Raw genomic sequence first — 57,169 nt, 5'->3', positions numbered from 1 at the left:
GGTGAACGCGCTCGCCGCGGAGGTCACCGACTGGACCGGGGGTCAGCGACAGGACGACATGGCGATCCTGGTCCTCACCCCGCTCCCCGCCGGGCCGCCCTCGTGAGCGAACCGCCGTCATGACCCGACCGCCGGCTCGTCCCGGGCGGCGGGGCGGCCGGGTCACGCATCGAGGCGCTGGGCGACCTCACACATCGAGGCGCTGGGCGACCTCGCGCATCGTTGCCCGGGCGGCGTCCAGGTCCACCCGTGGGCGGTCGGCCACCAGGTAGAGGAACACGCCCTGGCGGGGGCGCCGGCTGAGCGGGCGGATCACGTGGTACTCGCTGTCGAGTGTGACCACGATGTCCTCCAGGCGCTCCGGGTTGTAGCCGAGGAGTTCCAGGGTGGACAGCTTGGCGCGCATGACGTCGGTGTCGCCGTAGGCCACCTTCTCCAGGTCCGGTCCCCGCGCCGTCCGCACGGCTCCCAGGGTGATCCGGCTCAGATAGTCGACGAGCGATGCCGCCAGAGAGCCGTCGACGCGCATGACCTCCCGCAGCGCCTCCTCGATGTCGGTCATGGCCGATCACCCTCCCCGGGACAGCAAGGGATGCGACGCCGGCCGGATGTCCTGGCGCGCCGGGAGTACCCGTAGCGGGTCATATCCACATTTCATCCTTGCACAGGTGTCGTTCGCCGGAACCCCACCCCCGCCGCGCCAAGCGCCTGACAGAGGCCAGTGAGGACACGGGCTGTGAACTCGGCCCGCGCGCCTCCCCCACCCCTTCTCCCGTCTGTCCCGACTCGGGGATGCCGCTCCAGCCGGGCGAGGCCGGCCGTCACCGGACGCTGTCTGCGCGTCGTGCCCAACGGCGATGGCGGCCCGGCGCTGACGGTCGGCGACGACATCGGCCTGGGCATCACCGGCGAGCTGGGCGTGAGCACCTGGGGCCGTCCCACCGCGGCCGGTGGTCAGCCCGGGGCGCCGAGCCGGGTTTCCTGATGGGTGGCCAGGCCCAAGTCGAGGCACATGTGCTGGGCGAGGCCGACGGCAAGGGCCGCCACGGTCGGGTGCTGCCATACGAAGTTGCCGGCGAGCTTGATGTTCAGGCCCGATTCGAGGCGTACCCGTAGCTCCATGGCGAGCAAGGAGTCGAAGCCCAGGGATTTGAGCGGGGTCTGGGGATCGAGGGTGGTGCTGCTGAGCCGGAGGACGGCGCGGATGTGGTCGGACAGATAGCTCTCCAGCGCGGCGCGGCGGGCGAGGCCCGTCGGGAGGGCGGAGAGTTGGGCGCGGATGTCGTCGTTGCCCTCCCGGGTGGCCGCCGTGGTGTCCTCGCCGTCGGGGGTGAGCCGGGCGAACAGGGACGAGTGGCGGCCGGTGGCGGGGATCCAGGTGTCCGGCTCGCCGGGGATGACACCGGTCTGGACCCGGCGGTGGGCCAGGAGGGTACTCAGGGCCCGTAGCCCCTGGTCGGTGGGGATGGTGTGGTAGCCGCGGTCGGCGAAGCCGGTGGCGACGCCGGTCTCCCCCCACGGGCCCCAGTTGACGGCGAGGGTGGGCGCTCCGCGCGCGGAGCGCCAGGCGGCGAAGCCGTCGAGCCAGGCGTTGGCGGCCGCGTAGGCGCCCTGGCCGGGGTTGCCGAGCAGCGAGGCCATGGAGGAGAACACCGCGAACCAGTCGAGTGGGTGTCCTTGGGTGGCCTGGTGCAGCTGCCAGGCTCCGGTGGCCTTCGGGGTCCACACCCGGTCCAGCTGGTCCTCGCGGATGGTGGTGACCGCCGCGTCGTCGAGGACCATGGCGCTGTGGACGACGCCGCGCAGTGGTGCGCGGTCGTCGGCGGTGGCGGCGGCCACCAGACGGTCGGCCGTGCCCGGCCGGCCGATGTCGCCGAGGACGACGGTGACCCGGGTGCCGGCGGTGGACAGTTCGCCGAGGGCCCGCGCGGTGGCGGCGGACGGGGCGGTGCGGCCGTTGAGCACGAGGTGGCCCGCGCCCTGCGCGGCCAGCCAGCGGGCGGTGGCGAGGCCGAGGCCGCGGAGGCCGCCGGTGACGATGTAGGTGCCGCCGTCCCGTACGGTCAGCGGTCCGTCGGGCAGTACGGCGCTGGTCTCGCCCTCCTGCGGGATGGTGAGCACCAGTTTGCCGATGTGGCGGGCGCCCGCCATCTGCCGGAACGCCTCGGTGGCGTCCGCCAGCGGAAACGTGGTGCATCGCAGCGGCTTGAGGCTGCCCGCGGCGAATGCGGTGAGTACCTCGCGCAGCATGGTGGCGACCACCTGGGGGCGGGCGGTCTGCAGCTCCATGAGGTCCACGGTGCTGAAGGTGATGTTGTGCCGCAGCGGCGCGAGTCCGAGGGGGGCGTCGGAGAGGATGTCGCGGACGCCCAGTTCGAGGAAGCGGCCGAAGGGGCGCAGGGATTCCAGTCCGGCCCGGATGGCGGCGCCCGCGAGCGAGTTGAGGACGACGTCGACCCCTTCGCCCCCGGTGGCCTCCATGACCTGGTCACGGAAGTCCAGCGACCGGGAGTCCATCACCTGGGTGATGCCCATGGCGCGCAGGCAGCGGCGTTTGTCCTCGCTGCCGGCGGTGGCCAGCACCTCGGCGCCGAGCAGCCGGGCGACCGCGATGGCGGCGAGGCCGGTGCCGCCGGTGGCCGAGTGGATCAGCACCCGCTCCCCCGCCCTGACCCGGCCGACGTGGCGCAGCGCGTACCAGGCGGTGAGGAAGGCGATCGGGAGTCCGGCGGCGGTCGCGGGGTCGAGGCCGTCGGGGATGGGCCCGGTGCAGTCGGCGGATACGACGGCGAAGGAGCCGAAGGAGCCGCCGCGTACATCGGCCGCCACCACGCGGTCGCCCGGGCGGAGGTGTTCGACGCCCGGCCCGAGGGCGGTCACTTCGCCGGCGCATTCGAAGCCGAGCCGGTAGCGGACGTCCTGGTCTCCGGGGAGCAGGCCCATGGCGGTGAGGACGTCGCGGAAGTTCAGGCCCGCGGCCAGCACCCGCAGTTGCACCTCACCGGGCCCGGGGACGGGCCGCTGGGTGGCGGCGAGCTCCAGGCTGCCGAGGTCGCCGAGGCGGCCGGCGCGCAGCCGGAAGCCGTCGGTGCCGCAGCGTACGGTGCGCGCGGCGGCGGTGGTGCGTTCGGTGTCGGTCAGCGGGGCGTTCGTCAGCTGGGCGGCGTAGCGGGCGCCGTCGCGCAGGGCGATCTCGTCCTCGGGGCAGTCGGCGAGGAGTTCGGCGGAGAGGGTGCGGGCGCGGTGTGCCTCGGTGCCGCCGGTGCCGCCGGTGCCGCCGGTGGTGTCCCGCGGTGTGGCCGGGTCGGTGTCGACCAGGGTGGCGCGCAGATCCGGGTGTTCGAAGGCGAGGACGCGGACGAGCCCGCGTACCGCGCTCTGTCCGGGGTCCGCGAGGTCTCCGGGGGTGAGGGCCCGGGCGCCGCGGGTGACCGCGTAGAGGCGTGGCGGGTCGGGGTAGCGGGCGGTGAGTGCCTGGGCGGTGGCGAGGAGCCGCCGGGTGCGGCGCAGGCCGTCCGCTCCGCTGTGCTCGGCGGGGCGCGGGCCGGAGAGGAGCACCACGGCGCGCGGCGGGGCGGTGGGACGTGGCAGGCGTTCGGTGAGGGCGTCGCGGAACGTGTCGAGCCCCTCGTCGGCCAGGGGCGGGTCCCAGACGCGGGCCGTGGCCCCGGCCGTGCGCAGGGCGTCGGCGAGGGGGCGGGCGGTGCCGTCGGCCTCGCCGACGATCAGCCATCGGCCGGGCGGGCGGGTGTCCGGCGGGGGTGTCCGGGTGGCGCGCTGCCAGCCGAGTTCCAGGAACCACTGGTCGACCTCGGTGGACTCGGGCACGGTCCGGTGGGCGATCCGCAGCCCGTCGATGGCCAGGACGGGCCGGCCGGCCGTATCCATCAGCCGGATGTGGCCGGTGAGGGTCCCGGCGGTGGCCTCGGCGAGCCGGGCGTGGCAGTACACGGCGGTGTCGGGGTCGCCGAGGACGCGTACGCTCTGCATCCTCACGGGCAGCACGAGGCCGTGGTAGGGCTCCTGGAGCAGCCCGGTGATGAGGAGTTGGGCGCACAGGTCGACGAGGACAGGGTGGATGCGCAGGGCGCCGCCCAGGGGGCGGGCCGCCTCGGGGATCCGTACCCGGGCCCAGAAGCTGTTGCCGTGCCGGGAGGCGTTGACCTCGGTGATGCCCTGGAACGCCACGCCGTGTTCCACGCCCCGGGCCCGCAGGTTCGCATACAGGGCGTCGGGATCCACGGGGAGCGGGTGACGCAGGGACAGCGTCTGGACGGAGGCGGCGCGGGAGCGCGGTGGTACGGCGAGTCGGCGCAGGACGGCGGTGGCCTGGCGTACCCAGGTGCCGTCGTCGCCACGTCCGTGGATCTCGCAGGTGGCGCGGTCGGTGGCGGCGAGGGTGACGGTCGTCGCGAGGTCGGTGTGGTCGGCGAGGGGCAGCAGTTCCTGGAAGTGGAGGTCGGTGATCTCGACCTCGGTGGGTACGGCGTCGAAGACCTCGCAGGCGGCGGTGAGGGCGAGGGCGTAGGAGGCGGCGCCGGGGAGGACCGGTGCGCCGTGCACCCGGTGGTGGTCCAGCCAGGGCAGTGCGGCGGGGCCGGTGCGGGCGTGCCAGGCGTGGCGGAGTGGTTCGCCGGGCACTTCGGTGTGGGCGCCGGGCAGTTCGCCGGCCGTCCCGTCGTCGGCCGGGGGCTCGGCCGTGGCGGGGAGGGCGGTGTCGGCCCAGTGGCGGGTGCGGTCGAAGGTGATGGCGGGTACGTCGGCGAGGGCGGCGTCCGGGTTGAGCCGGGACCAGTCGACGGGGACGCCCGCGCAGTGCAGTGCGGCCAGTTGGGTGCGGAAGGTGGCCGTGTCGTCCTCGCCACGGCGCAGGGTGGGCAGGACGACGGGGTCCTCGACGAGCCCGGCCAGGCTGCGGAGGACGGGGTGGATGACCACGGGGTGCGGGGAGATCTCGGTGAACACCAGGTGGCGGTCGGCCGCGGCGGCGGCGACGGCGTCGGAGAAGCGCACCGGATGGCGGAGGTTGGCGCACCAGTAGTCGGCGTCGAAGGCGGGAAGGCGGTGCGGGTCGTCGAGGACGGTGGTGTAGAAGGGCACGTCGGGCGGCCGGGGCGTCAGACCGGCCAGAACGGTGCGCAGTTCGGCCAGGAGCGGGTCCACCTGCGGGGAGTGCGAGGCGACGTCGACCGCGACGAGGGCGGCGGGGATGCCACGGGTCTCCCAGCCGGCGACGAGCCGCTCGATGTGCGCGGTGTCACCGGCCACGACGGTGGAGCCGGGTGCGGCCATGACGGCGACGGTGACCGCATCGGCCCCGGCGGTGTCGAGGTCGGCCTGTACCTCGTCGGCGCCCAGTCCCACGGTGGCCATGGCTCCGTTGCCGGCGATCCGGGTGAGGAGGGCGGAGCGGCGGCAGATGACCTTGGCGCCGTCGGCGAGGGTGAGGGCCCCGGCCACCACGGCGGCGGCGACCTCGCCCATGGAGTGGCCGATGACTCCGGCCGGTTCGACGCCATGGGCGCGCCAGGCGGCGGCCAGCGCGGTCTGCAGGGCGAACAGCACCGGCTGCACCCGTGCGCAGCCGGTCACTGGCTCGCCCGTACGGACGATGTCGAGCACCGAGAATCCGGCTTCGGCGGCGATCAGCGCGTCGGCCTCGGCGAGGGCGGCGGCGAAGGCCGGTTCGGTGTCCAGCAGGTCGCGGCCCATGCCGGGCCACTGCGATCCCTGCCCGGAGAACACCCACACCGGCCGGCGGGAGACGGCGGCGCCCACGGCGCCGGTGACCACGCCGGGGTGGGCTCGCCCCTCGGCGAACGCGCGCAGGGCGCGGACGAGTTCGTCGCGCGAGGCGGTGATGACGCCGAGCCGGCCGCGGCCCGGGGCGCGGCGCAGGGCGAGGGTGTGGGCGATGTCGCGCAGCGGCACCTCGGCGCCGTCGCCCTCCAGCCAGTCGGCCATGCGGTGCGCGGCGCCGGGGAGCGCGGCCGGGGAGCCGGCGGGTACGAGGAAGACCTGCGGGAGGGTCCGGGTGGCCAGCGCTGGCCGGGGGCCGGGGCGCCGGGGCGATGCGGGGGGCGGCTGTTCCAGGAGCACATGGGCGTTGGTGCCGGAGAAGCCGAAGGAGGAGACGGCGGCCAGCCGGGGCCCGGTGCGCACCGGCCAGGGGGTGAGGTGCTGGGGGATGAAGAAGCGGGTGCCCTTGGCGTCGATGGCCGGATTCCAGCGGGCGAAGTGCAGGTTGGGCGGGATGAGTCCGTGGCCCAGGCACAGGACGGCCTTGATCAGGCCGGTGACGCCGGCGGCGGGCTCCAGATGGCCCAGGTTGGTCTTGACCGACGCGAGGGCGCAGCGGTCGCGGCCGGTGCCGTAGACCTGGGCGAGGCTGGTGAACTCCACCGGGTCGCCGACGGGGGTGCCGGTGCCGTGGGCCTCGATCATGCCGATGTCGGCGGCGTCGACTCCGGCGCGGGCGAGCGCCTGTTCGTACAGGGCGCGCTGGGCGGTGGCGGAAGGCGCGGCGAGCCCGTCGGAGCGGCCGTCCTGGTTGACGGCCGATCCGCGCAGCACGGCCAGGATCCGGTCCTGGTCCCGCAGGGCGTCGGTGAGGCGTTTGAGGACGACGATGCCGCAGCCCTCGCCGCGTACGAAGCCGTCGGCGGCGGCGTCGAAGGCGTGGCAGTGGCCGGTGTGCGAGAGCATGCCCATCCGTTCGAAGGAGCGCGTGATTCTGGGTGCGAACATCAGGGTGACGCCGCCGGCCAGGGCCAGATCGCATTCGCCGGCGCGCAGCGCCTGGGCCGCCAGGTGGACGGCGACCAGGGAGGACGAGCAGGCGGTGTCCAGGGCGACGCACGGGCCGTGGAGACCGAGGAGGTAGGAGATCCGCCCGGCGGCGACGCAGTGCGCGTTGGACAGGGTGGAGCCCTCGAGTTGGCCGGGGTGCCCGTCGAGGCGGTCCATGTAGTCGTTGTAGCTGAGGCCGGTGAAGACGCCGGTGGAGGTGCCGGTGAGCCGGTCGGGCGGCATTCCGGCGTGTTCCAGGGCCTCCCAGGTCACTTCGAGGAGCAGCCGGTGCTGTGGGTCGAGGACGTCGGCCTCGCGGCCGGAGACGCCGAAGAAGTCGGCGTCGAAGCCGGATACGTCGCGCAGGTATCCGCCGCGGGCGGCCATGGCGGCGGTGCCGGGCCCGGTGGTGTCCGGGTGGCGGGCCGCCGCCCACAGCCCGGCCCGCTCGGCGGGGAATTCGGTGACCGCGTCGCGGCCTTCGGTCAGCAGATGCCACAGGGCGGCGGGCGAGTCGATGTCACCGGGGAGCCGGCATCCCATGCCCACCACGGCAATGCGGCAGGGGGGCCGGCGGGATGCGGGGGTGTCCTTGCTCATCGGGGTCTCCGTAGGTCGTGCTCGGCCCGGGGGTGGGGGCCGTGGGGGCCGCGGGGATCGCGGCCGGGTGCGGGGCTCAGACGGTGTCCGGGCTGCCCAGCAGCATCGCGTGCTTCACGCCGCCGATCTGGTAGTTGAAGCTCAGCGCGTAGTCGAAGTCGAGGGGACGGGTGCGGGTGCCGGGGACGGGGTCGAAGGGGAGTCCGTCCGCGGGCTGTTCGCAGTTGGCGGTGGGGCACACCTGGCCGAGCTCCATCATCATCAGCGTCAGGGCGAGGCCGAGGCAGCCGGCGGGTGATCCGTGGTGGCCGAAGCAGGCTTCCTGGGAGCTCATCAGGACGATGCCGGCGGGCCCGTAGAGCTCCCTGATCGTGTTGGCCTCCATGGCGGTGACGGCCGCGCCGCCGTCGCTGGCGCCGTTGACGTAGGGCACCTGGTCGATCCGCCACCGGTCCCCCAGGCATCTGCGTACGGCGCTGACCAGCTGCGCGCCGGAGTTGTCGGCGGCCAGGGGGTTGGCGAGGCCGTCGCGGGTCATGGCGGTGGCGAGCACCTGGCCGTAGAGGTGGGCGCCGCGGCGGTGGGCGTGCTCACGGCTCTCCAGGATCACGGTGGCGGATCCCTCGCCGTGGTTGATGCAGTCGGCGCGCCGATCGTAGGGGCGCATCAGGGAGTCGAAGGAGGGAAGGAGGTCGGGCATGCCGGCGACGTCCATCGCGTCATAGGCATGCTGTGCGCCGCGCAACAGCCGCTGCCCCTTCTGGATGAGACCGACGTTGAAGACGTCGACGCCGGTGACGACCGCGAGGTCGACCTCGCCGGTGGCGATCAGACGGCGGGCGTTGCCGATCTGTACGGCGGCCGACGAGCAGCCGCAGGAGACGGTGAAGCAGGGGCCGACGGTGCGGGTCAGCGCGCCCTGGACGACGGCGACATCGGACGGGGAGACGGCCTGTTCGGCGGCGACGAACATTTCGAGGGCGTCGAGTGTGGCGGTGGACTCGGGGTCGATGCCGAGCAGGGTCAGATAGCTGTCCACGTTGGCGTCCACGCTGCCGCGGCCGACGAGGATCGCCGCTTCGCGCAGATCGCCGGCGCGGACATCGAGATCGGCATCGGTGCACGCCTCCACGAGGGAGACCAGGCCGAACCGATGGGCGTCGGTGTAGTGGCGGGAGAAGAACTCCGGGATGTCGGGGAGGCGCTCCTCGAACAGCTCGGGGGTGAGAGCGACCGAGCCGTAGTAGACGTCGTGCTGGACGAGGGCGGAGCGGCCCTGGGAGGCGATGTCCCATACCTGCCCGGCGGTGAAGACGGGTTCGGCGTCGCCGGGGAGACAGAAACCGAGGCCGGTGACCACGGCATCCCGGGCGTTTCTGCCGCCTTTCTTCATGGTGTCTCCTTTCCTTTTCACGGGTTTACGCGCAGACGCCGATGCGTGGCGGTGGCCTACTCTGCTATGAATGTGCGGTAGCACCATCGGTAGACAGGGATCAGTTCACCGTCGAACTCGGCGCACTCGCCCGCGGATTCGAAATGCTCGTAACCGTTACTCCACTGGATCTTGAGTCGTTCCCGGTCCCCGGCGGGGGGTGCGGTCCATACCTGGGGGGTTCCGGGTGGTCCGCCGACGAGGATGACAAATGCCGGTTGAGACATGACTGGCCTCCCGGCGATTCAGGAGCCGATCACCGCTGGAAACGATGTGTGGAATAGATGACGCTACGCCGTCAAGGGGGCCACTGGTAGGTCGCGTCGCATCACCCGGGTGGGTGCGGCATGCCGATGCCCCGGTTGCGTACCCCCGGCGCCCACGCTGCACCACCGTGCGAATGAGGGGGCTCGCACCCCTCCTCACGCCCCCTCTTTCGGCAACTTTCTGAAAACGGAGCGGAAAATGGACGGAAATGGATTCCGTTTTTAAACTTCGGCCGATGAGCCCTGCTTATCGCAGGCTTCTCATCAGGAAGTCCTCTGGGCTGTTCATAACCCAGTGCCGGGCCCATCGGGGTGCCCCGCGCTCCCCGCGCGGGACACGTTCACGCACACTCAACGCGTGGCAGAGCCCCGCCCTGAGACATCGGCACCGACCGCAAAGGGAACCAACCATGACAAACCAGTCCGCACCGTTCGACGATCTGGACCGCAAGATCGTTGCGGCGCTGGTGGCGAACGCCAGGACGAGCTTCACGGAGATCGGCGCGGCGATCGGACTGTCGGCCTCGGCGGTCAAGCGGCGGGTCGACCGGATGCGGGAGACCGATGTCATCACCGGCTTCACCACCACCGTGCGGCCGGCCGCCCTGGGCTGGCGGACGGAGGCGTATGTGGAGGTGTACTGCGACAGCGCCGCACCGCCCCGGCGCCTGGCGCAGGTCGTGCGCAAGTATCCGGAGATCATCGCGGCCATGACCGTGACCGGTGGCGCCGATGCCCTGCTGCACGTCATGGCCACCGATGTGGAGCACTTCGAGGAGGTGCTTGAGCGCATCCGGGCCGAGCCCTTCATCCGCAAGACGATCAGTTACATGGTGCTGTCCCACCTGCTCACGGGCAGCCCCGAGGCGGGTGCGACCCCGGCCGCGCCCCCCGCCGCGACTCCGGCGCAATGAACCGGCGCGGTCACGCCTTTTCACGCAGCATCGATGCGCCATCACGCAGTTTTCCTTTCTTGTGCTGCCTCTCCCCCACTTTCTACCTTTGAATCACCCCCGGACGCCCGTGGAAGCGAGAGGAATCCTCCGTGCCCCCTACGCGTGTGCCGCGCCCCCGGCGCTACCTGACCTGTGCCCCCAGCTATTTCGATGTGCGGTATGCCATCAATCCCTGGATGCGGGAGGACACCGAGGTCGACACGGACCTCGCCCGGACGCAGTGGGAGACGCTGATCCGCACCTACCGCGACCATGGCCATCGGGTGGAGTCCATCGAACCGGTGGCCGGGCTGCCGGACATGGTCTTCGCGGCGAACTCGGCCCTCGTCCTTCAGGGCCGGGTCTTCGGCTCGAGGTTCCACGCGCCCCAGCGCCGGCCGGAGCAACTCGCGTACGGGAGCTGGTTCAAGGCCGCCGGGTTCGATGTCCACCCACCGGAGTCGGTGTGCGAGGGCGAGGGCGACCTCGTGCCCGCGGGCCCCTACGTCCTGGCGGGCACCGGCTTCCGTACGACGCGGGCGGCCCATCAGGAGGTGCAGGAGTTCTTCGGGGTGCCGACGATCAGCCTGCTGCTGGTGGATCCGTACCTCTACCACCTGGACACCGCGCTGTTCGTCCTCGACGACGAGAACATCGCCTACTACCCGGAGGCGTTCTCCCCCGGGAGCCGTGAAGTGCTGGAGCGCCTCTACCCGGACGCGCTGATCGCCACCCGGGACGACGCCATGGCCTTCGGGCTCAACTCCGTTTCCGACGGCCGCCATGTCTTCGTCGCCCCGCGGGCGACCGGCCTCATCGACCAGCTCACCGAGCGCGGTTACGTCCCCGTCCCCGTCGACCTGTCGGAACTGCACAAGGCCGGCGGGGGCATCAAGTGCTGCACACAGGAGATCCGCTGATGACCGCCCCCACCCGTACCGCCCCGGCGGGCGCCACCCGCCCCGCGCGCTCGTCGCAGGAGCTGATCCGCGCCGAGGAGTCCTCGCTCGCGCACAATTACCATCCGCTGCCCGTGGTCGTCGCCCGCGCCGAGGGCGTGTGGGTGGAGGACGTCGAGGGGCGGCGCTATCTCGACATGCTGGCCGGTTACTCGGCCCTCAACTTCGGCCATCGCCACCCGGCCCTCATCGAGGCGGCCCACCGCCAGCTCGATGAACTCACCCTGACCTCACGGGCCTTCCACAACGACCGGCTCGCCGGATTCGCCGAGGGCGTGGCGGAGCTGACCGGGCTGTCCATGGTGCTGCCGATGAACACCGGGGCGGAGGCGGTCGAGAGCGCCATCAAGGTCGCCCGCAAGTGGGCGTACGAGATGAAGGGCGTCACCGCGGATCAGGCGACGATCGTAGTGGCGGCCGACAACTTCCACGGCCGGACGACGACGATCGTCGGCTTCTCCAGCGACCCCGTCGCCCGTGACGGCTTCGGCCCGTTCGCCCCGGGCTTCCGCGTCGTGCCGTACAACGACCTCGCCGCGCTGGACGAGGCGATCGACGAGACCACGGCGGCGGTCCTGATCGAGCCCATCCAGGGCGAGGCGGGCGTCATCATCCCCGACGACGGCTATCTGCGCGGGGTGCGCGAGGTGACCCGGCGGGCCGGGGTGCTGTTCATCGCCGACGAGATCCAGTCCGGGCTCGGCCGCACCGGCACCACCCTGGCCGTCGAGCACGAGTCGGTGATGCCGGATGTGCTGCTGCTCGGCAAGGCCCTGGGCGGTGGCATCGTCCCCGTCTCGGCGGTCGTCGCCGACCGGGAGGTGCTCGGGGTGCTGCGCCCCGGCGAGCACGGCTCCACCTTCGGCGGCAATCCGCTGGCCGCGGCGGTCGGCTCGGCCGTCGTCGAGCTGCTGCGCACGGGCGAGTTCCAGCGCCGTGCGGCCGAACTCGGCGAAGTCCTGCGGGACGGGCTGGACGCGCTGACCGGCAAGGGGGTCGTGGGCTACCGCTGCCGGGGGCTGTGGGCGGGTGTCGATGTGGAACCCTCCCTGGGGACGGGCCGTGAGGTGAGCGAGCGGCTGATGGCCGAAGGGATCCTGGTCAAGGACACCCATGGCTCGACCATCCGCCTCGCGCCGCCGCTGACCATCACCCGCGAGGAGCTGGAGTCGTCGCTCACCGCCCTGGGGAAGATCCTCGGCTGACCGACAGCGACATTACGCGAGCGTCGGGCCGCATTACGTTGTATACGGCCCGGCGCTTCTTCATGTTCAAGGGCTTACGAAGTTTTTCCATGAGCCCTGTTCAGCGGCCGGAACTTAAGATAACGCCCAGGTCACGGCCGCCTTTCCGAGAAATTATGTCCGTTGTTGAGCATTCCACCGAGGGCGACCGTGCGGTGTGGAACACTCCCTGTCACGTCGATACGAGGACGTCACAAGCGGGCAGCGGTGGACGGCCCGCGCGCGCCGGCAGGCGGGCGGCGCAGGGCCCTGACCCGGTGGTTGACCCCCGGTCAGCTCGGAAAGCAAGGAGGCACATCCGGATGGAATCGCTGAGGACACTCCTCGTCGATAATTACGACTCGTACACGTACAACCTCTTCCATCTGCTCACCGAGGTCAACGGCGAGGAACCGGAGGTGCTTCTCAATGACGCACCGGAATGCGCGGACATCGATCTTTCGGAGTTCGACAACATCGTGGTGTCCCCCGGCTCCGGCCATCCGGCCGACTTCCGCGACTTCGGCCATACCGCGAAGCTGATCGAGCGGTCGCATATCCCGGTCCTGGGAGTGTGCCTGGGCCATCAGGGCATCGCGATCGGTGCCCAGGCGCGGGTGGTGCCCGCGCCGGTGCCCAAGCACGGACATCTGTCCCGGATCAAACACGGCGGGCGGGGATTGTTCCGCGGGCTTCCACAGGATTTCACGGCCGTCCGCTATCACTCGCTGTGTGTGGCCGAGCCGCTGCCACTGGGGCTGCAGGGCATCGCCTGGTCCGAGGACGGTGTGCTGATGGGGCTGCGGCACCGGGCCCGTCCGCTGTGGGGCGTCCAGTTCCATCCGGAGTCCGTACTGACCGGGTTCGGGCATCAGATGCTCATCAATTTCCGCGATCTGACCATTGAGCATGCCAATGGTGAGTCCGTGACCTCCGTCGACGAGGCCCGCCGCCCTCGTCCCACGGCCGTCCCCTCCCCCCAACCGGCCGCGAGCGACGCCCCCGCCGCCGAGGACCCCCGGTCCGCCTACAACGCCCCCGCGGCCGACGACGATGCCCCCGTGACCGACGCCCCGGCGCAGCCGGACCCGGACGCCCGCGTCTACCGGCTGCACGCCCGGTGGCTGGCCGACGCCACCGACACCGAAGCGGCGTTCACCCGCCTCTACGCGGACGCGCCACGCGCCTTCTGGCTCGACAGCTCACGGACGGAGTCCGGCGAGGCACGCTTCTCCTTCCTCGGCGACGGCACCGGGCCGCTGGCCGAGTTCGTCCGCTACGACACCGACGAGGGAGTCTGCGAGGTCGAGCGGGCGGGACAGCCCGCCACCCGGGTCGACGGCGGCGTCTTCGCATACCTGGAGCGGGAGCTGGCCCGCCGGCAGGTCCACGCCCCGGACCTGCCCTTCGACTTCACCGGCGGCTATGTTGGCTGGTTCGGCTACGAGCTCAAGGCCGACTGCGGCTCCCCCAACCGACACCGGGCCCCGACTCCGGACGCCTGCTGGCTGTTCGCCGACCGGTTCGTCGCTGTCGACCACCAGGAGGGGCTCACCTATATCTGCTGCCTCGCCGAGGACACCCCCGACGGCCGGCGGCAGGCGAAGGACTGGCTGGATGCGACCGTGACCGTGCTCAGCGGGGTGCCGGCGCTCACCGAGCCCGCCCCGCAGCCGTCGCCGCTCACCACCACGGCGGCCGTCGAACCCTGGCTGGTCCGGGACCAGGAGCAGTATCTGGCCTCGGTCGAGGCGTGTCTGCGCGAGCTGCGTACCGGGGTGAGCTACGAGATCTGCCTCACCAACTCCGCCTGGCTGCCCGCCCCGAGCGACTCGTACACCTTCTACCGGGCCCTTCGCCGGTTCCATCCGGCGCCGTACGCGGCCTATCTGCGCTTCGGCGACACGGATGTGGCCTGTGCCTCCCCCGAGCGCTTTCTGCGGATCACCCCCGACGGAATCGCCGAGGCCAAACCGGTCAAGGGCACCGCCCCGCGCGGCAGGGACCCCGAACAGGACGCGCGGGCGCTCGCCGCCCTGGCCACCAGCCCCAAGCCGCGCGCCGAGAACCTGATGATCGTGGACCTGCTCCGCAACGACCTGGGGCGCGTGTGCAAACCGGGGAGCGTGTACGTACCGCGGCTGATGAACACCGAGACGTACGCCGCCGCCCACCAGTTGGTCTCCACCGTGCGCGGGCGGCTGCGCCGGGACACGAGCGCGGTCGACTGCGTCCGGGCGTGTTTCCCGGGCGGGTCGATGACCGGTGCCCCCAAGCTGCGCACACTGGAGATCATCGACACGCTGGAGAGCGAGGCCCGCGGGGTGTACTCCGGGGCTCTCGGCTTCCTGAGCTGCAATGGCGCGGCCGATCTCAACATGGTCATTCGTACCGCCGTGTTCACCGGCGGCCGGATGCACATCGGCGCGGGCGGTGCCGTCGTGCTCGACTCCGATCCGGCCCAGGAGTACGAGGAAATGCTGCTCAAGACCGCCGCGACGATGCGCGCCTACGACGCCGTGGAGTCCGGCCCCACCGGGGAGCTGGACGCACTGCTGGTGGCCGCGGTCACCGCCGATCCGGCCGGTCACGCCCGCGCCGAAGGCGCCGCCGTCCTCACGGGGCGGGGGGTGGCGGCCGGTGAAGGGGCCGACGGCCCGTCAGCCGCGCCCGCCTCCTGACCGCTCGCGAACGATGAGGACCTCGATATGTTGCAGCGGCTTCTGCCCGAGCACGGGTTCTATCCCGGGCTGATGTTCCAGGAGGCTGCGGCCCGCCACGGCAGGGTCAGGGTGACCCTGGACCGGCCCCTGGACGTCGCGCCGGACGCCGGTACCGACCTGTGCTACACCGAACTGGCCGATCTGGTCGACGACCTGGCCGCCCGGCTGTGGTCGGCGGGGGTCCGGCCGAGCGAGCATGTGGCGATCCACAAGAGGGAGAACGCCGACATCGTGCTGCTGGCGTGTGCCGTCTCCCGGATCGGCGCGGTCCCGGCGCTGCTGTCGGCCTCGCTGGAGGAGAGCGCGGTGGCGGTGCTGCTGGACCGGCTGCACGCGCCCTGGCTGATCACCGACGGCGCGGCGCTGGGGTCCACGCTGAGTGGGCTGGACACCAGTCTGGCCCGGGGCGTGCTGACGGTGGACGAGGCGCCCGGGAACACCCTCTGGCTGGGCATGTATGCCGAGGTGATGCGCCGTCCGGCCATCCGGCTCCACCCCCGTGAACCCTCGCTGATCACCCATGGCTCGGGAACCACCGGCCCGCCGAAGCTCGCGGTGCACTGCCCGAACACCATGTGGAACCGGCTGCTGCCGCAACAGGCGCTGGGCCGGGCGACCCGTGGCGAGCCCGCCGCGCTGCACATGTCGTTCGTCCACTCCCACCTCCACCATCTGCTGGGCGTGCTGCTGCACTTCGGCAGCCCGCTGCTGCTGCTTCTCGACCCGGACCCGGCGCACGCGGGCCCGCTGCTGGCGGCGCACCGGCCCGGCATCGTGGAGACGCGTCCCCACACCTATGTCCTGTGGGAGGAGCTGGCGGACGCGCCCGGCGGGCCGCTGTCCAACGTGCGGGCGTACGGATCCACGTTTGATGCCCTGCACCCTCGCACCGTACGGCGGCTGCTGGACGCCTCCGGCCGCCGCGATCCCCGGCTGGTGCAGCTGTACGGGCGAAGCGAGACGGGGCCCATCGCCTTCGGCTGGTACACCCGACGGGGCGCGGGGCGGGTACGGGGGCGGCGGGTGGGCACCGGCATCCCCGGGTTCACCCGGGTCCGGGTGGTCGACGAGCGGGGCCGCCCCTGCCCGCCCGGCGAGACGGGGGCCATCGAGGCCCGCACCCGCGGCCGCATCCTCACCTATCTCGGCGCCCCGGAGCAGTACGCCCGGCAGGTGGACCGCGGCTGGTGGCGGATGGGCGACATGGGCTACCGCGACCGGTGGGGCGCGCTGTACCTGCTGGACCGCGAGACCGTCCCGCCGGACCCCGAGCCCGGCCGGATCACCGCGCTCGACAGCGATCTGGAGGTCGAGGACGAGCTGCTGTGGGATGTCCGAGCTCCGCGAGGTGATCATCGTCCAGGGCCGGCGGCGGGAGCCCGTACCGGTGGTGTGCACCCGGGGTGATCAGCCGCTGGACGCCGGCCGCTGGCGCCGGGCGACCGGTGATCTGCCGGCCCTGGCCGAGCCCGTGCAATGCCGTTTCGGGGATCTGCCGCGTACCGGCACCTGGAAGATCAAGCGGCTGGAGATCGCCCGGTTGCTGGCCGCGGGCGAGCTGCCCACTCTGTCGACCGCACCGGCCCATGGCTGACGCCGCCCGGGTGGTCCGGTGGCCGAGGTGGCGCGGACGTACTGAACACGGCTGGGGACGGAGACGTAGAAGCGGACATGGTCGCTGCGCAGAACATCGGTCACGCCGATCCGGCGGACCAGAGGCAATGGACGTTGATGTGGCGGGAGGACGGCGGGATGATGCCCTCCCGCGCGGTGCCCGACAGCGCGCTGCTGGCCGCCGACTCCTGGCTGTTGGACGACGGCCGGGTGCGGGCGCTGGACCGCCACCGGCGCCGGTTCACCGCCGCGTGCGCCGAGGCGACGGGCGACTCCCCCGCACGGATCGAGAGCTTCTGGAGCGATGCGGTCGTGGCCCTGCCCCGTACCGGCCGCTGGTTTCCGCGAGTCGAGCTGGCGGGTCCGGAGCCGGCCCGGCTGTTTCTCCGGATCCGCCCGGCACCGCCCCGGACGGTCAATGTGACCGTATGCCTGACCGAGGAGTTCGATCCGCGGTCGTATCCGCGCCGCAAGGGCCCGGATCTGGCTCTGCTGGCGCATCTGCGCGAGCGGGCCAAGGCGCGCGGCGCGCAGGAACTGATGCTCACGACGCCCTCGGGTCTGGTGCTGGAGGGCACGACGGCCAACATCCTGTGGTGGGAGGACGACGTGCTGTGTCTGCCGCCCCCGGAGCTGCCGCTGCTGGCGGGGGTGACCTCGGCCCTGATCCAGGACCGGGCGGCGGAGCTGGGCATACGGACGCAAGCCCGCCGGTGCACCGCGCAGGCGCTGGACGGCCGTGAGGTATGGCTGGTCAACGCCCTGCACGGGATCCGTCCCGTGACCGCCTGGCTGGGCCGCCCCCTGCGCGCGGGCCCGGCGCTGCGCGCCGCCACCTGGCAGACCTGGCTCGACGGCAGCTCCGACCCGATCATGCCGGCGAACGGAGTGCGTCCATGACGACGAGCGCCCGGGCCCCTGACCGGCCCGCCGCGCGTACCTGACCCCCGACGCGCGGCGCCCGATCGCGCCGGTGTCAGCACCTGCTGGAGGCCAGACATGAACACCCACGGACCGCGACGTGCTCCCGGGCTCCATCCGCCCCTGCGCAAGGGCCCGGCCAGGGGATCCAACCCGCTGCGCCGCCCGCTGGACCGGGCCCAGTCCTGGTTCACCGCCCTGTTTGTGCTGCTGGTCGTGTTCGGCCTGCCGGCCGCCTCGGTCAGCGCGGGGTACGCGGCGTACGCGGCGGAGCTGCGCGTCGTGCACGCCGAGTCCGCGCAGCGCCACCGGATCACCGCATGGCTGGCCGAGGACGCCCCGGGCGGGGCGCACCGCTCCGACGCCCGGGAGCTGCGGCGGGCTCGGGTCCACTGGACCGGTGAGGGAGGTATGCGCCACACGGGCACCACCTTGGTGCACGGCGGCACGCAGGCGGGGGACCCGGTGCTGGTCTGGGTGAACCGTGCGGGGGCGCTCACGCCCGCGCCCACGCCCGTGTCGACCGCGCGGACGATGGGCTGGTTCACCGGATTCATGACCGCGGGGGCGGTGGCCACGCTGCTGATCGCGGCACGGGCGCGGATCCGGCAGGCGCTGGACAGTCGGCGGTACGCGCAATGGGAGGCAGAGTGGAAGGTGGTGGAACCTGTGTGGTCCGGCAGGAGCCGTCGCTGAGCGTCGGGAACCGTCGCTGAGCCGGGAATTCGGCCGGTGCCCGCGGGTCCGAGCAGGAGAGGAGCAGACGATGTCGCACACAGTGGAGTGGACGGTCCATCTCTATCTCTTCGAGGACGAGGGGAAGACCAAGGCGCGCGTGGAGCTGGACACCGGGGCCACCGCGCTGACCGGCCGAGGGGCCGCACGATGCAACCCCGAGGACGAGGACGTACCGGTGATCGGCGACGAGCTCGCGGCGGGCCGGGCGCTGAACGACCTGGGACAGCAGCTGCTGCGCGCCGCCGAGCAGGACATCGAGAGCGTGGGCGCGCCACCGGCCCCGCCGCGGCCGCGGCCCGGCTACGGATGGATCGCCTGACCGTTCCGCGGGTCCCGGGCCTCCGGCGACGGAGTCTTGACAGTGGTGTGGCGTGCCCCGAACGATGAACCGACGCATCGCCGAGCCGCCGACCGCGGGAGCCCCCTGTGACGCTGTCGCCGCATCTGCCGGGCAAACTGACCATCTCGTTGTGGGACTTCAGCTGGTACACGCGCACCGGGCCGGGCGAGCCCTTCGCCGATCTCGACCGCGCCTTCGAGGAGGCTGTGGCGCGCGGCTACAACACGGTGCGCGTGTGCGCCATGCCGTTTCTGCTCTTCGGATCCCGTCTGGAGACGACCCGGCTGCGACTGTGTCCGGTGGGCGGCGAGTACGGGCAGCGGATGCGCTGGTACGACGTGGGCGGCGCGGCCGAGATCGACGGGCGGGCGCACCTGCGGGCGCTGTTCGAGGCGGCCCTGCGCCATGACTGCTTCGTCATCCTCTCCAGCTGGGAGTACCAGCAGAGCCCCTCGTTCGCCGAGGACCGCTCCTGGTTCGACGCCCTGATGGCCATCGATCCCGAGCGGCGCGCCGAAGTCCTCGCGGACGCGCTCGCCGATCTGATCGATTTTCTGGTGGTCCACGGTCTCGACGACCGGATCGCCTTCACCGAGCTGCACAACGAGGTCCAGGGCAGCCGGCTCACCGAGGGGCTGGAGGACGAGGACACGGTCGTGGCCCTGCGCCCGCGGCTGGAGCGCGGTCTGGCCCGCTTCAAGGAGCGCCACCCGTACCGGCCCGTCACCGTCAACTACGCCAAGGTGCCGGTGGGTTCGCTGCGCGGCGTTCCCCGCGAGGTCGATGTCGCGGTCTTCCACCCGTATGTGTACGGGGTGCTCGATGAACTCCTCGCCACCTTCGCGGTCCGCGACCGCGCCCGCCCGTTCCCACAGGACCTGGCCCGCCGGGAACTGCTGCGCCCCGGCGCCCCCGATCTGGCCGACTGGGCTCCCCCGGACGGGGATCTGTGGCGGCTGGAGGCCACCACGGTCGGGGCCCGCGAGATCTACGTCCACGACTGGTGCGACCCTGCCCGGTGGGACGCCTGGCTGTACGAGCGCTACGCCACCCACCGCCTGGCGATGGAGCAGCGGCTGGTCACCTGGATCGAGGCGGCCGCCGACTGGGCGGCGGAGACCGGGGTCCCCCTGGTCTTCGGCGAGGGCTGGATCGGCTACACCCCGTTGCACGGCACCTTCGAGGAGGGCCCGGTGGGAGCCGCCTTCTGCCGTCGCGCCGGCGCCGAATCCGCCCGTGTCGGCGCCTGGGGCGCGGTGGTGTGCTCCAACGCCGCCCCGCAGCACCCGATGTGGCAGGACATCGCTCTCCAGCGGGAGTGCAACGCCATTCTGCGCGGCTGACCCCCCTTACGTGATCGGCCCGGGCCGGGGGGCGGCCCGGTCACCCCTGAGGATTCCGGTCAAGGCGGCCCCGGGCGGGGATATGGCGCGCCGCTCCACACCTGGGCCCGGCCGAGTGTCCGCGGCCCCATCGACGTGCCGCCGCGGCGCGGCGAGCCGATCCTGCCCTGCTACCGGGCCGCGTTCGACGCCTTGACCGCGTGGGTCGAGACGGGGACCGCCCCCTCCCCCAGCCACCTCATCCGCAGGCCGGACACCGGTGATGTGGTCAACAGCTGCTCACTGCGCTGAGGTGGTCAGCGGCCGCCCGCGATGGTGCGGCTGCGCTGGTCCACGCCCGGGGCGCCGTAGGGGTAGTCCGCCGCGCCCGGGTCGCTGACCTTGTCCAGCCGTGCCAGCTCCGCCTCGGACAGGCGGAGTTCGGCAGCGGCGAGATTGTCCTCCAGCTGCTCGACGGTGCGGGCGCCGAGGATCACCGAGGTCACCCCCGGGCGGTCGAGCAGCCAGGCCAGGGCGACCTGGGCCATCGACACGCCGCGCTCCTCGGCCACCGCCCGCACCTCGTCCACGACGGCCCAGGTGCGCTCGGTGCGGGCGCGCCGGTCGTACGCCTCCATACCGCGCCCGGGCTCCTCGCCGAGCCGGGTCGCTCCGGTGGGCCGCTCGTCACGCCGGTACTTGCCGGTCAGCCAGCCGCCGCCGAGCGGGCTCCACGGCAGCAGACCCAGGCCCTCGGACGCACAGGCCGGGGTGATCTCCCACTCGATCTCCCGGGACAGCAGGCTGTACTGCGGCTGCAGCGTCACGGGCCGGCTCAGCCCGCGGAAGTCGGCGATGTCCACGGCCTTCTGGAGTTGCCAACCGGTGAAGTTGGACAGCCCGATGTAGTGGATCCTGCCCTGGCGTACGGCGTCGTCGAGGAAGCGCAGGGTCTCCTCGATCGGCGTCAGCGGGTCCCAGGAGTGGAGCTGGTAGAGGTCGATGGTCTCCACGCCGAGCCGGCGAAGGGATGCGTTGAGGGCACGGTCCAGGTGGCTGCGGGACAGCCCCACGCCGTTGGGGGCATCGCTCATGGGGAAGCGTCCCTTCGTCGCGATCGTGACGCGGTCGCGTAGGGCGGCGGGGCGGCCGGCCAGCCACCGGCCGACGATCTCCTCGGAGAGGCCCGCACTGTACACGTCGGCCGTGTCGATGAAGGTGCCGCCCGCTTCGACGAAGCGATCGAGCTGGGCGTGCGCACATGCCTCGTCGGACTCGGCGCCGAACGTCATGGTGCCGAGCGCGAGCGTCGAGACGCTGCAGCCGCTGCGGCCGAGGGTGCGGAACTCCATGGTCAGTACTCCTTGGATGGCACGGGTGGGGGTTTGTTTCCGGCCTGGCCCGACGGCCGGTCACCATGCTGACTCGTATGACATCAATGTGTCCAAGAGAAGAAAGAGAACAGATTCAACAGCTACAGTTCTCAATCGTGGAACTTCGACAGCTCGAGTACTTCGTCGCCGTCGCGGAAGAGCGGCACTTCACCAAGGCGGCCCAGCGCGTGATGGTCTCCCAGTCGGGGCTCTCCGCGTCGGTGCGGGCGCTGGAGCGGGAGCTGGGCGCACCGCTGTTCGTCCGCACCACGCGCAGCGTGGAGCTCACCGGCGCCGGCCGCGCGCTGCTGGTGGAGGCGGTCCGCACGCTGGCCGGCGCGCGCGCCGCCAAAGAGGCCGTGGCCGAGGTGCAGGGCCTGCTGCGGGGCACCCTCGCGGTGGGGGTCGAGCAGTGCGTCACCGTCGACGTCGGAGCACTACTGGCGCGGTTCCGCGCCCAGCACCCCCATGTGGAGGTCCGTCTTCGACAGGCGGGCTCGGCCCTGCTGGTGGACGACGTGGCCGACGGGCGGCTGGACATGGCCTTCGTGACGCTTCCCGGCCCGCCGCCGGACGGAGCCCGGCTGCAACCGCTGACCAGCGAACCCATGGTGGTGCTGTGCGGCCCCGGACACCGGCTGGCGGGCGCGGCGGGAGTGGAGTGGCCGCAGCTGGCGGACGAGACCTTTGTGGATTTCCACCCCGACTGGGGCGCCCGGCGGCTCACCGACCGCGCGTTCGCCGCCTGCGGCACGCCCCGGCGCGTCGCTCTGGAGGTCTACGACGTGCACACCCTCATCGACCTGGTGGGCCACGGGCTGGGGATCGCGGTGGTTCCCCGGCCCATCGCCCGCAAAGAACAGGCGGCGAAGCTGAGCGCGGTGCCGGTCACGGGCGCGGTGGCCCCCTGCTGGGAGGTGTCCGTGGCACTCCCGGGCGGCGACCGCCCGAGCCCGGCGGCCCGCGCGCTGCTGTCGTACCTGGACGGATGATCGAAGGCAGGTACGCGGAGGCCCCCGGGCGCACGGGGGGCGCCGCCCGGGCGTACGGGGGGCGCCGCCCGGGCGTACGCTGGACCGTCGTTCCGCACCCGTGAAAGGACAGCGCACCGCATGCCCGACCCCGCCCCCGGCCCGCAGTCGGTCGACCGCGCGCTGGAGATCCTGGACGCCGTGGCCGAGGCCGCACGCCCGGTCACCGCGAAGGCGCTCGCCCGGAAGCTCGGATGCTCGCTGTCCACCGTCTACCACCTGCTGGGCCCGCTGACCGCGCGCAACCATCTGGTGCGCACCGCCGACGGCTACGCCCTGGGCCCGCAGGCGCTGGCGCTGCACCGCTCCTTCCAGCGGTATCTGCGCGTCGGCCCCGGCATCGGCGAATCGCTGCTGCGGGTGCGCCGGGCCACGGGTGTTCAGGCGTACTTCACGGCCTACCGGGACGGTGGCATCACGGTGATCGACTCCACCAGGCCGACCACGACCACGGCGACGGCCACGGCCACCGACGCCCCTTTCACCCTCGGCCCGGAGGTACGGGCGCACGCGACGGCACACGGCAAGGTGCTGCTGGCGCAGCTGCCCCGGGTGGCACGCCGGCGCTATCTGGACACGCACGGCATGGCGCGGCTGACCGAACGGACCATCACCAGCGCCGAGCGCTTCGCGTCCGAGCTGGCGCGGGTGCGGGATGAGGGCGTGGCCGTGTCGGTCGGCGAGGCCGATCCCGCCTACTCCTGTCTGGCCGTGCCTCTTCCGGGCCCGCGGCCGGGCGGGGTGCTGCACGCCCTGTCGGTGTCGCTGCCCACCAGCGAGTTCCGCAGGCGCCACGGCGAGCTGCGCGCGGTGATCACACGGATGGCGGCCCGGCTCTGAGGGGTTCGGGGCGCGGGTTTTCCGGCAGTGGCGGAATCCGGGCGCCCGCGAGGTGCGGGGGACTTGTCCGGGCCGCACAGTGGCAGGGGAGCCGCCCGCGGCGGCTCGCAGCCCGTGTCCCCTCCCGAAAGCCACACCCATGATCTTCATTGCCGTCAAGTTCACGGTCCGTCCCGAGCACAGCGACGACTGGCTCGCGCTCGTCGACGGTTTCACCCGCGCCACCCGCGAGGAGCCGGGCAACCTGTTCTTCGAGTGGTCCCGCAGCGTGGACAACCCGCACCAGTACGTCTTGCTGGAGGCCTTCGCCGACGCGGAGGCGGGCGCGGCGCATGTGCACAGCGAGCACTTCGGTACGGCCATGGAGACGATGGCCGACGCGATCGCCACCACCCCGCAGATCGTCAACACGGAGGTGCCGGGACAGGGCTGGAACGCCATGACCGAGCTGTCTCCCCGCCACCCGTCCGCGGGTTGAGCGGTTACGGCGAAGTCAAGTGCTGATCCTTCTCGGCGTCCAAGCCCTCGGCCACGGCGAGGGGTCAGCGGCGAACTTCACCGCATCCGCTTAGGAGCCGCCCTTCAGCACGCTCAGGACGGCGCTGCCCCGGCCCGCCGAAGGCCCGGCCCGACCGGTAACCGCCCGCGTTGAGGGGTACGGACACCACGTTCCCCCTGAGGCGGTGACGGCTGAAAGGGCCCAGATGTGACCATTTCCGCAGCGGATCCGGCCGGATGGTCCGCACAGACGGCTGGGCGGGCTTCGCGCCGCGCGCTGGTGGCCGGCTCGGTCGGCAACTTCATCGAGTGGTACGAGTTCGGCGTCTACGGCTTCTTCGCGACGATCATCGCCGTGAACTTCTTCACCCCCGAGGGCGGCAGCGAGATCGAGGGCCTGGTCAAGACCTATGCCTCGTTCGGGCTCGTCTTCTTCTTCCGCCCCATCGGCGCCGCCGTCTTCGGCCGGGCCGGCGACCGGTTCGGCCGCCGGCCCACGCTGATCGTGGTGGTGCTGCTGATGACCGGGGCCACGACGCTGATCGGTGTGCTGCCCACGTACGCCACGCTGGGCGCGGCCGCCCCGTGGCTGCTCACCCTGGTGCGGATCCTGCAAGGGCTGTCCGCGGGCGGGGAGTTCGGCGGCGCGGTGTCGATCATGACGGAGTTCGCTCCCCCGGGCCGGCGCGGGCTGTACGGGGCGTGGCAGTCGTTCACCGTGGCGCTGGGGCTGCTGGCCGGGGCCGGAATGGCGGCGGCGCTGGCCACGGTGATGAGCGAGGAGCTGGCCGGTACGGCTCCGTCCTGCACCGGTGCCCGTCGCCCCAACGTCCTGGGGTCGGTCACCCCGGGGCGGCCGGCGCCGACCCGATTGGAGATCTTTCGACGCTGATCCGTACAAGTGTTCATGGATGGATCAAAGTCGGTGAAGACGGGTAAACTCACGGTAGTTGCCGAACGGGGGGACGGGGACGCGTGGCGGAATCCGGTATGGGTGGCGGTCTGAGAGGCCGCAGCGGAATCATCAGTCTGGTCGACGAGTGCCTGAAGCTGCCCCCTGCCGCGGAGCGACCCGTGATCACGCTGCTCGGGCCGCGCGGCAGCGGCGCCAGCGAGGCGCACAGCGCGGTGATGGAGCAGTTCGGCCCCACCACACCGTTCGCGTATGTCAATCTCGGCGGTGAGCAGTCGCTGTTGCCGCGTTACGCGCTGGCGCTGCTGGCCCGCCAGCTGGAGCGCAAGCTCCCGGCCTACCGCCGCTCCTCCTTCCCCCGGCTCACCCTTGGACTCCTCGCCTCCGACCACGAGCTGCGGATGACCAACCTGGCACAGGGGCGGCGCATCATCCGGCGGGAGCTGGACGCACTCCAGGAGCAGGCCGAGGCGCGTTACGGCGACTATCTGGCCGCGTTCTTCGAGGTGGCCGGAGGCGCGGTGGGCGCGCCGGACGGCGCCTCCACGGCGGCGCTCGCGCTGCTGCGGGACGCGCTGCGGCGCGGGCGAAGGCGGTTGCCGGGCCGCCGCAAGTTCACCGGCAGCGCCACCTGGTACGGCGGCCATCCCCTGTTGCGCAGCCGGGATCCGTGGGAGGCGCTGGTGGAGCTCAATCTCTGGCGTCACGACGGCGATGAGGAGGACCAGGAGCGGCTGGACCGGGTGTTGTTCTCGGCTCTCCTGGAGGACGTGCGTTCCCAAGTGGACCGCTCGTTCATGCCCCGCTCCTATCTTCTGCTGCTCGACAACGCTCACACGGAGGACGGGCGTCACTTTCTCGATCTGCTGATCCGCGCGCGCCACGACGACGCCGTGGTGGCGGGGGCCGTGTGCGATCCGCTCACCGTCGTCGCCAGCTCGAACCGGTGGCTGCCGCGCTGGGGTCCGGCCACGGGTGACCAGTGGCCGTGGCGGCTGCGCGGCCCGGACCGGGCCTCGCTGGCCGACTGGAGGGAGCACCGGCCGGGCCGGGACAGCGATGACACCTGGTGGTATCCGCTGCGGCTGCGCGACCTCAATCTTGACGAGGTGCGCATCCGGATCGAGCTGGAGCTGCGCCACCATCCCGACCTCGCGCCGTTCACCCGGCTCGCGCCTTTCATTCACCGGCTGACCTCGGGGCTCCCCAGGGCGGTCCATCAGGTGCTGGAGCTGTTACGGCAGTCGGCAGTGCCCGCCGAGGAGGGCCCGGAGCAGGACCGGTGGCTGCGCACGCTCCCCGACCGTGCGCTGCGGAACGGCGAGGAAACCCGGTCGCTCGCGGACGCGGCCCTCGACCATCTGCTGCACGGCTTCGACGGGGCGCAGCGGGCCACGCTCGCCGAGTGCGCCGCGGCGCGCGATCTGGCTGCCGGCACCCGGCTGCTGAGCACCGGCGACTGGCTGTTCGGCGAGATCCGCAGCCGCTGGCTGCTGCTCAGCCCGGGCACCGTGACCCCGATGTTCCACCCGTGGCTGCGGCGGCTGTTGCTGTGGCAGCTCGCCGCACGCCCGGACGACTGGAACACGGTGCACGAGCTGCTGGCCGAGCACTTCCGGGCCGAGGGGCGCACGGTCCAGGAGATGTATCACCGGCTGGCGGCGGAGCGAATGGACGAGGTGACCGGGTATCTGGTCGCGCGGTTCCCGGTGGTGCCGGCGGCGCAGTGGATCAGCGAGTTCAATCTGATCACGGCGGCGCCCAATCGGCTGGGGCCGGTCGGCGGGCCGCTCGACCTGCTCGCCGCGCTCGCTCCGGACGAGCCTGAGGACGTTGTCACCACCGCCTCGGTGATCCGGGAGCTGATCACGGCGCGCTGGGTGTGGCGCGATCCGCTCGCCGACCCCGGGATGCGGTTGAACAACATGATCGCCGACGGCTTCAACCAGCTGTCACGACTGCGGAGGAACGACATCGTGGCGCTGTTCAACGAGGCGGAGCGGTACCGCAACTGGCGCCATCCGCTGACGTTCACAAGCGAGGGGTGAGCCGGGTGCCAAGGCTCGAATGGCCGCTGCACATCGTGCGGCGTGTGGTGATCGGGGCGGTCGTCCTCGCCGTGCTGGCGGTCGGGATCCCGCTCACCGTGCACTGGTTCGGTGATATGCGGGCGCGTTGCGGCGACGGGGTCGTGAAGGAGGGCGGGGGCGAGTGTGTGGGCGTCACCGACGGCTCGTACCTGTTCGCGGAGCATCTGCGGGCCGTGGAGGCCAAGATCAAGGCGGAGAACGACCGGGTCGAGGGGAACGCGGACAAGGAACCGTATGTCAGCGTCGCCTACATGACCTCCTTCACGCTGACCGACGACGACAGCAACTCCGAGGAGTCGGTCCGCCATGAGCTGGAGGGCGCCTATCTCGCGCAGTACCGGCACAACCGCGGCGACCTCTCCGCCGCCCCCAAGATCAAGCTGCTGATCGCCAACATGGGGAGCAACGCCGCGCACTGGGAGCACACTGTCGGCAAGCTGATCGACGTCAAGGACTCGGACGACAAGCTGGTCGCGGTCGCCGGGCTCGGCCCCAGCACCGAGCGCACCCTGTCCGCGCTGAACCGGCTCTCCGACCATGGCCTCGCCCTGGTCGCCAGCACCATGACAGCCACCAACATCAAGGACATCGAGGGCTTTGTACGGGTTTCCCCGACCAATGTGGACGAGGCGTACGCGGCCTCCAACTACCTCAAGCGGCAGAAGGTCCGTACGGCGGTCGTCGTGCAGGACGACGCGAAGAGCAACTACTACGCCAAGACCCTCGGTGACGCCTTCACCGAGGTCTTCCAGGACAACAAGGGCCACCGACTGGTGGCGGACCGGATGACCTTTGACTCCTCGGTGCCCAGCGCCTGGGAGAACGAGCTGCACTATATGCCCGGCCAACTGTGCGACCAGAAGCCGGAGGTCGTGTATTTCGCGGGGCGAGGCAAGCATCTCACCCGGTTTCTGGACGCGATCGCCAACCGCCCGTGCCAGGAGCGGAAGTTCACCGTCATGGCCGGTGACGACACCTCGAACCTGACGCCGAAGCAGCTCGAGCACGCCGCCGAGAGCGGGGTGCGGATGCTCTATACGGGCCTCGCGCACCCCGACATGTGGCGGAAGGATCCGCTCCATGTCTCCGGTCCCTCCGCCCGCCACTTCCAGCCGGGTGGCCTGCTGGCCCAGTGGTTCCCCAACGATCCCCGCTATGACGGCCAGGCCGTCATGGGCCATGACGCGGTTCTCACCGCCGCCCATGGCATTCAGATGGCGGCGGGCTGGCGGGGCGAGGTGACCGGGGACGCGGTGGGGCGGATGTTCCATCAGATGGACGGTCGCAAGCAGGTGGCCGGGGCGAGCGGGTTCATCTCGTTCCAGAACCAAGGCAATCCACGCAACAAGGCGGTCCCGATCCTGCATCTCAATCGCAAGGGGCAGTCGGAGCTGATGGAGGTGTCGGCACCACGCGGCGAGCCGCCCAGGAAGCAGTGAGCCAGGCCGGCCTCAGTTGACAACAGCGTTGCGACCACGGCGGATGTCAGTCGTCCGCCTCGTCTGCAGTGAAGGAAGATCTGCTCCTCAGGCGGCACATCCGAGGTCGCCGGTGCGAAGGTGTACGAGGACTCGTCCACGATCTCGAAGCCGGCCGCCTCGACGACCTGGTGCAGGTCGTCGCGCGGATAGCCGGAGATCCGGCTGGTGCGGCGGAGGAGGCGGAGGAAGGGGATCGCGAAGTCGTCCCCGTCCGCCTCCACCATCGACAGGGCGAACCGACCGCCGGGGAGCGGCATCCGCCTTCCGGCCCGGTCACGGCGGGCGGTCGGCAGCCCGGTGCCGCAGCCCGGATCCAGCACCCGGGATCCGGCCGGGAGCGCCGGTCAGCCACTCGTCGGCGGCGAGCTGTCCGTCCTTGTTCGGGAAGGCCTCGTCGTAGCGGTCGCCTATGGCATCGAATGCCTCGGCCTGGCCCGTGTGGTCGAGCCGTATGTTGTCGTATCCGGTCACCCTAGGCGGCGCCTCCCTTCGGCTTGTCGTCGTCCACGATCTCCGCGTCGACGACCTCCTCGTCACCCGGGCGGGCCTGGTCTCCGCCGTCGCTGGAGGCGCCCGATCCGGGGGTCGGCCCCGCGCCGTCGCCCTGCGGCCGGGCCTGCGCGTAGAGGGCCGTGCCGATCTTCTGACCGGCCGCCGCGGTGCGCTCGATGGCCTCGCGGATCGCGGTGGTGTCCTCGCCCTTGAGGCGCTCCTTGAGGTCCGCGACCGCCGACTCGGCCTCCTGCCGGGCGTCTGGCGGCACCTTGTCCGCCTGGTCGCGCAGCAGCTTCTCGGTCTGGTAGACGAGCTGCTCGGCCTGGTTGCGGGTCTCGGCGGCCTCGCGGCGCTTGTGGTCCTCCTCCGCGTACTGCTCGGCCTCGCGCATCATGCGGTCGATGTCGTCCTTCGGCAGCGCGGAGCCACCGGTGACGGTCATCCGCTGCTCCTTGCCGGTGCCGAGATCCTTGGCCGAGACATGCATGATGCCGTTGGCGTCGATGTCGAAGGCGACCTCGATCTGCGGCACGCCGCGCGGGGCCGGCGGCAGACCGGTCAGCTCGAACATCCCGAGCTTCTTGTTGTACGCGGCGATCTCACGCTCGCCCTGGAAGACCTGGATCTGCACGGACGGCTGGTTGTCCTCGGCCGTGGTGAAGATCTCCGAGCGCTTGGTCGGAATGGTCGTGTTGCGCTCGATCAGCTTGGTCATGATGCCGCCCTTGGTCTCGATGCCGAGGGACAGCGGGGTGACGTCCAGCAGCAGGACGTCCTTGACCTCACCCTTGAGGACACCGGCCTGGAGGGACGCGCCGATGGCGACGACCTCGTCCGGGTTGACGCCCTTGTTGGCCTCCTTGCCGCCGGTCAGCTCCTTGACCAGTCCGGTCACCGCGGGCATCCGGGTCGAGCCGCCGACCAGGATCACATGGTCGATATCGGAGGTCTTGACCCCGGCGTCCTCGACGGCCTGGTGGAAGGGGGCCTTGGTGCGCTCCAGCAGATCCTCGGTGAGCTGCTCGAACTGCGAGCGGCTGAGCTTCTCGTCCAGGTGCAGCGGGCCCTCGGGCGACGCGGTGATGTAGGGGAGATTGATCGTGGTCTCGGTTGCCGCGGACAGCTCGATCTTGGCCTTCTCGGCGGCCTCGCGCAGCCGCTGGACGGCCATCTTGTCCTTGGACAGGTCGATGCCGTAACCGTTCTTGAACCGCGTGACCAGATGGTCGACGATCCGCTGGTCCCAGTCGTCGCCGCCGAGGTGGGTGTCGCCGTTGGTGGCCTTGACCTCGACGACCCCCTCGCCGATCTCCAGCAGCGAGACGTCGAAGGTGCCACCGCCGAGGTCGAAGACCAGGATGGTCTGGTCGTTCTCCTTGTCCAGGCCGTAGGCGAGGGCGGCGGCCGTCGGCTCGTTGATGATCCGCAGCACCTTCAGCCCGGCGATCTCGCCCGCCTCCTTGGTGGCGGTGCGCTGGGTGTCGTTGAAGTAGGCGGGGACGGTGACCACGGCGTCCGTGACGTCCTCACCGAGATACGTCTCGGCGTCGCGCTTGAGCTTCTGCAGCACCCGCGCGGAGATCTCCTGAGCGGTGTAGCGCTTGCCGTCCACCTCGCCGGTGGCCGGGAACCGCCATCCCTCGTCCCCCATGTGGCGCTTGACCGACCGCGCGGTGCGCTCCACATTGGTCACGGCCTGGCGCTTGGCTACCTCGCCCACCAGCACCTCGCCGTTCTTGGCGAAGGCCACCACCGAGGGGGTGGTCCGGGCGCCCTCGGTGTTGGTGATGACGGTCGGCTCACCGCCCTCCAGAACGGAGACCACCGAGTTCGTCGTTCCCAGGTCAATACCGACTGCGCGCGTCATTTCAGCACTCCTCCCGGTCTGCCTCCTAGTATCCCAAAAGGTATTTTTGAGACGGAATGCCATTGCCCGCCGGGAGGGCGGCCCGGTCAATCCCGCAGATGGTCGATCTCGCGCATCCTGTTCGTGGCGTCGAGAGCGGCGACCTTGTAGCACTCGGCGAAGGTCGGATAGTTGAACACCGCGTCCACCAGATAGTCGACCGTCCCGCCGCACCCCATCACGGCCTGGCCGATATGGACCAGCTCGGTCGCGCTGGTGCCGAAGCAGTGCACCCCGAGCAGCCGCCGGTCATCCGGTGAGACCAGCAGCTTCAGCATGCCGTGCGAGTCGCCGACGATCTGGCCCCGGGCCAGCTCGCGGTAGCGCGCCACCCCCACCTCGAACGGCACCCGCTCCTCCGTCAGCTGGTCCTCGGTCCGGCCGATGAAGCTGATCTCCGGAATGGAGTAGATCCCGATCGGCTGCAGATCGTGGATCGGGTTCACCGGCTCGTCGCAGGCGTGGTAGGCCGCGTTCCGCCCCTGCTCCATGGAGGTCGCGGCCAGTGCCGGGAATCCGATGACATCGCCGACCGCGTAGATGTGCGGAACCGAGGTGCGGTAGTGCTCGTCGACCGTTATCCGACCCCGCCGGTCGGCCGTCAGCCCGGCCCTGCCGAGGTCGAGCCCATCGGTGAGCCCCTGCCGTCCCGCGGAGTACATCACGGCGTCGGCGGGGATCTTCTTCCCGCTCTCCAGCACGGTCAGGGCACCCCGCGGATGGCGCTCGACCGCCGCGACCGTCTCGCCGAAGCGGAAGGTGACGGCCAGATCCCGCAGCCGGTACTTCAGCGCCTCCACGATCTCGACATCGCAGAAGTCCAGCATTCCCTCGCGCTGCTCGACCACGGTGACCTTGCTGCCCAGGGCTGCGAACATCGAGGCGTACTCGATGCCGATCACCCCGGCGCCCACGATGACCATGGAGCGCGGCACCCGCTCCATATTGAGGACCGAGTCGGAGTCCATGATCGTCCGCTCGTCGAACTCCACGCTCGCCGGGCGGGCCGGGCGGGTTCCGGTGGCGATGACGATGTGGCGCGCGGTCAGCAGCTGTTCTTGGCCCGTCGCGTCCGTCACGGCCACGGTGTGCTCGTCGACGAACCGTCCGGTCCCGGCGTGGAGCGCGACCCGGTTGCGGGAGAGCTGGCCGCGGACGACATCCACCTCGCGGCCCACCACATGCTGGGTGCGGGAGGTCAGATCCGCGACGGTGATCTCTTCCTTGAGCCGGTAGCTCTGGCCGTACAGATCGCGCTGGGTCAGTCCGGTGAGATAGAGGACCGCCTCGCGCAGGGTCTTGGACGGCACGGTCCCGGTGTGCAGGGAGACCCCGCCGACCCTGTCCGGCCGGTCGACGACAGCCACCCGGCGCCCGAGCTTGGCCGCGGCGATGGCCGCTTTCTGGCCACCCGGACCGGACCCGATTACGATCATGTCAAAGTCGGTCACGGGATGAGTCTGACACCCGATGCCACCGGCCTGGAAGGGCAAGCCGCCGGTCAATCCGCGCACGTTCACCGGGACTTGGGGCGCGGCGCATGGTTTCCGGTGTGCCGGCCCCCTACGGAGCGTGCGGCCACAGGCGGCCGTGATCGTCCCTGGCCAGGGAGGTCAGGGAGGCCAGCAGGACGAGGGCGACCAGCCCGGCCGGCAGGGCGGGCGCGGCCCGTGCGGCGTGGGCGACGAGGAGCCCGCCGGCGGCGGCGCCCGCGACGAGGGCGGCCAGCAGCGCGGTGTTGATCCAGCGGACCTTGCCGCTGAGGACCAGATCGACCAGCAGACCGGTCAGGACGCCGGTGAGATAGGTGGTGGACATCCCGGGCGGCCCGATGGCGCGCACCAGTCCGCTCTGGCCGCCCATGGCGAGCGCGGCCACCGCGAGCACCACCAGCTGACGGCCCCCCGTGGGATGGCCTCCGGCGGCCGTCCACACCGCCCACAGTCCGCCCAGCGCGAGCAGTTCCACACCGAGGGCGCCGCGGGCCCGCCAGGCCGGCCCACTCCCCCGCACGATGCGGCCGCTCACCAGCGCGCCCGTGATGTAGCCCGCGATGGCCACCGCGGCGTCGCGGGCCCGATCCGGGTCATGGGAGCCCGCGGAGAGGCCGAGCAGGGAGAGGTTCGCGGTCATGACGCTGGTGAAGACGCCGCCCAGCGCGAGAAAGCTGATCGCGTCCATCGCACCGGTCGCCACGGTCAGCGCGACGGCGGCCATCAGCCCGCCGGCGCCCCGGGCCCGCCCGACGGGCGCGGTATCGGTCTCTTCGGCCATCGGCACCCCTCCGGTCGGCCCGGGTGCCCTTGGGTGGGCGGCGGGAAACAGCGGCCGGGCCCGGCCCTATACCGCGGTGGCCTGGCGGTTCCGGAACTTGGCGGCCTTGGCGCTGTTGCCGCAGCGCCGCATGGAACACCACCGGCGGCGGCGCGCGGCGGTGCGGTCGAGGTAGAGCATGGAGCACAGCGGGGATTCACATACGCGCAAGCCCGGGCGCCGCTCCGGATCGCCGATCAGCGCGATGAGATCGCGCACGACGACGGACTGAAGCTCCCGGCCGGTCAGGGCGGGGCCGGGATCGACTCCGACACCGTCGTCCGTGATGCGCAGCTCCGGCCGCGGCGGGGCGAGGCGCGCCCGGTCGTTGAGCAGCGCGACGGCCTCCGGCGGCGGGGTCCCGCCGTGGACGACCGCCGCCACGATCGCGCATGCCGCCTCACGCACCTCGTGCAGTTCGGCCAGGAGCTCGTCGGTGACCTCCCTGGGATGTGGCCGCAGCCCCACGCCGTCACACCACTCCCGCAGCCGCTCCCGGGTGCCCAGCCGCTCGATCGGGGCGCTGTTCCGCCGCCCGAGGGTGGCGATCAGATTGAGGGCGAGGCTGCCGGCGTCGAAGCGCAGCGCCCGCAGCCGAGCGGTGACGCGCGGTCGTGGAGAGGGCTGCGTCGAGGGGATCACGAGGATAGAGTAACCGCTGATACGGTTACTAAGACATGAGGGGGCATCATGCGGATCGCGGTCGTCGGGGCAGGGGGCGTCGGGGGCTACTTCGGCGCGCGGCTCGCCGCCGCGGGTGACGACGTCACCTTCGTCGCACGGGGCAGACATCTGGCGGCGATACGGCAGCAGGGCCTCACGGTGCGCAGCCCGCTGGGAGAGCTGCGGGTCTCTCCGGACGCGGTGGTTCCGGCCATCGCCGACATAAAGGCCCCGGACCTCGTCATCGTGGCGGTGAAACTGTGGGACACCGAGGACGTCGCCCGGCAGCTGCGGTCCCTCGCCGAGGGCGGGGCGACCGTCGTCTCGTTCCAGAACGGTGTCCAGAAGGACACGGTGCTGCGTCGCCATCTGCCGCCGGAGTCGGTGCTCGGCGGGGTCTGCTACATCTCCGCCTTCATCGAGGAGCCGGGGGTCGTCGTCCACAACGGCACACTGCAGCGGCTGGTGTTCGGAGAGTACGACCGCACCGAGTCCGAGCGTGTCCGCACGTTCCTCGACCGGTGCCGGGACGCCGGCATCGACGCCGGGATCAGCGCGGACATCGAGCGGACCATCTGGGAGAAGTTCGTCTTCCTGGTGGGGCTTTCCGGCACGACCGCGGCCGTGCGGCAGCCCATCGGAGTGGTGCGCGGCGACCCCGGGTCGCGGTCGCTCTTGCATGAGGTGATGCGGGAGGTGGTCGCCGTGGGGCGGGCCAAGGGGGTGGGCCTGGACCCCGCTTTCGCCGACGACCGGCTCGCCTTCTGCGACACTCTGCCCGCGGAAATGACCTCCTCGATGCACAACGACCTCGACCGGGGCAACCGTCTGGAACTCGGCTGGCTCAGCGGAGCGGTGGCCGAGCTCGGCGCCGAGCTGGGCGTCGACACCCCGCGGAACCGGGCGATCGCCGACGTCCTCTCCCCCTACGCGCTGGGCGAGCCGGTCAGCCGAGCAGCGGAAGCCGCCCGATGAGCCTGCCGACCTTGTTGCGCGCGCCGACGAGGCTGACCGCCAGACAGTCGAGGTCCTCGGACGTGGTGCCCGCCAGGCGCGCGAGGTACTCGTCGTAGACGCGCGAGGTCTGGGCCTGCGCGGGCATGTCGACCATGAACAGGCCGTCCTTCCCGGCGGCCTTGGCGCGCAGCTCGCGCAGGGCCCGCGGGCCGGCTGCCAGGATCGAGCAGCCGGCCCAGGGCAGCCCCGGGTGGACGGCGCCGGATCCGTCCGCGCCGTCCGGCCCCACGAGGTCCGGCATGGTCCGGCATGGTCCGGCATGGTCCGGCATGGTCCGGCCGCCGAGCGTCCCGCGCCGTCCCGGCGTAGGCGGTAGCACCTCCGTCACTGGCCTGACCTGGGCGAACACCGTGCGGGAGCCCGGATGCCGCGGGTGTCGTACGTTGGCAGGAGACCGACGCGTCAAGTCTCTTCAGGGGACGAAGACCATGACTGGTGTCCGCAGACGTACGGTGCTCGCCGCGGCCGGTGGCACGGCCGTCGCGGGCAAGGCCGCCGGCCGCGCCCGCGCCCAGGGTCCGCCCGGCTCCCCGGGCGGCGCGGGGAAGGCACCGCCACCACCGCCACCGGCCGGCCCGTACGAGGCCAGGATCCAAGCGCTGCTGGCGCGGATGACGGTCGAGGAGAAGCTGGGCCAGCTGCAGCAGCTGGCCTGGACCGGCGACACCGGACCCGGCGGCGGCCAGACCGCCGCGGCGGAGAAGGCGACCCGCGCGGGCAGACTCGGTTCCGTCCTCAACATCTACGGGGCCAAGACCACCAACACGCTGCAGCGGCTGGCCGTGGAGAAGTCCCGTCTGGGCATCCCGCTGATCTTCGGGCTCGATGTCATCCATGGTCTGTGGACCACCTTCCCGATACCGCTGGCGCAGGCGGCCTCCTTCGACCCGGCCGTGGTCGAGCGGGACGCCGAGGTCTCGGCCAAGGAGGCGCGCTCCAACGGGGTGCACTGGGCCTTCTCCCCGATGATGGACGTCACCCATGAGCCGCGCTGGGGGCGGATCGCCGAGGGCAACGGCGAGGATCCGTATCTGACCGGGGCGCTCGCGGCGGCCAAGACCCGCGGCTACCAGGGCGACGACCTGAGGGCAAAGGACCGGGTGGCGGCGTGCGCCAAGCATCTCGTCGCCTACGGCGGAGCCGAGGGCGGGCGCGACTACAACACGGTGGACGTCTCCGAGGCCCGGCTCCGCAACCTCTATCTCGGGCCGTTCAAGGCGGCCGTGCACGCCGGGGTGGCCACCACCATGGCGAGCTTCAACACCGTCAGCGGGGTCCCCTCCCATGCCAACGGGCATGTGCTGACCTCCGTCCTGAAGGACGAGTGGTCCTACGACGGCTTCGTCGTCAGCGACTACAACGGCGTTCAGGAGATGACGGACCACGGCTATGCCGCCGACCGCGCCGACGCGGGCCGGCTGGCGTTCAACGCCGGGGTCGACATGGAGATGGCCAGCACCACCATCGCCGGGTACGGCAAGCGGCTGCTGCGCGAGGGACGGATCACCACCGCCCGGCTGGACGACGCGGTGGCCCGCATCCTGCGGCTGAAGTTCCGGCTCGGGCTCTTCGCCCACCCCTACGCGGACGAGGACGCGGCGATCACCGGGCCCACGAAGGCGACCCGGGCCGCGGCGCGCGAGACCGCCGCGCAGACGATGGTGCTGCTCAAGAACGAGAAGTCGACGCTCCCCCTCGACACCTCCGCCGCCATCGCCGTGATCGGCCCCTTCGGCGACTCCACGGACCTTCGCGGCGCCTGGGCCGGACCCTGGGCGACGAAGTTCCGCCCGGTCACGATCCTCGACGGGGTCAAGCACGCGGCACCCAAGGCCCATGTCACCCACGCCCAGGGGGTGGACGCCACCGGCGAGCACACCGGCGGTATCAGAAAGGCGGTCTCGGTGGCCAGGGCGGCCGATGTGGCGATCGTCGTGGTGGGCGAGGGATCCACGCTCAGCGGGGAGGCGTCCGTGCGCAGCGACATCAGCCTGCCCGGACAACAGGAGAAGCTGATCGCCGCGATCGCGGACAGCGGCACGCCCTTCGTCGTCGTCCTGCTCAACGGGCGCCCGCTGACGATGGGCGGCTGGCTGCACTCGGCACCCGCCGTTCTCGAGGCATGGCATCCGGGCATCGAGGGCGGCAGCGCCATCGCGGAGGTGCTCTTCGGCACCGTGAACCCCGGTGGCAAGCTCCCCGTGACCTTCCCGCGCTCGGTCGGGCAGATCCCGATCTACTACAACCACGAGAACACCGGGCGCCCTTACGACCCGGCCAACCACTACACGTCGAAGTACCTCGACCTCACCAACGGCCCGCGGTTCCCCTTCGGCTACGGACTCAGCTACACCACCTTCGACATCGGTCCACCGAAGCTGAGCGTGAGCCGGATCCGGGCCGACGCGCTGCGCAAGGGCGACACTGTCGAGGTGGCGGTCTCGGTGCGCAACACGGGCCGGCGCGCGGGCGATGAGGTGGTGCAGCTGTATCTGCGCGATCCGGTGGCGAGCCTCGTGCAACCGGTCCGCAGGCTCTGCGGCTTCCGCCGGGTCGGCCTCGGTGCCGGGAAGAGCGTCACGGTCCGCTTCCGGCTGGGCGTCCAGGACCTGGGCTTCTGGACCCAGGACCCGCACGGCGAACTCCGCGTCGAGAAGGGCGAGATCCAGCTCTTCGCGGGGAACAGCTCCCTGGCGAAGGCCGAGCGCACCCTGACGATCACCTAGCGGGCCGGGCCGGTTCGGTTTGTTTACCCCCCGGGGCCCGGGGCAGGCGGTATTTCGTGCTTCGGACCAGAGGCACGCACCGCAGGAGCAGTCTGACTGTTCCCAGGGCGGGCGCGGCCTCTGGTCCGGTCCTGCTCACGTTTACGCTCCCGCGATGCGATCCACGGTCCCAGGCGACCCGTCAACCCATCGCAGGAGGTGTGTTCCGTGACGACCGAGGCGCAGGACATGGCACGGCCCCAGACCAGCCCCACGAAGCATCCGCACGACGACGCACCGGACACCAGCGCGGAGTTCAAGGAGATAGCCCGGCTCCCGGACGGGCCGGAGAAGGACGCGCTGCGGCAGCGGGTCGTGGAGGCGTGGATGCCGATGGCCGAGCGGCTGGCCCGGCAGTACCGCAACCGCGGCGAGGCCCTGGAGGACCTGGAACAGGTGGCCGCGCTCGGCCTGGTCAAGGCCGTCAAGCGGTACGACCCGGAGCACGGTACAGCCTTCGCGGGGTTCGCGGTGCCCACCATCGTGGGTGAGATCAAGCGGCACTTCCGGGACCATCTGTGGGTGCTACATGTTCCGCGCCGGGTTCAGGACCTGCGCAACCGGGTACGGGCCGCCCACCGCGAGCTGTCCCATTCGCTCGACGACCGCCCGCCCCGCACCGAGGAGATCGCCGAGCGCACCGGCCTCACCGAGAAGGAAGTGCGCGCCGGTATGGAGGCCATGGGCAGCTTCACCCCGCTGTCCCTCGATGCCCAGCTGCCCGGCGCGGACGACGGCTACTCGCTGGCGGACACGCTCGGCGGCCAGGAGCCCGCGTACGACCGGGTGGTGAACCGCGAGGCCGTACGGCCGGCGCTCACCCGGCTGGCCGAGCGGGAGCGGCAGATCCTCTACATGCGCTTCTTCTGCGACATGACGCAGAGCCGCATCGCCGAGCAGCTGGGCATCTCCCAGATGCATGTCTCCCGTCTCATCAACCGCACCTGCTCGTCGTTGCGGGCCCAGGCCATGGCGGAGACCGCCTGAGCCGTCCGGATGCGGGCGGGTCGGGACCGGGGCGGCGGTCCCGACCCGCCCGGCCTGTGCGCGGCGCGTTGCGCCGCTGGAACGATGTGCGTCGCCTTTGTGGGTGATGCGGGCACGGTGGCGGGCGACGATGTCCGCACTGGGCTGCGAGGGTCGGTGCGCGGGCCTGGATGTCCGAGCGAAGGAGAAGCCCAGTGCACACCGTTCCCGATCGTCCCCCTCCCGTTTACGCGCCAGAGCTCCTCAAAGGCCAGAAAGCGCTGGTGACCGGGGGCAACTCGGGGATCGGAAAGGCCACGGCGATCGCCCTGGGCCGCTCCGGCGCGGATGTCGTCGTCAACTATGTCTCCGACCGGCCCGCCGCCGAGGCCGTCGTCAAGGAGATCGAGGGCTTCGGCGTACGGACCTACGCGCACCAGGCGGATGTGTCGCAGGAGGACCAGGTGATCGACATGGTCTCGGCCATGATCGACCGGCTGGGCACGATCGACATCATGGTCGCCAACGCGGGTCTGCAGCGCGATGCCCCGACGGTGGAGATGACGCTGAAGGACTGGAACAAGGTCATCGACGTCAATCTCACCGGGCAGTTCCTCTGCGCCAGGGAAGCCATCAAGGAGTTCCAGCGGCGGGGAGTCGTCCCGGAGGTCTCACGGGCGGCCGGGAAGGTCATCTGCATGAGCTCGGTCCATCAGCTGATCCCGTGGGCCGGCCATGTGAACTACGCGGCGTCGAAGGGCGGCGTGGCGATGCTGATGGAGACCCTGGCCCAGGAGTTCGCGCCCCAGCGGATCAGGGTGAACGCCATCGCCCCGGGTGCCATCAGGACCCCGATCAACCGTCCCGCGTGGGAGCCCCCGGAGGCCCGGGAGAAGCTGCTGGAGCTCATCCCCTACGGCCGGATCGGCGACCCGCAGGACATCGCCAACGCCGCGGTCGTCCTGGCGTCCGATCTGTGTGACTACGTCGTGGGCACCACCTTCTACGTGGACGGCGGCATGACGCTCTTCCCCGGTTTCGCCACAGGTGGCTGACGGATCCGGGAAACGGGCCCGGGCCGGACGACACTGATGGGCATGTCCGACGCCGTCACCATCACGCATCCGGTCCCCTACTACGCACAGTGGGAGTCGCCCGACCTCGTTCCCGGCATCATCGCGGGCACGGTGTCCGCGGCCGACGATCCGCTGTGGCAGAAGTCGGGGGCCGCGTCTCCCGCCGAATACGCCTTCTGGTCCTGGCGGCTGTGCGGCATGGCCTGTCTGCGCATGGCGCTGGACTACTGGCGGGGCACGGCGCCACCGGCTGTGTCGCTCGCCGAGGAGTGTGTCGACGCCGGCGCCTATGTGCGCCACGCGGACCGCGTGGACGGGCTGATCTACGCGCCCTTCGCCGATTACGCGCGGCGGCGCTGGAACCTGTTCGCCCAGTCGCGCCCGAGCCTGCCGGCCCAGGAGCTTCCGCGCCGGCTCGCGGCCGGCCGGCTGGCGATGTTGTCCGTCCACCCCGCCATCCGCGACCCTGAGACCTGGCCGCCTGGGCGCGGCGGCCATCTGGTGCTCGCCGTCGGTGCCACGCCCGGCCATGTCGTGCTCCACAATCCCTCCGGGTTCCCGGACCACTCCCAGAGGTTCGCCCATGTCCCCTGGGGCCGGCTCGACCGCTTCTACGCCGGGCGCGGGGTCCTGCTGGGGCCTGAGGTCTCGTAACCACGGCGCGTCCGGTGTCCCTCAGGAGGCGCGGTAGAGGTCGGTCAGCAGCGTGACGGCGGCGGGGGCAGCCGGATGGGGGTCGTCGCGCCACCAGATGAGCGGGACCGGGATGGGGGCCGCGTCACGCAGCGGACGGAAGACGATACCGGCGCGCCGGTACTGGGTCACGGTGGACTCGGCGGTGATCCCGATGCAGCGGCCCGTCGCGATGACGGAGAGCCAGTCGTCCACGTCCTGGGTGTACTCCATGGCGGGCCATCGAGGTCCTGGTCCACAACCCCCCGACCGCACAGGCGCTGCTCTGCGCGGCCGCGGCGGGCATCCTGTCCTCGGCCGTCCCCTTTCTCTCCGACATGCTGGCCCTGCGGCGCGTTCCGGCCGAGTTCTTCGGGATCTTCATGAGCGTCAATCCCGTGCTGGCCGCGGTGGTAGGGCTGGTCGTCCTTGGTGAGTCCCTGAGCTGGAGCACCTGGGCCGCGATCGTCGCCGTCGTCGGCTGCAACGCCGTCAGCGTCCTGGCGTCGGGCCGCCGCGGCGTCTGACGCGGGTTCACCGGGTCAGTGGGTCTGCACCCACCAGGCCATCAGGCCGATGGCGGCGGTCCCACACGCATAGGAGGCGCCGCGCACGAAGTTCGCGGCGGCGAGCCGGCCGTATCGGCGCCATCTACTGCTGGAGCGGTTGGGTACTGGTGGGCGGACCTCCATCGTGTGCATAGGGGAACCCCTTTCGTCAGCGTCGAACAGCGGCTGTTCCACGCGGGGGAATGACGCGCTTACGAAAGGATACAAAAGTGTGAACTTGTGAAATGTGTCGGACTCGCCGGGAAATTCGGAATCCGACGGAATTTCAGCACCGAGTGGTCAGCGGGATACCCCCGCGGCCGGGACGGTCCGCGTGCCGGTGTTCCAGCCCGAGACACGGACCGACGGTGCCGAGCCGCTCAGGTCCACCGTGCGGTAGGTGGCGGTGAGCGTCACCGACTCCCCCGGCCACAGGCTGACCTGGTTGTCCGACCAGCGGACCGGCAGCACGGGCGTGCCCGAGCCGGTCACCAGATGGGCGTCGACGAGCAGCGCCGGGGTTCTGCCGCTGCCGGTGTTGCGCAAGGTGACGGTCGTGGTCGAGGTGGCTCCTGGGCCGGTGGCCGTGGTGGCGGTGGCGGCCACGGGCACCCGGGCCATGCGGCTGAGCCCGGTGAGGTCGGCGTAGGACGTGGTGGGGGTGTAGTACCAATCGGTGTGGTCCCAGTCGAGCACGTCCTTCTTGGTGGACAGCCAGTACACATTGCGGCTGACTTCCTTGCCCGCGCCGTCGGTGAGCCGGAGCTTGGCCAGATACGTGCCGGCCACCCCGCTCACCTCCGCCGGGACGGTCAGCGCGGTGGCCTTGCCGCCGTCGCCCGGCACGTCCACGCCCGTTGCGCTCCGGTCGAACTTCTTCACGCCGCCGGGGGTGTACAGGCTCACCCGGGCGGTGAGCCCGGCGGCGGCGTCATGGCGGTTGTTGACCACGACCACGGAGCGCGAGTCGTACGAGTACTGGATGTGCAGCGGCTCATTGGCCTTCTTGGCGCCGAAATAGGCTCCGCCCTGGTCGAGATAGCGGTCGAACAGCTGCCAGTGGAGCGAGGTCCAGCCGCTGCCCAGCATCCAGTGGACGACACCGGTGGCCGGCTTGTCGGGGTCGGAGAAGTTCCGGCCGTACGCCTCGTACTGGGCGCGCACCGCCTCGTACCGCGCGAGCTGCGCCTTGCGCACGTAGTCGGCGAGCCCCGTCGGCGGCCCGTAGCGGCCGCTGAGCGCGTTGCCGAAGAGCTTCAGGTCACCGAAGGTGGCCGACGGGGAGCGGTGGTACTGCTTGGCCGACGGGTCCTTCCACAGCGTCTCCAGCTCGCCCGGGGACAGCATGCGGCGCAGCGTGTCGAGGGTGGGGATGTCGGGACCCGCGCCGGCCTCGGAGTTGAAGCCGGTCGCGCCGCCCTCCCGCTTGGCGTACCAGTAGTCCGGCGGCACCCAATCGTACGGGCCGGTCATCTTCATGCCGGACTTCCCGAGTTGCGGGGAGGACTTGGCGGACGCGGCGGGGATGACCGGGTTCGGCCAGTCGGCGGCCTTCAAGGCGTCCAGGTAGTTCTTCTCGATGGTCGCGTCCGGCGGGAAGTCGCTGCCGATGAGGAAGGAGATGACGCTGGGGTGGTCGCGCAGCCGCGCGGCCTCGGCGGCCATCGAGTCCTTGGCGACCGGGTAGTCGGCGGCGGTCCATGGCTCGCCGGTCTCATCGCCGTTGACGTGGCCCTCCCACTTGTCGCAGCACTCCCAGCCGGGGAGGGCCAGAACGCCGTAACGGTCGGTGAGGTCGAAGAACTCGTCGGGCTCGATATGCCCTTCGAGGCGGATGGTGTTCAGGCCCAGGTCGAGCGCGTACCGCAGCCGGTCCTCCACGGACCGGGCGTCCCAGCGCAGAAAGACATCGGGGGACCAGCCGCCCGCCTTGATGAGCAGCGGCCGCCCGTTGACGGCGTACTGGCGGGCGCCGTCGCCGTTCAGCGGGGCCTTGACGTCGCGGATGCCGAAGCGCTGATGGGCGGTGTCGGAGACGGTGCCCGAGACGGTGGCGGTGAGGTGGAGGTCGTACAGCGGCCGGCCGCCCATCCCGGCGGGCCACCAGACCTTGGGCCGGTCGAGGTGCAGCCGCGGGAAGTCCGCGGGGGTGAAGGCGACGGTCCTGGTCTCGTGTGCGGCGAGCCGCACCGTACGGCTGACCGCAGCGGGGCCGACCGTGCCCCAGACGGTGGCGGTCACCGGGGCGGCCGAGTTGTTGCGGGCCACGGCCTTGACGGTGAGGTCGGCGGAGGCGAGCGACGGCACGGCCAGCCGGGTGGTCACATGCGCGCCGCGCAGCGCGACGGGGCCGCCGCGGCGGATCAGCACATCGCGGACGATCCCCATGTTCTCGTCGGGTGGGGGCTGCAGCCAGTCGATCCAGCCCATGGTGAGGTTCCTGCGCGGGTCGTTGGGCTGGATACGGAACGCCACCGTGTTGGTGCCCGCCCTGACCAGGTCGGTGATGTCCCGCTCATGATGGGTGTACGCGCCGGAGATCCGGTCCTTGGTGGCGACCCGGTGGCCGTTTACGTACACATCGGCGGCGGACACGACGCCGCTGAAGTCCAGGGAGGTGCGCCGGGAGGCGTCCGCCACGGTGAAGTCACCGCGGTACCACCACGGCACGGTGAAGTCGGCCGCCGGGATCTTCTTCAGGTTCGTCGAGTAGAACGGATCCGGGTAGGTGCCGGCCGCGAGCAGCCCGGCGAGCACCGTCGAGCGGGGGCCCACCGGATGCCAGCCGGCCGCGGGGTAGCCGGGGGTGGAGATCGCCGCGGGGGTGTCGGAGACCTTCGCCGAGGACTGGATGGCGAAGCCCGCCAGCGGGACCGCGGTGCCGGGGGCCGCGCCGACCCGGGTCACCGCGGCCGGGCCCGTGGCGTCCGCGGGCCGGGGTCGCGGGGACGTGTCGGCGCCCGTGGTGAGGGAGACGGTGACCAGCAGGCCGCCGGCGGCGAGCGCGGCGGTCAGGGCACGGCGGACGCGGGCTCGCGCCCGCCGCCGGAGTGGTGCCGGTGGAGCCGGAGAGAGGACCACGGATGTCTCCCTGACGGGCGGGCCTGCGGATGGGGCGGGCCTGCGGATGGGGGCGCGATCGTCGTTCGTTAAGTACCTTTCCTAACAAACTCTGGACGGTAAAGATGTGATCGCACCATGTCAACCCACCGCGCGGCTCACCCCGGCCCGTTCAGCGATGATCCGCCCGTTCAGACGTGCCAGCGCAGCACCGCGCCCAGCCCCCCGGCCGGGCCCGGAACGCCCTCGGGCACCAGCAGCACCTCGGTGTCGGCCACCGCGGCCGAGCGCATCAGCGCATCGTCCGCGCGGGCCGGTTCGGGCGCGCGCACGCCGAGCGCCCGCGCCTGGGCCCGCTGCACGGCCAGCTGGTCGGCGTCGGGGCCGATCCACACCTCATGGCGGGCATCGCCCCCCGCCTGCCCCAGCAGCAACGTGGCAGCCTGGTGGCTGCGCATCGCCTCCACGACCGCCGGCACGCCCTCCGCGGTCCCGCTGGGCGAGACCCCGAGGTGGTCGCTGCCGCCCTGGCCGCCGGGGCGGCCGCGACCGGCGCGGAAGGCGTCGAGGACGGACTCCAGATGGGCGCGGGCGTGCTCCTCGCAGGCGTCGTCGATCTCCGCCTCCAGCAGCTCCCGCGCGGAGCCGGGGGCCCTGTTGCCGTGCCGTGCCTCGACCGCCCGTGCGCGCAGCGGCTCGGGCAGCCGGTCGAGCACCGCCCGGCGCTCGCGCGGATCGCCGGTCAGGATCAGCAACTGCGCGGCGCTGTCGGACCACTGCCGCAGGATCTCGTCGGCGACCCGTTCGGCGGTATGTTCCGAGGCGTTCTCGACCCGGTTGCGGTAGTGCCACTCATGGCGGTCGGCGGGGACGGACCGGTGTCCCCGGGCCCGCCGCAACCCGCCCGAGGCGCGGCCCGACGGACGCACACCGCCGGCGTCCCGCAGCTCCAGATCGGCGCCCGCCCGGTCGATGTGGGCCAGCAGACACGACGGCCACTCGCCGCGCAGCGAGGCCAGCGGGGCCGCCCGGGGCAGCGGCGACCAGGAGGTCTCCACATCGCCCGGCGAGACGGCCAGCGGCACATCGAGCACCACCTCTCCGTCGGCGGCGAACAGCGCCCGCCCCTCGGACCGCCGGGCCGGGGGCTCACCGGCCAGCCTGGCGACCAGGGCGTCGCGAGTGGCGGGGTCCGCGCCTTGGCGGCTCAGCCGGTCGGCCACGAACCGCTCACGCAGTCTGCGCCGCGTGGGCGCGTCCTCCGTCGTCCGCGAGGTGTCGATGTACGCACACGCCCAGGGACCGGGCCGGTCGAACAACGGCTTCAGGAATCCAACGTCCATGACCTCCCCCAACCCGGGGAAACACAGCCGGAACCGGTCGACCCGGAAGCCTCCGGATCGTTGTCCCGCTCCTGATCCCAGGATCCCTCCACCGCACCCGGAGCGCCACAGCCGACTAGAATCGCTGCCATGGCTCGCTCCAACGAGGAGGTCGAAGCCCTCCTGCGCGAGTACGCCGATCTCCTCCTGATCACGGGCGGGGACGCGTTCAGGGCGCGTGCCTACGAGAAGGCCGCCCGCGCCATCGGCGGCCACCCCACCGACATCTCCAAGCTCGACGCCAAGGGGATGCGGGAGATCCCCAATGTCGGCAAGTCGATCGCCGACAAGGTCGTTGAGTTCCTGCGCACGGGGACCATGCCCGCCGTCGAGGAGGCGCGTGCGGCGATCCCGGCGGGGGTGCGGGAGCTGACCGCCATCCCCGCCCTCGGGCCCAAGAAGGCCATGGTGCTCTACGAGGAGCTGCAGATCGCCTCCATCGCCCAGCTGGCCGAGGCGATCGAGGAGCACAGGCTGCGCGATCTCAAGGGCTTCGGCCCGAAGTCCGAGGAGAACATCCTGCACGGCATCGGGCTCATGCGGGCCGCCGGTGACCGGATCCGGATCGACGACGCCATGGACGTCGCCGACGACATCGTCTCCGCGCTCTCCCGGGTGCCCGGCTGCGAGCGGTGCGCGTACGCCGGGTCGCTGCGCCGGATGAAGGAGACCGTCGGTGATGTGGACATCCTGGTGGCGGCGGATGAATCCGGTCCGTTCATGGACGCGTTCGTATCCCTTCCGTACACCGCCGAGGTCATCGCGCACGGAGAGAAGAAGACCTCGATCCGCACGAAGAAGGGGCTCCAGGTGGATCTGCGGGTCCTGCCGCTGGACTCGTGGGGCGCGGGGCTGCTGTACTTCACCGGCTCGAAGGCGCACAACATCCGCGTCCGGGCCATCGCGGTGCGCCATGGCCTCAAGCTCTCCGAGTACGGCCTCTTCCGGACCAAGAGCGGAAAGAAGATCGCCTCGCGGAGCGAGGAGGACGTCTACGCCCGGCTGGGCATGGACTGGATCCCGCCGACGCTGCGCGAGGACCGGGGTGAGATCCCGGCCGCCCTGGAGGGGCGACTTCCCCGGCTCGTCGAGGAATCCGACCTGCGCGGCGATCTGCACACGCACACCGATCTGACCGACGGGCTCGAACCGCTGGAGGCCATGATCACCACGGCGGAGCGGCGCCGGTACGCGTACTACGCCGTCACCGACCACGCCCCGAAGCTGTACATGCAGCAGATGACCGAGGAGAAAATGCTGGCACAGCGCGAACGGCTGCGCGAGCTCGACCGCGGGCGCGGACGCCGGGACACCCGGCTGCTGCACGGTGTGGAGCTGAACATCGACGCCGACGGGGAGGTGGACTGGCCGGGCGACTTCCTCGAGGACTTCGACCTGTGCGTGGCCTCGGTACACACCCAGTTCGCCCAGCCCCGGGACGCCATGACCCGGCGGCTCGTCCGGGCCTGCGAGAACCCCCACGTGAACATCATCGGCCATCCGACGACCCGGCTCATCGGCAAACGGCCGGGCATCGACGCCGACTTGGACGAGGTGTTCGCCGCCTGCGCCCGCACCGGCACCGCGCTGGAGATCAACGCGCACCCGGAGCGGCTGGACCTCTCGGACGACAACATCCTGCGGGCAAAGTCGCACGGGGTGGTGTTCGCCCTGGACAGCGACGCACACTCGACCCGCGATCTGGCCAATATGCGGTACGGGGTGGGCGTGGCGCAGCGCGCCTGGCTCACCCCCGACGACATCATCAACACCTGGCCGCTCACCCGGCTACGGCGTTTTCTGCGCAAGGACGCGGGGCACCCGCGCTGAACATGACCACCTCCGAACCCGCCCGCCAGGCGCCCGGTGCCCGTACCCTCGCAGAGCTGGACGAACGGGTGTGCCGCTGCCGCGCCTGCCCGCGGCTGGTCCGGTGGCGGGAGGAGGCCGCCCGCATCAAGCGCCGCGCCTTCGCCGACTGGGCCTACTGGGCGCGGCCGGTGCCGGGGTTCGGGCCGCCGGACGCTCGGCTGGCGATCGTGGGTCTGGCACCGGCCGCCCACGGGGCCAACCGCACGGGCCGGATGTTCACCGGCGACCGGGCCGGCGACTTCCTGTACGCGGCGCTCCACGACGTCGGGCTGGCCAGCCGGCCGACCTCCACCCACATCGGCGACGGCCTTGAGCTGTACGGGGTCAGAATCACCGCCCCGGTACGCTGCGCCCCGCCCGCCAACCGGCCCACGCCCCAGGAGCGGGACACCTGCCGACCGTGGCTCACCCAGGAACTGCGGCTGCTGCGGCCGACGTTGCGCTCGGTCGTCGTACTCGGCGGATTCGGCTGGCAGGCCGTCCTGCCCGCGCTGGCCGACGCCGGATGGGCCGTGCCCCGGCCGCGGCCCGCCTTCGCGCACGGCGCGCGGACCACGCTGCGGGCGGCCGACGGCGGGGCACCGCTCACCCTCTTCGGCTGCTATCACGTGAGCCAGCAGAACACCTTCACCGGACGGCTCACCCCGCCGATGCTGCGGGAGGTGCTCATCGCGGCGGCGGAGACCGCCGGGCTTCCGGCTGCCGGTCACTCCTGATCCCGGTGGTGCCGTGGTGTGTGGTGTGAGGGCGCGGAAAGGGAGGGCGGCGGAAAGGGAGGCCCCGGGCACTGGGGCAGGAGGGCGCCCGGGGCCTCGTTCAGGGGGGACGGATCAGTTGAGGCCGGAGTTGGAACCGGTGCCGGTGCCGGAGTCACCAGCGGCTCCGGCGGCGGCACCGGCGTCACCCGCACCCGCGTCGCCCGCACCGGCATCACCGGCACCCGCGTCACCCGCACCGGCATCACCGGCACCCGCGTCACCGCCCGCGCCCGCATCACCGGCACCCGCGTCACCGCCCGCGCCCGCGTCGCCCGCGCCACCGGCATCACCCGCGCCCGCGTCACCCGCGTCGCCCGCACCACCGGCGGCCGCGTCACCGCCCGCGCCCGCGTCGCCCGCGCCACCGGCACCACCGGCACCACCGGCACCACCGTCGTCACCCGCGCCGATCACCGCACCGGTGGCCTCCAGCGCGGCGGTCACCGGCTGGAAGAACGTCTCGCCGCCCTGGGTGCAGTCACCGCTGCCACCGGACGTCAGCCCGACCGCCGCGTCCTCGGCGAACATCGCGCCGCCGCTGTCACCGGGCTCGGCGCACACATCGGTCTGGATGAGGCCGTTGACGATGTCACCGTTGCCGTAATTCACCGTGGCGTTGAGGCCCGTGACCGTGCCGTCGGAGACCCCGGTCGTGGACCCGGACCGCTGCACCTTCAGGCCCACGCTCGCCTCGACGGCGCGGCCGATCTCCTGCGTACTGCCGTCCTTGAGGTCAACCGTGCTGGACGCCTTGGTGGTGGCGTCGTCGTACATCACCAGCGCGAAGTCGTTCACGGGGAACTTGGAATCCTGCACGGTGCCCACCTGCTGGGCACCGGCCTGGTCCGAGGTCCAGGTCTGCGACTCGTTGCCACAGTGGCCCGCGGTCAGGAAGCCCGGCGCTCCGTCGACGGTGACGTTGAAGCCGAGGGAGCAGCGGGCGCCACCGCCGAAGATGGCGTCGCCGCCGTCGAGACCCCCGGCGGCCGCGTCACCGCCTCCGGCGCCACCCGCGCCACCGGCCCCCGCGTCACCCGCGCCACCGGCACCCGCGTCACCGGCACCACCGGCGGCCGCGTCACCGGCACCACCCGCGCCACCGGCCCCCGCGTCACCGGCACCACCCGCACCGCCCGCACCGCCCGCACCCGCGTCACCGGCACCGCCCGCACCCGCGTCACCGGCGTTGCCCGCACCCGCGTCACCGGCGTTGCCCGCTCCGGCGCCGTTGCCCGCGTCGCCTGCGGCGTCACCCGCGCCCGTACCGCCGTTGTCGCCGGGCTGGGCCGCCTCGCCGCCGTCGAACCTCTTGAACTCACCCTGGGACCGCTTGACGCTGACGAGACCATTCATCTGATCGGTGGCCTTGGTCAGGGTGGCCCACTTCGTGCCGGTCACGGTCCGGTCCGCCGTCACCCGGACCTGGTTGGTCACCGGGTCGATCGACCAGGCGGTGCCGGGCACCGATGCGTCGCTGCTCAGGGTCTTGGTGGCGGCCGTCAGATCCGCCATGCTGTTCTGGACGATCTTGGCTACGGCGCCCTTGGCCTGGACGCTCTTCGCCGATTCCTCGTCCATCACGTTCATGACCAGCTGGCGGGTGTCGTTCTTGTAGTACCAGCCCGCACCGTTGTCACCGAGGTCCGCGGCGAGCGACCTGGCGAGCTTTACGGCCGCCGGGGACGAGAAGGTCTTGGAGGCCGACGTCTTGTCCGGGCTCGCGTTGGCGTTGGGGAGCAGAACAGCCGCTGCTCCGAGCGCGGCGACGGCAGCTCCGGCGATGGCGAGGTTCCGCTTGTTCACACGTCGGTGGCTCAACTCACTGACCTCCAGTCGGGGATGCGCGGGAAGCGAGTGAGAAGCACTCGTCGCGTTTCTGTCCGCCCCCGCGCGGGGCCACCACGTCGTACGGGGGCGGGTTCACTCCGTTCTCACCACCACTCACAGTGTGATGAAAGGCTGCGCCGAGGTCATCGGGATGAGTAGGCTCCGCCGGTTTCGCTCTTCATCGCTGCCGCCCATGGGCCAGGGCGGCTGGATCCGGTCGCGTCGATCTACGATTTCTCACAGCTGACCGCCCCAGGAAGGACCCTTACGCCATGGCCATCACCCCCGTGCGCGACCGCTCCACGATCATGGTCCTGAACGGACCGAATCTGAACCTCCTCGGCCGCCGTCAGCCCGAGATCTACGGCACCGACACCCTGGCCGACATCGAGAAGCTCGTCGCCGAGACCGCCGCCCCGCACGGGCTGACGACGGACTGCCGGCAGAGCAATCACGAAGGCCGGCTGATCGACTGGATCCATGAGGCCCGCGAGCGGCATGCGGCCGTCATCATCAATCCCGCCGGCTACTCACACACCTCCGTGGCCCTGCGCGACGCTCTGGCGACCTGCGACGGCATGCCGATCCTGGAAGTGCACATTTCCAACATCCACCAGCGGGAGGCGTTCCGGCACCACTCCTACATCTCCGCGCTCGCCAGCGGTGTGATCGCCGGATGCGGCATTCAGGGGTACGCCTTCGCCGTCGAGCGGGCAGCGGCGCTGCTCGCGGCGGTCAGGGCGCAGGACGACGCCAAGGCGTAGCCGTCAGGCTCTGATGACGCGGACACCGGCCTCGGTGTACGGGGCGATCAGCTCATCGGCGGCGCCGGTGTCCGTGACCAGCACATCGATCGCGTCGAGCGGGCAGATCCGGGCGAACGCCCGGCGGCCCAGCTTGGAGCTGTCGGCCACGACCACCACCCGGGCGGCGCGGGCGGCCAGCAGCCGGTTGACGCCGGCCTCGCCCTCATGGTGGGCGGTGGCGCCCTGAGCGCTGTCCAGCGCGTCCACGCCGAGAATCGCCAGATCGAGGGAGACCTCGGCGAGCACTCCGGTGGCCAGCGGGCCCATCAGCTCGAAGGACTGGGGGCGGGCGACCCCACCGGTGAGCACGGTCTTGACCTGAGGGCGCACCGCCAGCTCATGGGCGATGTTGAGGGCGTTGGTCACGATGGTGAGGCCGGGACCGACGCCGGATCCGGACAGCTCGGGGCGGGTGGAAATGGCCCGCGCCACCTCGGTCGTGGTGGTCCCGCCGTTGAGCCCGACGATGGCGCCAGGGTCGACCATTCGGGCGACGGCTCCGGCGATCCGCTGCTTCTCCGACGCGTGCCGGGCGGTCTTGTAGCGCAGCGGGAGGTCGTACGACAGATTCCGCGCGACCGCGCCGCCCCGGGTGCGGGTGAGCAGCTGCTGCCGCTCGAGTTCGTCCAGATCCCGGCGGATGGTCGCGGCGGACACCGCCAGTTGGCCGGCCGCCTCCTCGACGTCGACCGTGCCGTCCCTGGCCAACAGCTCCAGCAGGGCGTTCCAGCGCTCGGGCCGTTTCACGCCGTCTCCTCAGCCCCTGTCATCGCCGTCGTTCCCGTCTCCGCGGTGCCCTGCGGCATCGCGCGGCTCACCCTATCCCGCGCAGGCGCACTGGACTTATCTGCAAGATCCTGCGCATTATCAAGCTCAAAGATGCAACTCCGCGCATCACGCGGCGCATCATCCAGGGTCGCGTTTCCGGGTGACGAGGGGAGCCCCCATGAGCTGCACCGAGGACGAGATCGCAAGCCAACCCGACTGCTGGCGCCGCGCCATCGCCCTGGCCGGGGATCCGGAAGGGCCCGTACGGGAGGCACTGCCCCGACGGGGTGAGCGGGTCGCCGTCGTCGGATGCGGCACCTCGTGGTTCATCGCCCAGTCGTACGCGGCGTTGCGCGAGGCGGCGGGCCAGGGCGAGACGGACGCGTTCCCGGCGTCCGAGATGCCGGCCGGCCGCGCGTACGACCGGTTGCTCGCGCTGTCCCGGTCCGGCACCACCACCGAGGTGCTGGAGCTGCTCGGCGCGGTGCGCGGCCGCATCCCCACCAGCGTCATCACCGCGGTGCCCGGCTCCCCCGCCGTCGGCGCCGCGGACGCCGCGGTCGTGCTCGACTTCGCGGACGAGCGGTCGGTGGTGCAGACACGCTGGGCCACCAGCGAACTCGCCCTGCTCCGCGCCCATGTGGGGGATCCACTGAAGGATCTGGAGGCGGACGGCAGGGCGGCGCTGGCCGAGCCGCTGCCCGACCACGTCCTCGGTGCGGGCCAGTTCACCTTCCTGGGGCGCGGCTGGACCCATGGGGTCGCCCAGGAGGCGGCGCTGAAGATGCGTGAGGCCGCGGGGGCGTGGACCGAGGCGTATCCGGTGATGGAGTACCGGCACGGCCCGATCAGTGTCACCGGCCCCGGGAGCGTGGTGTGGTGGCTCGGCGAGGGCGCGTCGGGGCTGGCGGACCAGGAGGTCACCGGGCCCGGCGGCCGGCTCGCCGGATACGGCCGCGATCCGCTGGCCGAGCTGGTGGTGGTGCAGCGGCTCGCGGTCGCGATCGCGGCGGCGCGCGGGCTCGACCCCGACCGGCCCCGCAATCTCACCCGCTCGGTGATTCTCCCGTGACCGGACACGGGGGCACTGCACGGGCGGGCGGACGAAGGGAGCCGGGGCGTGCCACTGGTGGCCACGGATGAGATCGTCGGACCGGCCCTGCGGGCGGGGCTCGGCGCGGGCGCGTTCAATGTGATCCAGATCGAGCACGCCCAGGCAATCGTGGCCGGGGCCCAGGTGGCCCGCGCGCCGGTGATTCTGCAGCTCAGCGAGAACGCGGTGCGGTATCACGGCGCCCTGGCCCCGATCGGCCGGGCGGTGGTCGAGGTCGCGCGCGCGGCACGGGTGCCGGTCGCCGTGCATCTGGACCACGCCACCGAGCCCGCGCTGGTACGGGAGGCGGTCGGCCTCGGCTTCGGCTCGGTGATGTTCGACGCCTCGGCGCTGCCGTACGAGCGCAATGTGGCGGCGACCGCCGCGGTCGTGGCCGACTGCCATGCCCTCGGGGTGTGGGTCGAGGCGGAGTTGGGCGAGGTGGGCGGCAAGGACGGGGTCCACGCGCCCGGCGCCAGAACCGACCCGGCCGAGGCCGCCGCCTATGTGGCGGCCACGGGCGTGGACGCGCTCGCGGTGGCGGTGGGCACCTCGCACGCGATGGTCGTCAAGGAGGCGGTGGTGGATCTGCGGCTGATCGCGGCCCTGCGCGCGGCCGTGCCCGTACCGCTGGTGCTGCACGGCTCCTCGGGGGTGCCCGAGGCGGATCTGACCCGGGTGGTGGAGGCGGGGCTGACCAAGGTGAACGTCGCCACCCACTTGAATGTGGCCTACACCCGGGCGATCCGCGACCATCTCGCCGGCCACCCCGAGGTCGTCGACCCCCGCCGCTATGTCGCCGCCGCGCGCGACGCGGTGGCGCGGGAGGTGGCCCGGCTGCTGAAGCTGGTACGGGCCACCTCGTCCTGACGCCTTATGAGCACGAACGAACAGCGGATGGCTGGGCGGTGAGGCTCACGGCCCCTCCTGCGGAAACCAGAGGACGACCAGGACGGTGATGACGGCCACGACCGCCGCGATCACCCGGAAGCCCACCGACATCGCGTCCGTGAAGGCCGTGACGACCCGCGCGTGCTCGGCGGCCCCCAGGCCCCGCGCGGCCGACAGCGCCTCGCCCGCCGAATGGACCCGCCCGTGCGAGGGCGCCGGCAGCCGGTCGGCGAACCGGCCCGTCAGTACGGTGCCCATGACGGCGACGCCGAGCGCGCTGCCGAGCTCCCGGGCGGCGCTGCCGAGCCCCGAGCCGAGCCCGGCGCGGCTGTGCGGAAGCGCGCCGATGATCGAAGTGGAGAGCATCGGCATGGACAGCCCCATGCCAACCGCCATGACCGACAGGACCACCGCGTAGAGGACGTAAGGGGTGTGTGCGTCGGCGAACGAGAGCCCCACCAGCCCGGCCACCAGGATCGCGAGCCCCGCGGCGATCACCCGCCGTGCGCCCAGCCGCTTCCCCAGCGGGATGCTGTGCCGGGACACCACGAGCATGCCGATCGCCAGCGGTCCGACGGCGAGGCCGGTGAGCGCGGGTGAGTAGCCCTTGGCGTACTGCAGGTACTGGGCGTTGACGAAGAAGAGCGCGAAGAGGCCGAAGAAGGTGAGGGCCACGCCGAGCACGCCCGCCCGCAGCCGGGGGACGGCGAACAGCCGCGGGTCGATCAGCGGACGCGCGGCGCGCAGCGCGTAGAGGGTGAAACCGGTGAGGATCACCGCGGCGGCGGCGAACGCGCCCAGCACGGCGGCGGCGGTCCAGCCGCACTCGGGGCCTTCGATGACGCCGTAGAGCAGGGCCACGAAGCCGAGGACGAGCAGCGCGGTGCCGGGGGCGTCCGAGTCGGTGGGGTGCCGTTCGCCGCGGGGCGCGTAGCGGGCGGTGAGGGCCAGCAGGACCAGCGCGATGGGCACAACCGCCCAGAACAGCCCCTGCCAGGGCAGGAATTGCAGGATGAGACCGCCGCCGAGGTTGCCGACCATGCCGGCGGCACCGGTGGCGGCGGTCCACACGGCGATGGTCTGGGGCCGGCGCTCGGGCGGAGCCGACTGGAGGGCCAGGGAGAGCGTGGCGGGCATGATCAGCGCGGCGCCCGCACCGGTCAGCGCGCGGGCGCCGATGAGGACCGCGGCATCGGGGGCGAGCGCGGAGACCAGCGAACCGGCCGCGAAGAGCGTGAGCCCGCTGAGCAGGGCGCCCTTGCGCCCGTGCCGGTCGCCGAGCGCACCGGCTGGTATCAGCAGACAGGCGAAGACGATGACGTACGCGTCGACGATCCACAGCAGTTGGGTGGAGGTCGGGTGCAGCGAGCCGGCGACCAGCTTGGGGATGGCCAGGTTGATGGCGGCGACGAGTGCGACGGTCAGGATCACACAGGCCGACATCAGGGCCAGGACCCCGCCGGGACGTGGCGCGGTGCGGCCCGGCGGCGGAGCGGGGCGTGCGGTGGTGACGGTCATGAAGAACCTCGTGGAGCGAAGAGAAGGGAGTGGAAGGGGAGTTGGGTACGGCGGCCGACCGTCGGCTTGTAACGTAAGCGCGCTGCGACATGACTTCAAATGCAACTTTTGCAAGGGATACATGCACATGACGCAATCCAAACTGGATCTCAATCTGGTGGTGGCTCTTGACGCCCTGTTGGAGGAGGAGAGCGTGAGCGGCGCGGCGCGGCGGCTCCATCTGTCGAGCCCGGCCATGAGCCGTACGCTCGGCCGGATCCGTAAGGCGCTCGGCGATCCGGTGCTGGTGCGCTCGGGTCGGCGGATGGTGCCGACGCCGCGGGCGCTTGCGCTGCGCGACGAGGTGCGCGAGATCGTGGAGCGCGCGCAGGGCCTCTTCGCACCGGCCGGGGAGCTGCAACCGGCCACGTTGGAGCGCACCTTCACCCTGCTGGCGGACGACGGGCTGCTCACCCTGATCGGGATGGGGCTGCTGGGCCGGGTCCGGCGGGAGGCGCCGGGCGTCAGCCTCCGGCTGATCCCGGAGGGATCCGGGGATTCGTACGCGCTGCGTGAGGGCCGCGCCGATCTGGAGATCGGCGTGTTCCATGACCCGGCACCCGAGACCCGCTTCGAGCCCCTGCTCACCGATGACAACGTCGGAGTGGTGCGGCGCGGCCATCCGCTCCTGGACGGGCCCGTCACGCCGGAGCGGTACGCGGCGGCCGACCATCTCTCCGCCTCGCGCCGGGGTCTGCTGCACGGCCCGATCGACGAGGCGCTGGCCGGGCTGGGGCTACGCCGACGCGTGGTGGCCTCGGTGCCGACCTTCGCGGCGGCGTTGCTGCTGACGGCCAACACCGATCTGGTCGCGCGGACCGGCCGACGACTGGCGGCGCCTCATATCGAACGGCTGCGACTGACCACTTTCGAGATTCCGCTACCCCTGCCGGAACTGCCGATCTGTCAGGCGTGGCATCCCCGGTACGAGGCGGATCCCGCGCATATCTGGCTGCGTACCTGTGTGCGGGAGGTCGCCGGGGCGATGAAGACCGAGAAGTTACCGGCGGGTTGACATGATCTTGTCGGCTCACCAGGATGCCGGGCGGAGTCAGGAAAGGCTCCTGACAGAGGGGCATCGGTGAGGCCTCCTACGCCACGGCCAAGGGACTCGGCATCAACCCGGAGACCGGCGGCGCCGACTCGGGGGTCGCGTGCCTCCTGTTCAAGAACTCCTCGGTGTCCCCCATCGAGAACCACGGCAAGGCGGTATCGGTCGGCGACGGTCTCGCCAAGAGGTTCGTCCAGAACAACTGACGCCTCCTCGCCCGCGACGGTGGCGTGGCCGCACCAGCCGCGCCACCGGGCGTGCCGCGATGACTTTCGGTGGGCCGGGCGGTCTCTATCGGTGAACACCCACAACAGGAGGTGGACGTTGGCCGATCCCGAGAACGTTCTGGTGCTCCGCCATCCGGTCGGGCGCACCGATGTGCCGCGGCTGTGCGCGCGCCTGCGCGAACTGGCGCGGCGCGGCCCCGGCCCGGTCACCGTGGACGTGGGCGCGGTGCGGTGCCCGGACCTGGCGGTGGTCGAGGCCCTGGCCCGGCTGCGGCTCACCGCCCGGCGGCTCGGGCGCGGGATGCGGCTGCGGAACGTGAGCGGTGCGCTGGAGGCGCTCCTCGCCTGGGCAGGACTCGACGACGCCCTGGCGGCAGAGCCCCCGGCGGCACCGGCCGATCCCGCTCGGTCAGGGCTCGAGCACGGCGGGGACACCGAACAGCGGGAACAGCCGCTCGGTGTCCAGGAAGGAGTTGAGCCCGGTGATCCGGCCCCCTGAGATCTCGATGACCTGGAGCGCCCATGGTTCGTGACCGCCACCGGAGCCGCTCGGCCGGTACTGCCCGAAGGCGGGCACACCGTTCGCCACAACTCGACGACGCCCTGGCCGCAGAGCCCCCGGCGGCACCGGCCGATCCCGCTCGGTCAGGACTCGAGCACAGCGGGGAGACCGAACAGCGGGAACAGCCGCTCGGTGTCCAGGAAGGAGTTGAGCCCGGTGATCCGGCCCCCTGAGATCTCGATGACCTGGAGCGCCCATGGTTCGTGACCGCCACCGGAGCCGCTCGGCCGGTACTGCCCGAAGGCGGGCATACCGTTCGCCACAGTCGGCACCAGCCGCGAGCCGCGGCAGCCGATGCCATGGCCCAGCAGCCACTGTCGGATGTCCTCATGGCCGCGCAGCCACAGCTCGTACGGCGGCATGGACAGCGTGGCGTCCTCGTGCAGCAGGGCGGTGAGCGAGTCCAGGTCATAGCGCTCGAAGGCGTCCACATAACGGGCCAGCAGCGCACGCTGCTCCTGGTCCAGCGGCTTGACCGGGTCGGCGTCGCTGACCTCGCTGGCGGCGAGGGTGGCGCGGGCCCGCTGGAGGGCGCTGTTGACCGACGCGACCGTGGTCCCCAGCAGCTCGGCGACCTCGCTGGCCTTCCAGGCCAGCACCTCCCGCAGGATCAGCACCGCCCGCTGGCGGGGCGCCAGATGCTGCAGGGCGGCGATGAACGCGAGCCGCACCGAATCCCGCTGGGCGGCCACCTCGGCGGGGTCTCCCCCGTCCGCCAGCACCTGGCCGTCGGGCACGGGCCCGACCCAGGTGGCCTCCGGCTGCGCGGTGAGCGTGGCCGGGAAGGGGGTGGCCGCGGACATCAG

Annotated in this window: 44 protein-coding genes and 7 pseudogenes (2 of these 51 running past the window's edge); 31 read left to right on the top strand and 20 right to left on the bottom strand. The window is 71.7% G+C overall.

Annotation, left to right across the window (positions count from 1 at the left end; translation table 11 throughout):
• Positions 1-106 carry the 3' portion of a PP2C family protein-serine/threonine phosphatase gene (locus ABZU99_RS05980; protein WP_356045316.1) on the top strand. It extends 980 nt beyond the left edge of the window, so only the last 106 of its 1,086 coding nucleotides appear in the window; the start codon falls outside the window, past its left edge; the stop codon is at positions 104-106.
• 81 nt (positions 107-187) lie between these two features.
• Here ABZU99_RS05980 and ABZU99_RS05975 read toward each other — a convergent pair whose 3' ends face one another.
• Positions 188-562, bottom strand: a complete 375-nt coding sequence (locus ABZU99_RS05975) for a hypothetical protein (protein ID WP_355947593.1) — start codon at positions 560-562, stop codon at positions 188-190.
• A gap of 282 nt (positions 563-844) precedes the next feature.
• Here ABZU99_RS05975 and ABZU99_RS05970 point away from each other — a divergent pair, with 282 nt between their 5' ends.
• The gene (locus ABZU99_RS05970; protein ID WP_356045319.1) at positions 845-985 is read left to right on the top strand and encodes a hypothetical protein; all 141 of its coding nucleotides are present in this window, start codon (positions 845-847) and stop codon (positions 983-985) included.
• Here the strand turns inward: ABZU99_RS05970 and ABZU99_RS05965 are convergent.
• The 3 genes from ABZU99_RS05965 to ABZU99_RS05955 form a co-directional block, all read right to left on the bottom strand.
• Positions 955-7,389 (bottom strand): type I polyketide synthase, encoded by a 6,435-nt coding sequence (locus tag ABZU99_RS05965; RefSeq protein WP_356045321.1) that lies wholly within the window; start codon positions 7,387-7,389, stop codon positions 955-957. The genes ABZU99_RS05970 and ABZU99_RS05965 overlap by 31 nt on opposite strands.
• Positions 7,390-7,465: 76 nt before the next feature.
• The gene (locus tag ABZU99_RS05960; protein ID WP_356045323.1) at positions 7,466-8,782 is read right to left on the bottom strand and encodes a beta-ketoacyl synthase N-terminal-like domain-containing protein; all 1,317 of its coding nucleotides are present in this window, start codon (positions 8,780-8,782) and stop codon (positions 7,466-7,468) included.
• A 56-nt stretch (positions 8,783-8,838) separates the two neighbouring features.
• A complete protein-coding gene (locus tag ABZU99_RS05955) occupies positions 8,839-9,048 on the bottom strand; it encodes a DUF5988 family protein (protein ID WP_355947582.1) in 210 nt (69 codons plus the stop codon).
• Positions 9,049-9,497: 449 nt separating this feature from the next.
• On the opposite strand from ABZU99_RS05955, the gene ABZU99_RS05950 reads away from it, so the two are divergent.
• The 9 genes and pseudogenes from ABZU99_RS05950 (at position 9,498) to ABZU99_RS05910 (ending at position 19,883) form a co-directional block, all read left to right on the top strand.
• Complete coding sequence (locus ABZU99_RS05950) at positions 9,498-10,001, top strand: Lrp/AsnC family transcriptional regulator (protein ID WP_355947580.1); 504 nt, start codon at positions 9,498-9,500, stop codon at positions 9,999-10,001.
• Between the two features lie 131 nt (positions 10,002-10,132).
• Positions 10,133-10,942 carry a dimethylargininase gene (gene ddaH, locus ABZU99_RS05945; RefSeq protein WP_355947577.1) on the top strand — a complete coding sequence of 270 codons (810 nt, stop codon included), beginning with the start codon at positions 10,133-10,135 and terminating at the stop codon, positions 10,940-10,942.
• Complete coding sequence (gene rocD / locus ABZU99_RS05940; RefSeq protein ID WP_356045326.1) at positions 10,942-12,186, top strand: ornithine--oxo-acid transaminase; 1,245 nt, start codon at positions 10,942-10,944, stop codon at positions 12,184-12,186. The genes ddaH and rocD overlap by 1 nt, the downstream gene beginning before the upstream one ends.
• Positions 12,187-12,527: 341 nt before the next feature.
• Positions 12,528-14,885 carry an aminodeoxychorismate synthase component I gene (gene pabB, locus ABZU99_RS05935; RefSeq protein ID WP_356227729.1) on the top strand — a complete coding sequence of 786 codons (2,358 nt, stop codon included), beginning with the start codon at positions 12,528-12,530 and terminating at the stop codon, positions 14,883-14,885.
• 27 nt (positions 14,886-14,912) lie between these two features.
• Positions 14,913-16,521, top strand: a pseudogene (locus ABZU99_RS05930) (class I adenylate-forming enzyme family protein).
• Between the two features lie 77 nt (positions 16,522-16,598).
• Positions 16,599-17,441, top strand: coding sequence for an aminotransferase class IV (locus tag ABZU99_RS05925; RefSeq protein ID WP_356045331.1), 843 nt, complete (start codon positions 16,599-16,601; stop codon positions 17,439-17,441).
• A gap of 99 nt (positions 17,442-17,540) precedes the next feature.
• A complete protein-coding gene (locus ABZU99_RS05920) occupies positions 17,541-18,158 on the top strand; it encodes a hypothetical protein (protein ID WP_355947563.1) in 618 nt (205 codons plus the stop codon).
• A gap of 70 nt (positions 18,159-18,228) precedes the next feature.
• Positions 18,229-18,519, top strand: coding sequence for a DUF1876 domain-containing protein (locus tag ABZU99_RS05915; RefSeq protein WP_355947561.1), 291 nt, complete (start codon positions 18,229-18,231; stop codon positions 18,517-18,519).
• Between the two features lie 107 nt (positions 18,520-18,626).
• Positions 18,627-19,883 carry a cellulase-like family protein gene (locus tag ABZU99_RS05910; protein ID WP_356045334.1) on the top strand — a complete coding sequence of 419 codons (1,257 nt, stop codon included), beginning with the start codon at positions 18,627-18,629 and terminating at the stop codon, positions 19,881-19,883.
• A gap of 296 nt (positions 19,884-20,179) precedes the next feature.
• On the opposite strand, the gene ABZU99_RS05905 is transcribed toward ABZU99_RS05910, so the two are convergent.
• Positions 20,180-21,214 (bottom strand): aldo/keto reductase, encoded by a 1,035-nt coding sequence (locus ABZU99_RS05905; RefSeq protein WP_355947556.1) that lies wholly within the window; start codon positions 21,212-21,214, stop codon positions 20,180-20,182.
• Between the two features lie 137 nt (positions 21,215-21,351).
• Here ABZU99_RS05905 and ABZU99_RS05900 point away from each other — a divergent pair, with 137 nt between their 5' ends.
• The 6 genes and pseudogenes from ABZU99_RS05900 to ABZU99_RS05875 all read left to right on the top strand — a co-directional run bounded on the left by ABZU99_RS05900 (position 21,352) and on the right by ABZU99_RS05875 (position 28,046).
• A complete protein-coding gene (locus ABZU99_RS05900; protein ID WP_355947553.1) occupies positions 21,352-22,227 on the top strand; it encodes a LysR family transcriptional regulator in 876 nt (291 codons plus the stop codon).
• A 120-nt stretch (positions 22,228-22,347) separates the two neighbouring features.
• Entirely contained in the window at positions 22,348-23,106 is a 759-nt protein-coding gene (locus ABZU99_RS05895; protein ID WP_356045338.1) for an IclR family transcriptional regulator C-terminal domain-containing protein, read from the top strand.
• Between the two features lie 139 nt (positions 23,107-23,245).
• Entirely contained in the window at positions 23,246-23,584 is a 339-nt protein-coding gene (locus tag ABZU99_RS05890; protein WP_356045341.1) for a putative quinol monooxygenase, read from the top strand.
• 234 nt (positions 23,585-23,818) lie between these two features.
• A pseudogene (locus tag ABZU99_RS05885) lies at positions 23,819-24,385 on the top strand (MFS transporter); the annotation flags it as partial.
• Between the two features lie 293 nt (positions 24,386-24,678).
• On the top strand, positions 24,679-26,565 hold the full coding sequence (locus ABZU99_RS05880; RefSeq protein WP_356045343.1) for a hypothetical protein: 1,887 nt from the start codon (positions 24,679-24,681) through the stop codon (positions 26,563-26,565).
• 5 nt (positions 26,566-26,570) lie between these two features.
• Positions 26,571-28,046, top strand: coding sequence for an ABC transporter substrate-binding protein (locus ABZU99_RS05875; RefSeq protein ID WP_356045346.1), 1,476 nt, complete (start codon positions 26,571-26,573; stop codon positions 28,044-28,046).
• A 59-nt stretch (positions 28,047-28,105) separates the two neighbouring features.
• On the opposite strand, the pseudogene ABZU99_RS05870 reads toward ABZU99_RS05875, so the two are convergent.
• The 5 genes and pseudogenes from ABZU99_RS05870 to ABZU99_RS05850 form a co-directional block, all read right to left on the bottom strand.
• Positions 28,106-28,559 (bottom strand): annotated as a pseudogene (locus ABZU99_RS05870) (SAM-dependent methyltransferase); the annotation flags it as partial.
• 1 nt (position 28,560) lies between these two features.
• Positions 28,561-30,450 (bottom strand): molecular chaperone DnaK, encoded by a 1,890-nt coding sequence (dnaK, locus tag ABZU99_RS05865; RefSeq protein ID WP_355947539.1) that lies wholly within the window; start codon positions 30,448-30,450, stop codon positions 28,561-28,563.
• 86 nt (positions 30,451-30,536) lie between these two features.
• Positions 30,537-31,940: a Si-specific NAD(P)(+) transhydrogenase gene (gene sthA, locus ABZU99_RS05860; RefSeq protein ID WP_355947536.1), complete on the bottom strand. Its 1,404-nt coding sequence runs from the start codon at positions 31,938-31,940 to the stop codon at positions 30,537-30,539.
• A gap of 112 nt (positions 31,941-32,052) precedes the next feature.
• Positions 32,053-32,763, bottom strand: coding sequence for a YoaK family protein (locus ABZU99_RS05855; protein ID WP_356045349.1), 711 nt, complete (start codon positions 32,761-32,763; stop codon positions 32,053-32,055).
• Between the two features lie 66 nt (positions 32,764-32,829).
• Complete coding sequence (locus tag ABZU99_RS05850; protein WP_356045352.1) at positions 32,830-33,444, bottom strand: CGNR zinc finger domain-containing protein; 615 nt, start codon at positions 33,442-33,444, stop codon at positions 32,830-32,832.
• 48 nt (positions 33,445-33,492) lie between these two features.
• Between ABZU99_RS05850 and ABZU99_RS05845 the strand changes: the two genes are divergently transcribed.
• Positions 33,493-34,440: a ketopantoate reductase family protein gene (locus ABZU99_RS05845; RefSeq protein ID WP_356045355.1), complete on the top strand. Its 948-nt coding sequence runs from the start codon at positions 33,493-33,495 to the stop codon at positions 34,438-34,440.
• Here ABZU99_RS05845 and ABZU99_RS05840 read toward each other — a convergent pair.
• Positions 34,412-34,723, bottom strand: a complete 312-nt coding sequence (locus ABZU99_RS05840; RefSeq protein ID WP_356045357.1) for a DUF2000 domain-containing protein — start codon at positions 34,721-34,723, stop codon at positions 34,412-34,414. The two genes, ABZU99_RS05845 and ABZU99_RS05840, sit on opposite strands and share 29 nt — an antisense overlap.
• Positions 34,724-34,910: 187 nt before the next feature.
• Between ABZU99_RS05840 and ABZU99_RS05835 the strand changes: the two genes are divergently transcribed.
• The 4 genes from ABZU99_RS05835 to ABZU99_RS05820 all read left to right on the top strand — a co-directional run bounded on the left by ABZU99_RS05835 (position 34,911) and on the right by ABZU99_RS05820 (position 39,943).
• Positions 34,911-37,208 carry a glycoside hydrolase family 3 N-terminal domain-containing protein gene (locus ABZU99_RS05835; RefSeq protein WP_356045359.1) on the top strand — a complete coding sequence of 766 codons (2,298 nt, stop codon included), beginning with the start codon at positions 34,911-34,913 and terminating at the stop codon, positions 37,206-37,208.
• 228 nt (positions 37,209-37,436) lie between these two features.
• Entirely contained in the window at positions 37,437-38,234 is a 798-nt protein-coding gene (locus tag ABZU99_RS05830; RefSeq protein WP_356045617.1) for a SigB/SigF/SigG family RNA polymerase sigma factor, read from the top strand.
• Between the two features lie 170 nt (positions 38,235-38,404).
• Complete coding sequence (locus ABZU99_RS05825) at positions 38,405-39,268, top strand: SDR family oxidoreductase (protein WP_356045361.1); 864 nt, start codon at positions 38,405-38,407, stop codon at positions 39,266-39,268.
• A 42-nt stretch (positions 39,269-39,310) separates the two neighbouring features.
• Positions 39,311-39,943, top strand: a complete 633-nt coding sequence (locus tag ABZU99_RS05820; protein WP_356045364.1) for a C39 family peptidase — start codon at positions 39,311-39,313, stop codon at positions 39,941-39,943.
• Between the two features lie 21 nt (positions 39,944-39,964).
• Here ABZU99_RS05820 and ABZU99_RS05815 read toward each other — a convergent pair.
• Positions 39,965-40,207 (bottom strand): annotated as a pseudogene (locus tag ABZU99_RS05815) (LysR family transcriptional regulator); the annotation flags it as partial.
• Here ABZU99_RS05815 and ABZU99_RS05810 point away from each other — a divergent pair.
• Positions 40,204-40,488 (top strand): annotated as a pseudogene (locus ABZU99_RS05810) (EamA family transporter); the annotation flags it as partial. The pseudogenes ABZU99_RS05815 and ABZU99_RS05810 sit on opposite strands and share 4 nt — an antisense overlap.
• A gap of 15 nt (positions 40,489-40,503) precedes the next feature.
• Here the strand turns inward: ABZU99_RS05810 and ABZU99_RS05805 are convergent.
• From ABZU99_RS05805 to ABZU99_RS05795, 3 genes are all read right to left on the bottom strand, one after another.
• Positions 40,504-40,662, bottom strand: coding sequence for a hypothetical protein (locus ABZU99_RS05805; RefSeq protein WP_355947514.1), 159 nt, complete (start codon positions 40,660-40,662; stop codon positions 40,504-40,506).
• A 147-nt stretch (positions 40,663-40,809) separates the two neighbouring features.
• Entirely contained in the window at positions 40,810-43,590 is a 2,781-nt protein-coding gene (locus tag ABZU99_RS05800; protein WP_356045367.1) for a sugar-binding domain-containing protein, read from the bottom strand.
• Between the two features lie 170 nt (positions 43,591-43,760).
• Positions 43,761-44,912 carry a hypothetical protein gene (locus ABZU99_RS05795; RefSeq protein ID WP_356045370.1) on the bottom strand — a complete coding sequence of 384 codons (1,152 nt, stop codon included), beginning with the start codon at positions 44,910-44,912 and terminating at the stop codon, positions 43,761-43,763.
• A gap of 129 nt (positions 44,913-45,041) precedes the next feature.
• Between ABZU99_RS05795 and polX the strand changes: the two genes are divergently transcribed.
• Both polX and ABZU99_RS05785 read left to right on the top strand, forming a co-directional pair.
• Entirely contained in the window at positions 45,042-46,781 is a 1,740-nt protein-coding gene (gene polX / locus ABZU99_RS05790) for a DNA polymerase/3'-5' exonuclease PolX (protein WP_356045372.1), read from the top strand.
• Positions 46,782-46,783: 2 nt separating this feature from the next.
• On the top strand, positions 46,784-47,539 hold the full coding sequence (locus ABZU99_RS05785; RefSeq protein ID WP_355947504.1) for a uracil-DNA glycosylase: 756 nt from the start codon (positions 46,784-46,786) through the stop codon (positions 47,537-47,539).
• 114 nt (positions 47,540-47,653) lie between these two features.
• Here ABZU99_RS05785 and ABZU99_RS05780 read toward each other — a convergent pair whose 3' ends face one another.
• Entirely contained in the window at positions 47,654-49,384 is a 1,731-nt protein-coding gene (locus tag ABZU99_RS05780; RefSeq protein ID WP_356045375.1) for an alpha-lytic protease prodomain-containing protein, read from the bottom strand.
• 296 nt (positions 49,385-49,680) lie between these two features.
• Between ABZU99_RS05780 and aroQ the strand changes: the two genes are divergently transcribed.
• Entirely contained in the window at positions 49,681-50,172 is a 492-nt protein-coding gene (gene aroQ / locus ABZU99_RS05775; RefSeq protein WP_355947499.1) for a type II 3-dehydroquinate dehydratase, read from the top strand.
• Positions 50,173-50,175: 3 nt separating this feature from the next.
• Here aroQ and ABZU99_RS05770 read toward each other — a convergent pair whose 3' ends face one another.
• A complete protein-coding gene (locus ABZU99_RS05770) occupies positions 50,176-50,961 on the bottom strand; it encodes a DeoR/GlpR family DNA-binding transcription regulator (RefSeq protein ID WP_355947497.1) in 786 nt (261 codons plus the stop codon).
• Between the two features lie 199 nt (positions 50,962-51,160).
• Here ABZU99_RS05770 and ABZU99_RS05765 point away from each other — a divergent pair, with 199 nt between their 5' ends.
• Both ABZU99_RS05765 and ABZU99_RS05760 read left to right on the top strand, forming a co-directional pair.
• The gene (locus tag ABZU99_RS05765; protein WP_355947495.1) at positions 51,161-52,054 is read left to right on the top strand and encodes a sugar isomerase; all 894 of its coding nucleotides are present in this window, start codon (positions 51,161-51,163) and stop codon (positions 52,052-52,054) included.
• Between the two features lie 48 nt (positions 52,055-52,102).
• Complete coding sequence (locus ABZU99_RS05760; protein ID WP_355947492.1) at positions 52,103-52,945, top strand: class II fructose-bisphosphate aldolase; 843 nt, start codon at positions 52,103-52,105, stop codon at positions 52,943-52,945.
• Positions 52,946-52,990: 45 nt separating this feature from the next.
• Here the strand turns inward: ABZU99_RS05760 and ABZU99_RS05755 are convergent, their stop codons facing one another.
• Entirely contained in the window at positions 52,991-54,484 is a 1,494-nt protein-coding gene (locus tag ABZU99_RS05755) for an MFS transporter (RefSeq protein WP_356045380.1), read from the bottom strand.
• Positions 54,485-54,605: 121 nt separating this feature from the next.
• Between ABZU99_RS05755 and ABZU99_RS05750 the strand changes: the two genes are divergently transcribed.
• The 3 genes and pseudogenes from ABZU99_RS05750 (at position 54,606) to ABZU99_RS05740 (ending at position 56,300) form a co-directional block, all read left to right on the top strand.
• A complete protein-coding gene (locus ABZU99_RS05750) occupies positions 54,606-55,538 on the top strand; it encodes a LysR family transcriptional regulator (protein WP_356045382.1) in 933 nt (310 codons plus the stop codon).
• 62 nt (positions 55,539-55,600) lie between these two features.
• Positions 55,601-55,780: pseudogene (locus ABZU99_RS05745) on the top strand (hypothetical protein); the annotation flags it as partial.
• Between the two features lie 118 nt (positions 55,781-55,898).
• The gene (locus tag ABZU99_RS05740; protein WP_356045385.1) at positions 55,899-56,300 is read left to right on the top strand and encodes an STAS domain-containing protein; all 402 of its coding nucleotides are present in this window, start codon (positions 55,899-55,901) and stop codon (positions 56,298-56,300) included.
• Here the strand turns inward: ABZU99_RS05740 and ABZU99_RS05735 are convergent.
• A pseudogene (locus tag ABZU99_RS05735) lies at positions 56,217-56,390 on the bottom strand (RNA polymerase subunit sigma-70); the annotation flags it as partial. The gene ABZU99_RS05740 and the pseudogene ABZU99_RS05735 sit on opposite strands and share 84 nt — an antisense overlap.
• A 56-nt stretch (positions 56,391-56,446) precedes the next feature.
• On the bottom strand, positions 56,447-57,169 hold the 3' portion of the coding sequence (locus ABZU99_RS05730; protein ID WP_355947481.1) for a sigma-70 family RNA polymerase sigma factor. 267 nt of this gene lie beyond the right edge of the window; 723 of the gene's 990 nt are visible here — the last part of the coding sequence; its start codon lies beyond the right edge, outside the window — the gene reads right to left on this strand; it ends in the stop codon at positions 56,447-56,449.

It is taken from the genome of Streptomyces sp. NPDC005266 (genome assembly GCF_040607655.1).
GTDB lineage: Bacteria > Actinomycetota > Actinomycetes > Streptomycetales > Streptomycetaceae > Streptomyces.
The sequence above is the reverse complement of the archived record's forward strand: the minus strand, read 5'-3'. Positions and strand labels throughout refer to the sequence as shown.

What these genes read in the sequence shown, in the direction of transcription:
- ABZU99_RS05835 (WP_356045359.1), top strand. Translation starts at nt 34,911, where the DNA reads ATGACTGGTGTCCGCAGACGTACGGTGCTCGCCGCGGCCGGTGGCACG.
- dnaK (WP_355947539.1), bottom strand. Translation starts at nt 30,450, where the DNA reads ATGACGCGCGCAGTCGGTATTGACCTGGGAACGACGAACTCGGTGGTC.
- ABZU99_RS05960 (WP_356045323.1), bottom strand. Translation starts at nt 8,782, where the DNA reads ATGAAGAAAGGCGGCAGAAACGCCCGGGATGCCGTGGTCACCGGCCTC.
- ABZU99_RS05825 (WP_356045361.1), top strand. Translation starts at nt 38,405, where the DNA reads ATGTCCGAGCGAAGGAGAAGCCCAGTGCACACCGTTCCCGATCGTCCC.
- ABZU99_RS05750 (WP_356045382.1), top strand. Translation starts at nt 54,606, where the DNA reads ATGCACATGACGCAATCCAAACTGGATCTCAATCTGGTGGTGGCTCTT.
- pabB (WP_356227729.1), top strand. Translation starts at nt 12,528, where the DNA reads ATGGAATCGCTGAGGACACTCCTCGTCGATAATTACGACTCGTACACG.
- ABZU99_RS05905 (WP_355947556.1), bottom strand. Translation starts at nt 21,214, where the DNA reads ATGGAGTTCCGCACCCTCGGCCGCAGCGGCTGCAGCGTCTCGACGCTC.
- ABZU99_RS05855 (WP_356045349.1), bottom strand. Translation starts at nt 32,763, where the DNA reads ATGGCCGAAGAGACCGATACCGCGCCCGTCGGGCGGGCCCGGGGCGCC.
- ABZU99_RS05840 (WP_356045357.1), bottom strand. Translation starts at nt 34,723, where the DNA reads ATGCCGGACCTCGTGGGGCCGGACGGCGCGGACGGATCCGGCGCCGTC.
- ABZU99_RS05755 (WP_356045380.1), bottom strand. Translation starts at nt 54,484, where the DNA reads ATGACCGTCACCACCGCACGCCCCGCTCCGCCGCCGGGCCGCACCGCG.
- ABZU99_RS05845 (WP_356045355.1), top strand. Translation starts at nt 33,493, where the DNA reads ATGCGGATCGCGGTCGTCGGGGCAGGGGGCGTCGGGGGCTACTTCGGC.
- ABZU99_RS05965 (WP_356045321.1), bottom strand. Translation starts at nt 7,389, where the DNA reads ATGAGCAAGGACACCCCCGCATCCCGCCGGCCCCCCTGCCGCATTGCC.
- ABZU99_RS05925 (WP_356045331.1), top strand. Translation starts at nt 16,599, where the DNA reads ATGGTCGCTGCGCAGAACATCGGTCACGCCGATCCGGCGGACCAGAGG.
- ABZU99_RS05955 (WP_355947582.1), bottom strand. Translation starts at nt 9,048, where the DNA reads ATGTCTCAACCGGCATTTGTCATCCTCGTCGGCGGACCACCCGGAACC.
- ABZU99_RS05950 (WP_355947580.1), top strand. Translation starts at nt 9,498, where the DNA reads ATGACAAACCAGTCCGCACCGTTCGACGATCTGGACCGCAAGATCGTT.
- ABZU99_RS05765 (WP_355947495.1), top strand. Translation starts at nt 51,161, where the DNA reads ATGAGCTGCACCGAGGACGAGATCGCAAGCCAACCCGACTGCTGGCGC.
- ABZU99_RS05890 (WP_356045341.1), top strand. Translation starts at nt 23,246, where the DNA reads ATGATCTTCATTGCCGTCAAGTTCACGGTCCGTCCCGAGCACAGCGAC.
- rocD (WP_356045326.1), top strand. Translation starts at nt 10,942, where the DNA reads ATGACCGCCCCCACCCGTACCGCCCCGGCGGGCGCCACCCGCCCCGCG.
- ABZU99_RS05820 (WP_356045364.1), top strand. Translation starts at nt 39,311, where the DNA reads ATGTCCGACGCCGTCACCATCACGCATCCGGTCCCCTACTACGCACAG.
- ABZU99_RS05795 (WP_356045370.1), bottom strand. Translation starts at nt 44,912, where the DNA reads ATGGACGTTGGATTCCTGAAGCCGTTGTTCGACCGGCCCGGTCCCTGG.
- ABZU99_RS05785 (WP_355947504.1), top strand. Translation starts at nt 46,784, where the DNA reads ATGACCACCTCCGAACCCGCCCGCCAGGCGCCCGGTGCCCGTACCCTC.
- ABZU99_RS05805 (WP_355947514.1), bottom strand. Translation starts at nt 40,662, where the DNA reads ATGCACACGATGGAGGTCCGCCCACCAGTACCCAACCGCTCCAGCAGT.
- aroQ (WP_355947499.1), top strand. Translation starts at nt 49,681, where the DNA reads ATGGCCATCACCCCCGTGCGCGACCGCTCCACGATCATGGTCCTGAAC.
- ABZU99_RS05895 (WP_356045338.1), top strand. Translation starts at nt 22,348, where the DNA reads ATGCCCGACCCCGCCCCCGGCCCGCAGTCGGTCGACCGCGCGCTGGAG.
- ABZU99_RS05920 (WP_355947563.1), top strand. Translation starts at nt 17,541, where the DNA reads ATGAACACCCACGGACCGCGACGTGCTCCCGGGCTCCATCCGCCCCTG.
- ABZU99_RS05830 (WP_356045617.1), top strand. Translation starts at nt 37,437, where the DNA reads ATGGCACGGCCCCAGACCAGCCCCACGAAGCATCCGCACGACGACGCA.
- ABZU99_RS05915 (WP_355947561.1), top strand. Translation starts at nt 18,229, where the DNA reads ATGTCGCACACAGTGGAGTGGACGGTCCATCTCTATCTCTTCGAGGAC.
- polX (WP_356045372.1), top strand. Translation starts at nt 45,042, where the DNA reads ATGGCTCGCTCCAACGAGGAGGTCGAAGCCCTCCTGCGCGAGTACGCC.
- ABZU99_RS05975 (WP_355947593.1), bottom strand. Translation starts at nt 562, where the DNA reads ATGACCGACATCGAGGAGGCGCTGCGGGAGGTCATGCGCGTCGACGGC.